The following is a 57,671-nucleotide window of genomic DNA, read 5'->3' on the forward strand; positions in this document are numbered from 1 at the left end:
AATCACGAAAACTTCATTATTGATAATCTTTGCATAGCAGTCTTTCAAATTGGCTTTACCTGCCCGCAGAGATTTTACTTCGGTCCCTTGCAAAGCAAAACCAGCTTCCACTCTTTCATGAATAAAATAGTCATGCCAGGCTTTTCGATTATCACAAGCAATTTTAATACCTTCTGTTCTTATTGCCATAATTTCACCTTATCTTACTTTTTTGTTGTTTTATTTTTCCGCTTACCATAAGCAGCACCATCTTTTTTAGGTTTTGCTTTTTTATCTACTGCATTATACCACTTACCGGTTTTTTTCTTTGTTTTTTTGGTTTCACCAGACAATGCATTCGGCTGGTGAATGATCTGCTGCGGTTTCTGTTTATCGGGTTTTACTTCAGCAATAATTTTCTTTTTCGATTTAACCGGAATGTAAACACCATTTCCTTTTAGAATAAAATCCAAATTTCGTTCTTCGATGTTGGCATTTACCAGAACTACCGTAACTGGTTCGCCAAGGCGGTATACTTTACCGGTACGTTCACCAACTAAAGCATATCTTTCTTCAACATATTGGTAATAGTCATTTTCCATACTGGATACATGAATAAGTCCTTCAACACCATTTTCAAGTTCGGCAAATATGCCAAATGCCGTTACTCCGCTGATGACACCTTCAAATTCATCGCCCACAAATTGAGCCATGTATTCGATTTTCTTCATGTCAACAGTCTCACGTTCCGCCTCAGCGGCAATCCGTTCACGCTGAGAAGCATGCGTTGCGATTTCCGGCAGAAGAACTTTTAGTTTTTCTTTGCGAGACTCTACAATTGTTCCTGTCTTAAAAGTCTCCCTAAGCAAACGATGGACAATCAAATCGGGATAGCGACGAATCGGTGATGTAAAATGTGTATAATATTTTGCCGCTAGTCCAAAATGCCCGAGACTTTGCGCATCATAACGTGCTTGTTTCATCGAACGCAGCGATACTGTACTGATGATCTTCTCTTCTGGTTTACCAGCAACCTTTTGCAAAACTTCCTGCAATTGTGCTGGTGTCACGGAATCATCTTCTGAATTTTTGTTGATATGCAAGCTAAAAGCTGCCAGCAAATCGTTTAACTTATCGATTTTTGCCGCAGTTGGCTGCTCATGGACTCGATACATAAACGGTTGTTGTTTGCGGTCCATATGCTCTGCTACCGTTTCATTCGCAACAAGCATACATTCTTCAATAATAGATTCGGCAAGTGAACCTTCGCGTTTGATTAAATTAACCGGCTTGCCTTGTTCATCGAGTTTGACTTTTACTTCTGGCAGATCAAAATCGATTGATCCGCGTCGTGTCCGGCGGGCTTTCAATATTTCACGTAATTTCACCAAATCATTTAGCATCGGTAAAATATCGGTATTATCATTTGTCAGCTGTTCATCATGATCAGCCACAATCTTTTTGACGAGATTATAAGTCAAACGCCGATATACATGAATGACTGTTGGTAAAATTTCATAGCTGCTAATTTGACCATCTGAACCAATTTCCATTTCTGCCGCCATCGCCAAGCGATCTTCCCCGGCATTTAAGCTGCAGATACCATTGGATAAACGCTGTGGCAGCATTGGAATGACTCGATCGACTAAATACACACTTGTACCACGTTCACGAGCTTCTAAATCCAGCGGTGAATTTTCTTTGACATAATAGCTTACATCCGCTATATATACGCCTAAGAAAAATCCGCCATTGGGCCGTTTTTCGACGTAAACACCATCATCCAAATCTTTCGCATCGTCACCATCGATGGTGACAACATGAAAATCACGCCGATCACGACGCCCTTTATATTCTTCCGCGCTCACTTTCGCTTCCGTTCGATCCGCCGCAGCCTGCACTTTATCAGGGAATTCAAGCGGTAAATCGTAGTGGCGAATTACCGACAAAATATCGACTCCTGGATCACCAATCATTCCTAAGACTTCAATGATTTTTCCTTCCGCACTACGCCGTGCCTGTGGCCATTCAATGATCTCAACTACCACTTTTGTACCGATTTTCGCTCCGCTAAAATATTTTTTTGAAATAAAAATATCCTGCCCGATTTTGGGATCATCTGGTGTAACAAAGCCAAACGACTGACTGCTTTCAAACGTACCGACAATTTTTGTATTGGCACGCTTCACGATCCGTATGATTTCACCTTCACGAGCCCTGCCGCCGCTGCCCGGCTCATTGACTCTTGCTACCACGCGATCATTATGCATTGCACTGAAAAGCAAAGATGCCGGAATAAATACATCGGTATCGGTTTCGCTCTTCTTCACTTCAGGTATGACAAAACCAAACCCTTTGCTCGTCATACTTAATTTTCCAACAACCAAATTCATAAGTTCAGGAATACCATATTTATCATGACGTGTTTTTATGATTTCGGCATTTTTTTCAAGTTCTTCAATAACGTTCCAAAATTCCACTAATTCTTCACGGGTTAGGTGTAATCCTTCCGCCAAATCTTCATCGGATACTGGTTTATAGGCTTCATGACGCATATACTCCAGTATTCTTTCTTTTAATCTCATAATTCTTCCTCCAAAATGGCTATTTTTGCCGTGCCTTCGGCTGTGACAGTTCCATCCGCTAAGGATACTGTGGAACACATGTCAATAAAGTTACCACGCCGTGACTGTATCCAGCCCATAATCTTAAGCGGTGTCCCAATTGGTGTGGGCTTTCGGTACCGAACATCCAGTCGTGCGGTAACGGCTTTATGTCCCTTCGAATATAGGTACCCTCCCATAATTTCATCTAAAAGAGTACTGACGATTCCGCCATGCATAATACCATCATAACTCTGAAATTCAGGCGGCGCAATATACATCGCTGTATAAGTGTCTCCTTCTTCATGAAATTCTAAATGCAGTCCAATTGGATTTTTTCTGCCACACGCAAAACAATATTGATTTTCTTCTTCACGTGGTTTCTTGTTGATCATTTGTGTCACCCCAGTTCTCAGCAATTTATTTTATTTCGCCAGAAAATCTGCTATTTTTGTAAATACCCGCTCCCGCTCTAAATCAAGTGTCACGATATGACCAGATTTTTCAAGCCAAAAGATTTCTTTGCACGAAGATTTAATCCTGGTATATATATATTCACCACTTTCGGCAAGTACTGTATGGTCATTTTTGCTCTGCACGATCAGTAAAGGTTTTTCTACAATCGGCAGTTTTTTTTTCATTATTTCAATAAATTTCAGCAATTGATGGACACTTAGAAGCGGCATTTTATTGTAAAAAACATTACATTGTGCCGGTAAATCAGGCAATATACGACGTCGCTTGGCAACATATCGTCCACTAGACTTCTCCAGCGGCGGCAGTGAATGCAGCATTTTTTCTGATGAAATATAAATTGGGGCACTGAGTGCCACCACTTTTCTAACATTATATTCAATACCTAAATGAATCGCCAGTAATGCGCCCATCGATAATCCAATTACGGAAACTTCACGGCAAATTCCTTGAAGCAAATAAAAGCCATCACAAACTGAATGATACCAATTTTCCCAACTTGTTTTTGCCATTTCTTCAGGACTTGTCCCATGTCCGCAAAGCCTTGGTGCTAATACGGTATAATTTTTTTTATGCAAAAAATCACCCAGCAAAAGCATTTCCGCTGGCGTTCCCGTAAATCCATGTACTAATAAAACACCTTTTTCTCCAGCTGGTAAAAAAAAAGGTTCTGCTCCTTTTAATATCATGAAGTGCACGCCTGCCTTCCCAAACTAAACCTGACTTATCTTTAATAAATTTAACAAAAACAGGAAAAATCCTGTAAGGAACAATAAAATAAAAAAACGTTCTCATTCCAAAAGAATGCAGAACGTTTTTTGGTATTCAAAATTATGCAGTCATTTTTGCAATAATTAAAGTAAGAATTGCAAAAAGAATTGCAAACACAATGGTCACGCGTGACAGCAATGCATCCATGCCCCTTGCTTTACCACTGAATACAGTATCAGCACCACCAGAAATAGACCCGCCCATTCCCGAACTCTTGCCCGACTGAAATATAACAGATGCAATCAATATAATTGCAATCAAAGAATCTAATACCATCAACGAAATAAGCAAAATTCTCGGACCTCCTTCTATTTGTCCATAATATAATTTATCATAACACAGAATAATGATAAATAGCAAGAAAAAGAGGATGTTCAAAACAACAGAATCACTTTTCTGGCAAGAAAAATGATTTGCTGCCTCAAACATCCTTTTTTTCAATTCTTTTTCTTAGTTATTGTACTTATATAGTATGTACACGAATTGAACTTGTACTACCTTCACCAAACTTCATACCTGAAGTAATAATTGTAAGATCACCATGTTTCAAATAGTTTTCCTTAACGACACCAGAAGTAGCTGCACTGATCATTTCATCAACATCATTCCAAGGTTTACCCAAAACAGAGTATACGCCCCAACGAAGATTTAAATGACGAGCTACTTTTTCATTCGCAGCAAAAGCCAGAATAGCTGCTTGCGGACGATATTTAGAAACAACCTTTGTTGTATAACCACTTTCCGTTGGCGTGATGATTGCAGCTGCATCTAATTCGTACGCCAATTGTACGGTAGCATGAGCAATGGCATCCGTTGTATTTTCCTGATGTTCAAAACCTTTTCTGACAAACGTTTTTTCATATTGAAGTGATGTTTCAATACGCTGCGCAATTTTATTCATTGTCTGAACAGCTTCTACAGGATAATCACCACTTGCAGTTTCACCACTAAGCATGATTGCATCCGTACCATCGAGAATTGCATTCGCAACATCAGAAGCTTCTGCTCTCGTTGGACGTGGATTATTGGTCATGGATTCAAGCATTTGCGTTGCTACGATGACTGGTTTACCCGCTTTATTACATTTTTTAATAATTTCTTTTTGAATAAGAGGTACATCTTCCGCTGGAATTTCAACGCCAAGATCACCACGAGCTACCATGATACCGTCAGCAGCAGCAATAATTGAATCGATATTTTTAACGCCTTCAAGATTTTCGATTTTAGGGATAATTTCCATATGCCCACCATGTTCAGTAATCAGCTTACGAATAGCCTGAACATCTTCAGCACGCTGAATAAAGGATGCAGCTACGAAATCCATATCATTTTCAATACCGAAAATAATATCTTTTTTATCTTGTTCTGAAATAGGCGGTAAGCTTACGGATACGCCCGGAACTGCGATACGTTTTCTAGTACCCATTGCACCATTATTCAAAATTGTAGTTACGATATCTTTACCATCAATGCCTTCAACATTAAGACCTACAAGACCATCAGAAAGTAAAATTGTATCACCTGGTTTTACTTCTTTGTAAAGAACTTTATGGCTTACTGGAGCATGGTTCACATCGCCAGGTTCATCACTATAAGTCAAAACAAACTTTTTGCCTTTTTCGAGCTGAACTTTACCTTCAGCAAATGTGCCTAAGCGCATTTCCGGACCTTTTGTATCCAGAACAAAGGAAATGACTTTACCGGCTTTTTTAGCAGAATCTCTTACTTGCTTAATACGAACTGCATGTTCCGCATGATCACCATGAGAAAAGTTAAATCTCGCTACGTTCATTCCATTTTCAATTAAAGCATCAAGAATCGCTTGGTTTTCTGTACTTGGACCCATTGTACAAACAATTTTAGTTTTCTTTAACATTGTTAATATCCCCACCTATTTGTTTTCATTTTTTAGACAGACACTACATTATCTGTTTTACAGGAAACGTAAATCAGCTAACTACACTATATTTATAAAATAAAAGCAGCGCAAAGCATCGAGCTAACTCATCATTACTTTACGCTGTTCTGCCTATAGTTATTTTAGATTATAAAATACATCCAAACCCTTAAATTTCGCAACACTTGCTAATTCCTGCTCAATTCTAAGCAACTGATTGTATTTGGCAATACGATCACTTCGAGTTGGTGCACCTGTTTTAATTTGTCCAGCATTAAATGCTACAGCAATATCAGCAATCGTCGCATCTTCAGTTTCACCAGAACGATGCGAAACAACACAGGTATAACCGGCTTCTTTAGCCATTTGCATTGCATCAAAAGTTTCCGTCAGAGTTCCAATCTGATTGACTTTTATTAATATAGAATTTCCAACCCCCTGTGCAATACCATCCGCTAAACGAACTGGGTTCGTTACGAATAAATCATCGCCCACTAATTGGATTTTCTTGCCGAGTCGGTCAGTTAATTTTTTCCAGCCAGCCCAGTCATTTTCATCTAAACCATCTTCAATTGAAATAATTGGATATTTATCGACTAATGTTTCATAAAAGTCAATCATTTCATCACTGGTACGAACAACACCCTCACCCTTAAAGTTGTATGTTCCATCTTTGTATATTTCAGAAGATGCAACATCGAGAGCCAGTTTAACTTCTTCGCCAGGTTTATACCCTGCTTTTTCAATCGCTTCCACGATCGCACCAAGAGCATCTTCATTGGATGTGAGATTTGGTGCAAAGCCACCTTCATCACCAATAGCTGTATTGAGACCACGGCTTTTAAGAACAATTTTCAAGGCATGATAAATTTCAGTTCCCATACGCAAAGCCTCCGCAAAGGATTTTGCGCCTACCGGCATAATCATAAATTCCTGGATATCAACATTATTATCCGCATGTTCGCCGCCATTTAAAATATTCATCATAGGGACTGGTAATAATTTTGCATTAAACCCGCCAAGATATTGATATAAAGATAAACCATGTGAAGCTGCTGCTGCTTTAGCAACCGCCATTGAAACACCTAATATTGCATTTGCACCCAAAACACTTTTGTTCGGAGTAGCATCTAATTCACAAAGAAGCGCATCAATACCAATTTGATCCGTTGCATCGAGGCCAATAATTTCTTGAGCAATTTTGTCATTTACGTTGGAAACAGCTTTTAGTACACCTTTGCCGCCATAGCGGTTTTCATCGCCGTCTCTAAGTTCTACGGCTTCATGCATACCAGTAGATGCTCCAGATGGAACGGATGCTCTGCCCAGAGTGCCATCTTCTAAAAAAACTTCTACTTCAATTGTTGGATTCCCTCTTGAATCCAAAATTTCTCTAGCAAATACTTCATTAATAATACTCATAAATACTATCCTCCTAAAAAAGATTTTATAGTTTTTATGTTTTTACATGCATTATGCTTATATTCTACACTTTTTTTTTCGATAAGTAAAACATTTTTCCGTAAAAAAATGAATAAAATGTATTCAGAAAATAGATACTATGGATATTTTTTTACAGTTTTCACAAATGCATATCTAATATCTATATTTTATCATATTATCAATATTAGATATATATAATGCATTAAAAAAATTGTCTCAAGCCTATCAGTCTCCCATGAATGGGATATACCGTATTGAATACAACATAAATTATCGTAACGGAATTTTCCTATCCTACTTTATATAAAAATAAAAATTTTTTCAACTGCGCTTTTGTCATCAAAATATCACAAAACTATATTATACTCATGGTAGATAAAGAAAGAGGGGATTGTGTACATGAATAATTTAGTTGCAAAATATGAAGAAAATTATGTTTCCTATCAAAAATTAACAACGCAGTTTCAATCCATGCTATCTCTCCTCCTCCAAAACCAGCCCTTACATATTCACTCCATTATTGGTCGAACGAAAAACAAAGCAAGTTTAGAAAATAAAATTCTGCAAGCAAATGATAAATATAATAGATTAAGTGATATCACAGATATTTGCGGTATCCGTGTCATTACGTATTACGAAGATGAAATCGATAAAATATCCGACTTTATCCGCAGCCATTTTTCGATTGATGAAGAAAATTCCGTGGATAAGCGCAAAAAATTATCACCTGATCGGTTTGGTTATTTGTCCTTGCATTTAATTGTCAACCTGCCGCTTAATAAATTTGGTTTAGGATCCGTTGCTTCTGATCATACCTGTAAAATAGAAATCCAAATCCGTTCGATCCTACAGCATGCCTGGGCTGAAATCGAGCATGATTTAGAATATAAAAACCCCGCTGGAACCTCAGACGAAACTAGACGCCGTTTTTGCCGTCTGGCCAGTGTCTTAGAATTTGCTGACCGTGAATTCAAGGATATTCGTAATTCCATTGAAGAGAAAACCACGGTGCCGACACTTTATAGAGAATATAAAAAAGAGCCAAAATCGATCCGTTCATTCAAATTAATCCAACCAGGATTTTTTGAAAAGCTATTGATTCAATTTCCAAACTATGGCTGGGCTGCCTGTGCTTCCCTGATTTTCTTTATGTTTTCTATTTTAATCAATATGTATTAACCTGAAAAGAAAATCTCGCATTTAGCCTGGTTGGTTTCTACACTTCTTGCCGTGGCTAAATCTTTATATACAAATTTCACACACCCATACGAAAATAAGCCGTTCCCCTCATTCACCGGGAACGGCTTATTTTTATCGACAAAAAGGAGGCAGCCTTGTGCAGCGACCGCCTCTTTTGCATACAAACATTGTACTGAATTATTTACTGAAAGCTTCCTGAATTGCTACAGCTACGGCAACGCTTGCGCCAACCATAGGATTATTCCCCATACCAATCAAGCCCATCATTTCAACATGAGCTGGTACAGAGGAGGATCCGGCAAACTGTGCATCGGAATGCATACGACCCATTGTATCTGTCATACCATAGGAAGCAGGACCTGCTCCCATGTTATCAGGATGCAAAGTTCTGCCTGTCCCGCCGCCAGAAGCAACTGAGAAGAATTTCTTACCTTTTTCGATACATTCTTTTTTGTAGCAGCCTGCTACAGGATGCTGGAAGCGTGTAGGGTTCGTGGAGTTACCAGTGATAGAGATATCAACATCTTCTCTATGCATGATAGCAACGCCTTCCTGTACGCTGTCAGAGCCATAACATTTGATAGCACTGCGTTCGCCAGCGGAATAAGCTACTTCGCGAACAACATTAACTTCACTTTTTGCATAATCATATTGAGTCTGGACATATGTAAAACCATTGATGCGGGAGATAATCTGTGCTGCATCTTTGCCAAGACCATTCAATATAACTTTTAAAGGAGTTGTGCGAACTTTATTTGCTGTTCTGGCAATACCAATTGCGCCTTCAGCAGCAGCAAAAGATTCATGACCTGCCAAAAAAGCAAAGCACTGTGCATCTTCAGTGAGCAGCATTGCTGCAAGATTACCATGTCCTAAACCTACTTTTCTAGTTTCAGCAACAGAACCCGGAATACAGAAAGCCTGGAGGCCTTCACCAAGTGCTCTTGCCGCATCAGCAGCTTTTGTACAGTTCTTTTTGATTGCAATAGCAGCGCCTAATGTATAAGCCCAACAAGCATTATCAAAGCAAATTGGCTGAATTCCTCTTACGATTTCAGCAACATCAATGCCTTTTTCATCACATATTTTTTTCGCATCTTCAATGGATGCAATTCCAAATTCTTTTATAGCTTCATTAATTTTATCAATACGGCGTTCATAGCCTTCAAATAATGGCATGCGAATTCATTCCTTCCTATTCTCAAAAATTATTCGTTACGAGGGTCTACGTATCTTACAGCTTCAGTGAATCGACCATAAGAACCTTTGGCTTTATCCATAGCATCCTGAGCAGCAATGCCTTTTTTAACCATTTCCATCATTTTGCCAAGATGAATAAATTCATAACCAATAATACGATCTTCTGCATCTAAAGCAAGTCTGGTTACATAACCTTCGGCAAGTTCAAGGTAACGAGGACCTTTGGCGAGTGTGCCATACATTGTACCCACTTGGCTGCGAAGCCCTTTACCAAGATCTTCAAGTCCGGCACCAATTGGCAGTCCGCCTTCTGAGAAAGCAGTCTGTGTTCTACCATAAGCAATCTGTAAGAAAAGTTCTCTCATTGCTGTATTGATAGCATCGCAGACCAAATCCGTATTCAATGCTTCGAGAATAGTTTTACCTGGTAAAATTTCCGATGCCATGGCAGCAGAATGAGTCATTCCAGAGCAGCCAATTGTTTCAACTAAAGCTTCCTGGATAATACCATCTTTAACATTAAGCGTTAATTTACAAGCACCCTGTTGTGGTGCACACCAGCCCACACCATGTGTTAAACCACTGATATCTGTAACTTCTTTGGACTGCACCCATTTACCTTCTTCTGGAATTGGTGCTGAACCATGATTCACTTCTTTAGCTATACATGTCATTTGAGACACTTCATGCGAATAAATCATTTTTGTCTTCCTCTCTTCACTAAGTAATATAAATACACTACCGACCTTTAAAAGGCCAATAAAATTGCATTACACGATTAATATATAAATAAAACATTAAACTGTCTTGATGTAGCATAAATTTTATTTATCTTTTATTTTATAAATCATTTCGCTCAAAAGAAGCAAGCAACACGGCGAGCTGCACGTCTACAGCTGCGCCGGTCGATTGCAATACATTTTATTCAGCTAAAGATTTACCTGTCATCTCATCTGGAATATCAAGACCAGCAATCGTTAAGAGTGTTGGGGCAATATCACACAATGAGCCTTCATGTACTTTTTGAACTTTATCCGAAACAATAATAAACGGTACAACATTTGTTGTATGTGCCGTAAATGGTTCTTGTGTTTCGGGGTTAACCATAACTTCTGCATTACCATGATCTGCCGTAATACATACGCTTCCGCCAACGGAGCGAATTGCATCCACGAAACGGCCCACACAAGTATCAACCGTTTCGACCGCTTTAACAGCTGCCGACAAAATTCCCGTATGACCTACCATATCACCATTTGCATAGTTTAAGATAATAAAATCATATTTTTTGGATTTGATGGAATCCACAACATTATTCGTTACTTCAACCGCACTCATTTCTGGTTGCAAATCATACGTTGCAACTTTTGGTGACGGAATCAATATACGATCTTCGCCCTCAACAGGCTGTTCTACCCCGCCATTAAAAAAGAACGTAACATGTGCATATTTTTCGGTTTCGGCAATACGAAGCTGTTTCATACCATGCTGCTGAATCACTTGCCCTAATGTATTGGTTAAAGTCTGCGGCTTATAAGCAATTTCAGCATGAATGCCTTTTTCGTACTGTGTCAATGTAGCAAAAGAAAGTTTAAGATCCGCCAAACGAGCAAAATCCTCAAAATCTTTATCCGTAAAAGCATGGGTTAATTCTCTGGCACGGTCAGGACGGAAATTAAAGAATATAACCCCATCGCCTGATTTCATACCAGGGTATCCAGCAATTGCCGTTGGCAGAACAAATTCATCGGTTTTGCCATCTGCATAGGACGCCTTAACTACAGCATCTGCCGAAAGAGCTGTCTGCCCGTCTGCTTTGGCAATAGCATTATATGCTTTTTCGACCCGATCCCAGCGTTTATCGCGATCCATTGCATAATATCGTCCTGACACGGTAGCGATTTGCCCGATGCCAATTGTTTTTATTTCTTTCTCAAGCTGTGCTACAAAATCAGCTCCGCTCGAAGGCGGAACATCACGACCATCAAGAAAAGCATGAACATATACTTTTTTGAGGCCTTCTTGTTTGGCAAGTTTTAAAAGTGCATATAAATGCTGGTTATGGCTATGAACGCCCCCATCCGATAATAAACCCATTAGGTGCAAAGCACCATCGTGTTTTTTTACGGATTTGATACTGTTCAAAAATACAGGATTCGTAAAAAAATCGCCTTCACGAATTGCTTTTGTTATTCTTGTAAGTTCCTGATACACGATACGACCTGCACCAATATTCAAATGCCCAACTTCTGAATTCCCCATTTGACCTTCAGGAAGACCAACTGCTTCGCCAGAACATTTCAAATGTGTAGTTGGATATTTTGCCATCAATCCATCAATAATTGGTGTTTTAGCAGCAGCAATCGCATTATTTGGATCCTGCATGTTGCCTAAGCCCCAGCCATCCATAATAATTAAAGCAACAGGAGCATTTGATTTTGCCATGTTCTTTACCTCATTTTTATTAGAATTTTACAATATTACTAAAATCTTCAGCTTTAAGAGAAGCACCGCCAACAAGAGCACCATCTACATCGCTTTTCGACATAAGATCCGCAATTGTGGAAGGTTTTACACTACCGCCATACTGAATACGAACTTTATTTGCTGCATCTTTGCCAAATTTTTCGGCAACGGTTTGACGAATAAATGCACAAACTTCATTTGCTTGATCAGATGTAGCAGTTTTGCCAGTTCCAATCGCCCAAATTGGTTCATAAGCAATGACAATATTTGCAACCTGATCCGCTGTTAAATCAGCAAGACCGGCTTTAATCTGACCACCAACAAAAGCATTTGTTGTACCAGCTTCACGAATTTCAAGAGTTTCACCGCAGCAGACAATAGGTATAAGTCCAGCTGCAATCGCTGCTTTTGTTCTCTTATTTACAGTTTCATCCGTTTCGGCAAAATATTCACGACGTTCAGAATGACCAATAATAACATATTCTACACAAAGTTCTTTGAGCATTGCAGTGGAAATTTCACCAGTGAAAGCTCCATTTTGTTCCCAATGAACATTTTGTGCACCTAGATGAAGTTTTGTATTGCCACAAGCATTGGCAACTGCTTCCAGTGCCGTTGCAGTCGGACAAACAACGATATCTACTTCAGTTACATCCGCAACCAGTGCAGCAAGGTCTTTTATCAATTTTGTACCTTCGGCAATTGTATTGTTCATTTTCCAGTTACCAGCAATAATCGGTTTACGCATTATAAACAGCCTCCTCAAATTTTAAATGAATATCTTGTAAAAATTTTATTTATTAGCGATCGCTGCAATACCAGGTAAAGTCTTACCTTCTAAGAATTCAAGTGTTGCACCACCGCCAGTGGATATATGAGTGATTTTGTCGGAAAGTCCCGTTTTCTTAAGAGCAGCAATAGAATCTCCGCCGCCAACGATGCTGACTGCTGAAGAATCAGCAACCGCTTTAGCAACGGCTTCTGTACCTTTCGCAAATGCATCCATTTCAAATACACCCATTGGACCATTCCAAACCACTGTTTTTGCGTCTTTAATAGCTTCCGCATATAATAGTGAAGTTTTAGGACCGCTATCGAGTGCTTCCCATTCAGGATCTACTTTATCCACATCGACAATTCTTGTATTTGCATCAGGTGCGAAATCATCAGCAATGACTAAATCAACTGGCAAAACAACCTTAACGCCTTTTGCTTCAGCTTTTTTTAGTAGTTCTAATGCAAGTTCATATTTATCTGGTTCACAAATTGATTTACCGATTTCATAGCCTTTTGCCGCGTCAAACGTATGCGCCATTCCGCCGCCGATAATGAGTGTATCAACTTTTTCCAGTAAATTGGAAATAACGCCAATTTTATCTGAAACCTTAGCGCCGCCAATAATCGCCACAAAAGGACGTTCTGGATTTGCTACAGCCTGACCCACAAATTTAATTTCTTTCTCCATCAATAAACCAGCTACAGTTTCAATGTATTTTGTGATACCTTCAACCGAAGCATGGGCACGATGTGATACACCAAATGCATCATTTACCGCAACATCAGCCAAAGATGCGAGTTGTTTTGAAAATTCCGGATCATTTTTTTCTTCTTCTTTATGATAACGAAGATTTTCCAGTAAAAGTATTTCTCCTGGTTTTAAAGCAGCTGCTGCTTTTTCAGCTTCAGGACCCACACAGTCAGAAGCAAATTTCACTTCTTTGCCAATGATTTCAGAAAGACGTTTTGCTACTGGAGCAACGGAAAATTTAGCCACTCTTTCACCTTTTGGACGGCCAAGGTGACAAGCAAGAATAACGGCTGCATTATGATCCAATAAATACTGTAATGTAGGCAGCGTAGCTTGAATTCTGGCATCATTTGTAATATTAAGGGCTTCATCCATTGGTACATTGTAATCCACACGAACAAAAACCTTTTTACCATTTACATCAATATCAGCTAAAGACTTTTTATTTAACATATATGGGCCTCCCTAAATTAAAATGGTCCGGCCCAACAAGGCCGGACCCAAAAGATCTTTAAATTTTATGCAAGTTCTGCAAAGTACTTAATTGTACGAACCATTTGGCTTGTATAGCTGTTTTCATTATCATACCATGAAACAACTTGAACCTGAGTATCGCCATTAGGTAAAGCAGATACCATTGTTTGTGTAGCATCGAATAAAGAACCAAATCTGATACCAACGATATCGCTGGATACGAGTTGTTCTTCTGTATAACCGAAAGATTCAGTCGTTGCTGCTTTCATAGCTGCATTAACCTGATCTACAGTAACAGCGCCTTTAACAACTGCAATCAAGATTGTAGTTGAACCAGTTGGAACTGGAACACGTTGTGCTGAACCAATTAATTTGCCTAATAATTCAGGAATAACTAAGCCGATAGCTTTTGCTGCGCCTGTAGAGTTAGGAACGATATTAACAGCTGCTGCACGGGATCTTCTCAAATCACCGTTTCTCTGTGGGCCATCAAGAGTCATCTGATCACCAGTGTATGCATGAATTGTGCTCATGATACCGCTTTGAATCGAAGCTAATTTATTAAGAGTATCAGCCATAGGAGCTAAGCAGTTTGTAGTACAAGAAGCTGCGGAAATTACTGTATCGCTGGCTTTCAAAATGTTATGGTTAACATTAAATACAACTGTAGGAAGATCGTTACCTGCTGGAGCAGAGATAACAACTTTTTTAGCGCCTGCTTTGATATGTGCAGAAGCTTTTTCTTTGGAAGTGTAGAATCCTGTACATTCAAGAACTACGTCTACTTTGAGTTCGCCCCAAGGTAATTCAGCTGCATTTGCTTTTGCATAAATTGTAATTTTTTTGCCATCAACTGTGATAGAATCTTCACCAGCTGTTACTTTATCGCCTAAAGCATATCTGCCCTGTGAAGAATCATATTTCAATAAGTGTGCAAGCATTTTAGGACTCGTTAAGTCGTTGATTGCAACAACTTCATATCCTTCAGCCCCGAACATTTGTCTAAATGCAAGACGTCCAATACGTCCAAACCCATTAATTGCTACTTTTACTGCCATTGTGAAAATACCCCCTAATTTTTTTTAAAAACTTTTCTGAGATTTCTCAGATTTTATTATTGACTGAATATTACTGGCAGCAGCTTCATCCAAAATCAAGACATCATGACTGCCTGCCCTGATTACTGCTATGATAGCCTCGGCTTTATTTGCGCCGCCAACTACCGCTATTGTCCTGCCTACTCCCGCCAGATTATTCAGACGAAAACCATTCGCATTGTATGTGTAAACACACTTGCCGCTGCGGTCAAAATAATGACCTAACGCTTCTCCCACTGCCAATTTGCAAATATTTTCTGCAACCTTAGCCGTATGATTTCTTCTATGTACCATAACATCAGCCCGGCCAATGCTGTGAATCAAAATATCTGCACTTTTTATCAAAAACTCAATTTCATCGATCGTATGATCCGTTACTTTCAAGGCCTCTAGTGCTTCATCATTCAATCCTTCTGGAATATGTAAAAGCCGATATTGTCCGCCTAAATTATTAGCCATCACAGCTGCAACTGAATTTGCCTGGCGTTCTACATTTTCCCCAAGTCCGCCGCGTGTTGGAACAATCAATATGTCCGGCATAGTTCCAGTAACGGCTTTCGCAACAGCAGCCATAGTGGATCCGCCGCTTACAGCTACGGTCATATGCTCTGATAACATACCTACCAAAACCCGTGATGCAACGCGTCCCAGTTCTCGAAAAACACAAGGATCATGTTCACTATCACCAGAAACAATCTTAACCTGATTAAGTCCTAATTCTTGTTCCAAATAATATTCTAGTTTGGAAAAACCATGCAGTACATCGACATATTCACTAAGATCAGAAATTACAGCCTGTCCTGCCTGCGTGACCGAGACACCGAGTCCCGATAATTCAATCAGCCCGACATTTTTTAAAACCTTGATCCCAGATCTTACACTCGATTCAGCAAGTTCCATTTGACTTGCTAACGCACGTCTACCGATTGGCTGATGGTAGCGAATATGCTTTAGAAGATTATAACGTTCTTCCATCAGACCGTTTAATTCAGGAACGATCTTCTTTTGCAAATCAATAATTTTTTCTATTTCTTCCAATTTTCACTACCCCTGGGGTTTATCGAATCCCACCGGTTTATTTTCTATCCCGATGTTTATCATACAATAAATTTCAATAGATTGTCAATGATTTTTCGATAAAATCCAGGCTAATTCCATGATAAAAATGCTAAATTATCAAAAAATTCGTTAAATATAAAACATGCTTATATTCGGAGCACAATCAATAATTATTAATTATGTTAAGATTATAAATGTCCCTTTCTATTCATTATGATGATTTCACCAAAACTCATAAAACTCCTGCTCAAAAATAATGTATAAAAAAATAAAACCGATCAATGAAACAGAGTCCATCGATCGGTTTTATTTTTTTATTTTTCCATAGCAATACTTGCCTGGACCATCAAAGCACATTCAAGACGTTTTTTTTGCAGTTCACAGCCAAATTCATATGGTTTGCGAATATCACCGTTAAAGAGATCTGCATTGGCATGACACCCGCCGCTGCAGAAAAATCTTGCCCAGCAGTCACGGCATTTTTCTTTATTTAATACATGAGAATTTCTAAAATATGCTGGCATATCTTTTTTCTGAACCCCTTCAAAAATCGTACCCAAAAGATATTTTTCCCGCCCCACAAATTGATGGCATGGATACATATCACCATTTGAAGCTACCGCATAATACTCATGACCTGCACCACAGCCGCTGAGACGTTTGGCAACACACGGACCATTACTGAGATCCATATTGAAATGAAAAAAGAAAAAGCCATTTCCCTCACGACGGCGATCTAGATAGGCCTGCGTCAATTTATCATATTCGGAAAATAGCTTCGGCAAATCCTTGTCGGTAAAGGCATAGTCTTCATCTTTTGCAACAACGGGTTCCACCGATAAAATATCAAAGCCTTGATCTGCCATATCGAGCACATCTGCTGTAAAATCAGGATTATAAGCCGTAAAAGTACCTCGCAGATAATAATCCTGACCATTGCGTGAACGCACCGTTTTTTGGAAATTTTTAAGAGCCTGATCATAACTTCCTTTACCGCCAATATTAGGACGCATACGATCATGAACTTCCTTGCGTCCATCCAGACTCAGTACCAGACTAATTTTATTATCATTCAAATAAGCAATGGTTTCATCATTGAGCAAAATGCCATTGGTCGTAAGTGTCAATTTAAAAACCTTGCCCGTTTCCTGCTCGCGCTTTCGTACATAAGACACTACATGTTTGACAACTGGCATATTCATGAGCGGTTCACCGCCAAAAAAGTCAATTTCACAATGTTTGCGGCTGCCGCTATGACTGATAATATATTCTACGGCTGCTTCGCCGACTTCATTGCTCATAAGTCCACGGTCGTGGCCAAAATCGCCTGTACCGGCAAAACAATATTTACAGCGCAGATTGCAGTCATGTGCGACCAAAAGGCATAAGGATTTAACCAAACCTTCTTCTTTAAAAGTCGGAGGCACATCAATATCCGGGGCAAAAAGTTCTTGTGCCTCAATCAGCCCCTGGAGTTCTTCAATGGACTCTCTTAGATCAGATTCTGCATATGTCCCTTTTAGTTTATGCACCGTTTCTTCAGCATTGCTGCCATCAAAAATATCCATCATATCATAAATCATCTTATCAATAACATGGACGGCACCACTATTGATATCTAACATTATGTACATACCATTTTGAATGAATTTGTGTATTCTATCTTTCACGACTCTTATCTCCCTGCCCTTAGTTTATTTTCTATTATATAACGAATTAAAGAATGCCGCTGCATTTGCCAGCGGCCAGCTTTAACAAAGCATACATTTTATATCTGCAAAAAAACAGACCTCTTGCCGTGAAAACAACAAGAGGCCCTTCTTTGCTGCTTATTTTGCGCAAACTTGATTTCCTACTGTACAAGACGTTTTACAAGCTGATTGGCAAGATGCTTGGCATTCGCCGCAGCCGCCTGTATGAACTGTACGTTGAAGTGAAGGTTTATTCACTGTCGTAATCCGTTTAGCCATGTGCTCAGCCTCCTTATTACTTTTCTATAACCTGTGCAAAGTTTTAGCCTTTGAACATATTACTGATATATATTGTAGCGTTTTTTCTTTAACTAATCAAGTATACCCCTTATTCAGCCGGCATCAAAACCAGATTCACTGGTAAATTCGAAGCTCCCGGCGGTGAAAATTCAAACCAGGTAGAAGCAAAATCATTGTAAGTTCCCAGTTCGGCTAATTCATTGACATTGATTTTCTCACCAAAAAATGTCCGATCCACAGGGGTCAAGAGCATGTCTTTTGAACTGTTCATTGCCCGCCCTACAGTCATCGCCCCGGCATAGACACCGCCGCGCGGCATCAGGTAATACTTGGTTTTCCCCATGCCTTTCGTCGGAATGTGAATTTTGTAAAGAATTCCATAATTCCCGTAGTTTTTCACGATGCTACCGTCTGTGGCATCAATTCCCGTACGATATTCATCCTTTTTATCATCAGCTAACGGAATATAAACAGCCCCATCTTTACTGCTGTCATAGGTTTGCTCGCTTTTTACGATACGGTCCATACCAACAAATGTACCGCGCAAACGATGGGAATCAGCTGGCAAAACACGGGCACGGTTAAGAAACTGCACTGGATCATCTTCTGCTGGCAGCATGACAACCGATACCTTAATCGGCACCTTCGTTTCAAAATCAAATACACCGTAAACCAATTGTCCCGGTTCGACAATCAGCTGATTCATCTTTGAATCCAACAAACGCTTTCCATTGGCAAAAATATGAATCCGATCCAATTTAGGTGCCTTAAAATATTCGGTTTGTGTCTGTTTGCCGACAGATAAATAATCATCACTAGGAGTCCCCATGCCGCCACGGGAAACCGAAACATCCGTCTCATCTGATGACATATTTTCTAGGACAACTGCAATTTTCTTGTTTAATTTCGTTGCGTTTAAATGATAATATAAAATCCGGCTTTTCCCTTGAACTGTATCCGTATACAAGATACCATCCTGTTCAACCATTTCCGGACTATCCGAAAAGAGCAGCGTCCCCCCCACATCAGCAGAAACGACCGGCCATATTTGCATCGTATTGATACCCGGTTTTGGTGCTTTGGAATAAGGTTGTTTAACTTTGCCGTCGGCTGAAACCAGTGATTGTTCTATTTTCACCAGGCCCTCTTTATCTTTTTCCATTGGCTGATGTGCAGCTTCTGCACTTGACAAACGCATCGTTAAGCCCAGCACTACTGCAAACATAAATAAATTTTTTGAAATTACTTTCATTGTCATCCCCCTTGTATCTATAAACCTCAAACATGCTGCGAAATTCCCAGCCTGGTAAAAATTTCTGCTTTCAGCAGCCGCACTTTAAATTCTATCAAACCTAAACGTGGTCGCGGTATATTGACTCGCTGTAATAAATAAGGATTCGTCACAAACGTATTAAGCCCCGCATCCCCTGTTACAGCACCTAAATACTGACCATCTTTTAAAATCTGCTCTGTCTCATCATCGTAGGCTCCATTCGGATACGAAAAGAAAAAGACTGTCTTGATACCATTCCATTCCAAGAGTAACTTAGAAAGATTCAATTCATCGTGTTTCTGTTTTGAATCCAGCGTTGTCACTGGCAGATGATTGGCTGTATGTGAACCAATTTCAATATTTTTATTTTGCATATCACGCAGCTGCGTCCAATCTAAATAGCCATCTGTCCCAACCATATTCGTAATTATAAAAACCGTAGCTTTCATATTTTCTTTTTCTAGCAGCGGCAAAAGATCCGTATAATTGTCAACATACCCATCATCAAATGTCAAGATAATCGGTTTGTCCGGTAATGTTTCTTTACCTTTTTTCGCTTTTATAAAATCCAACAGTGAGATCGTCGTATAGCCCTGCTCTTTTAAATAGTGCATCTGCTGAGCAAACTCTTCCGACGGCACCGTATAAGCATCCTCTTCTGTATCATTGACCATATGGTATTCAAGAATAGGCACACCTTTTGGTGGATACAGCATCGTATCAATAAAAAAAGATGCTGCCAACACAATAAAAAAGGCGCTCAGCGCCAAGATTTTTTTTCTTAGATTCAATCTGCTTCACCTTCTGTTAATTCTACTGCAATTTTTTCCAATTTTCTAAGTCGATGGTTTATACCTGATTTACTAATATGAAGTACTTCCGCCAATTCTTTTAAACTCGCATCTGGATGGCTAAGGCGAACCACAGCAATCTCTTGCAAAGGCTCCGGCAAACTATCAAAACCCAGCTTTGCTTTTATTAACTTAATATGTTCCATCTGACGTACTGATGCATTCGCCGTTTTTTGCAGGTTTGCTGTTTCGCAGTTAACTAAACGATTTACTTGGTTGCGCACTTCTTTTAGATTGCGAGCCACTTCAAACTCCACTAAAGCATTTTCCGCCCCGATAATCGCTAAAAAATCCATAATGGCATCGCTTTCTTTAATATAAACGATATAATCATTTTTACGTTCACTCAGTCCAACAGGCAAATCAAATTTGCGGCAAAGCGACAGCAGCAACTGAGCAAAAACTTCGCTTCCCGTAACAAGCTCCAAATGATAACTACCTTCCGGTCTGTTTACCGATCCGCCACCCAAAAACGCCCCGCGCAAATAAGCATGACGGCAGCAATGTTTACGCAAAATGGCGCTGTCACTGCCGACGTTTAGAGTGGCCCCATGCATAAGACCTAACTTCGCCAAAAGGTCACTGACAATCAACGAAGGGATGACCCTGACACAATAGCTGTTATGTTTTTTCAACCGTCTGGCCCGACTGACCATTACTTCCGTCCGCACCTCGCCACTGGATTTCAAAAGTGTCAGAGTCCGTCTTGCAACTGCTGCGTTTTCAGTTGTAAAATTAATACCTAAACTTCGTTTGCCCCCCATCGTCATCACAGCGCCCATTCGCAAGAGGGCTGCGAGTTCAGCTATTTTACAGCAGCTATTTTCATCCACAAGCCGAGCCACTTCATTTTTTACTTCTGTTGCAAAGGATGGCATTTCATTCAATCCTCTTTATTTTAATTTATTGCCAGTCATATAATAATCCAGCATCCTCATATTTTCAGGATTTGCTTTCAGACCATAAACCATTTTCATGACATTTCGCGATAATTTGACTGGATCATGATGTATTACATTCGTTTCGCTGATAATATCAGCTTTAACAAAACCAACGCCCAGTGCATTTAGCTCATCTTCATCCACAAGAACTGGAAATGAATTTTGTTTTGCATAAAATTCCTGCAATTCTGGCGAAATAGCACCGGAATTTACCAGGACATAATCAATCGATCCCGGGCCAGCATGATCTAAGATCGCTTTCGCATGCATAGACGCCGTGTACCCATCCGTTTCACCAGACTGTGTCATTACATTGCAAATATATATTTTAACGGCTTTACTATCCCGCAGTGTTTTTGCAACATCATCCACCAGTAGATTTGGCATAATGCTCGTATACAGACTGCCCGGTCCTAAAATAATTGCATCTGCTTTTTTGATTGCCTCAATCGAAGATGCCACTGGCTTTACATGTTCTGGTGACAGATGAACCCGATGGATTCTCTTATGAACCAACGGAATTTGTGATTCACCTTCCACCACACTGCCATCTGTCATCGTTGCATTGAGGCGCACAATCTCTGTACTAGCCGGAAGCACTCGTCCTTTTACAGCCAATACCTTGCTTGATTCTTTCAAAGCAGTTTCTACATCACCCGTGACTTCCGTCATCGCCGCGATGAACAAATTGCCGAAACTATGCCCAGCAAGTTCACTCGTGCCGCCAAATCGATGCTGGAATAATTTTTCCATCAACGGTTCTGTATCGGCAAGTGCCACTAAACAGTTACGCAAATCTCCCGGCGGAATAATCCCAAGTTCCTCCCGTAAACGCCCCGAAGAACCACCATCATCCGCCACAGTAACCACCGCCGTAACATTACTCGTCGCTTCCTTGATTCCACGCAGCAAAACAGAAAGCCCTGTACCGCCGCCAATTACAGTCACAGCCGGACCCCGGTTAAGTTTGCGTTTTTCATAAATCAAATCAACCAGTTTATCAGAACTATCCGGTAGCAAAACAGTAATAACCGAACGAATAATCATCCTCGTTGCTAAAAGCATGATGATGCTTCCAACTAGAATCACGACACTGCCGACCACAGCCGTTACCATATAATAGTAAGTACCAGTCCACATATATACCGTTCGAAAAATTAGTTCTTCAATATTATCAATGTATTTGTAGTTAAATACGACTGCCAAACCTAAGCTGACCATCATAACACCGACTGCAAACAAAAACAGCCATCGTTTAAATCGCATGCCCGGATACAGCCATTTCAATAAATGCATATTATTCCCTCGACTTCAATTCATAATCTCATTCCTGGCGCGGATGTTCATGAACATCATTTTTCATTAAATCACGATGCTCAATATTTGCTCCATAGCCACGTGCTTTTAAAAACTCAAACAGATGCTTCGCTATATATACAGAGCGATGCATTCCGCCAGTACAGCCCACGGCAAGAACCAGCTGGCTTTTCCCCTCTTTGATGTATTGGGGAACCAGAAAATCAACCATATCATCTAATTTCTCAAGAAACTGCTGCGTTACCGGCCATTTGGCAATATATTCAGCAACGCCCGGTACCGCGCCGCTTTTATGACGCAAAGCATCAATATAAAACGGATTTGGCAAAAAACGTACATCAAAAACCATATCTGCATCCAGCGGCATACCAAATTTAAACCCAAACGACACAACCGTAATATTCATCTGTTCACCTTGGCAATTACCAAACAAACGCAAGACTTTATCTTTTAGTTCCGATTTTTTCAATTCTGTTGTATCAATAATATGAGTGGCTCGATTGCGAATCGGCGCCAAACGTTCTCGCTCTTTGGCAATCCCATCGCTAATTCTCGAGCTTGGCGCCATCGGATGACGGCGGCGAGTTTCTTTATAGCGTCGAATAATTGTTGCATCAGATGCTTCCATAAAAACCATATCATAAGGTTGATTTTCCTGATCCATTTGTTCAACAACATGAATCAGCGCATCAAAAAATTCACGGCTGCGCATATCGACAACTAATACAACTTTATTGACCCGGCCAGCGGAATGGGCACAAAGCTCAACAAACTTGGGGATAAACATCGGTGGTAGATTATCCACGCAGAAATATCCTAAATCTTCCATATGTCTGCACACTTGCGTTTTACCAGCACCAGACATACCTGTAATAATAACTAAATGAAAATCATCCATCGGTTACCACCTCCATAGTATTCAAAATAAAGTCTACTCAATTATAGGTCAAAAAGGAGAAAAAATCAAAAGCTTCCGTTTTTCAGTACATAGCGTTCAATCGCTTTGCCAATTCCATCTTGATCACAGGTATCGGTAACCACATCGGCGGCTTGTTTTGCCTGATCAAGAGCATTACCCGTAGCCACGCTAAACCCTGCATATTCCAGCATCGCCAGATCGTTATCACCATCACCACAGGCCATCACTTCATCCGATCTTAAATTCAAATGATCCAGCAGCGCTTTAAGCCCCACTGCTTTGTTAATACCCGGGGGCGTCAGATCAACACTTATATCCGTATTTTGCTGAGGGTCCAGCAAACCGGAAAACTGAGCACGGATCTTTTCCGTAATTGCAGCTACACCACCATCTTTATCACGGATAACAATCTGAATAACATCTTTCGTATAAGATAAAAAATCATCACCAACGGCATTGAGATTAAACCCTTCTACCGTGCGATACGAACCAAACATATCCGGACGAAAATCTTTCGCATAAATCTGGGTATCAATATACCATTGTGCATACCAGTCATTTTTATAACATTCAGCAAGAACTTCACGTGCCACCGATTCTTTATAACATTTTACAAAGATTGGCGGCTGCGCAGCGTCCCCCCGAACCAAACCACCATTGCAGCAAATGACGGGCACCTGTGCACCGATCATTTTGGCGAAATAGGCTGCTGCCATATACATTCGGCCTGTCGCAATCGTAATATAGATGCCTCGTTCCTTTGCGGCCTGCAATGCTGCAAACGTACGCGGCGTAATTATTTTCTGTGAATTTAATAAAGTCCCGTCTAAATCCATCGCAATTAATTTAATTGACATTTTTTCACCTGATTCTATCGAATTATTCCAATACATATTTATGGATGGCCGCAGCCACACCACTATGCATATTATCTTCCGTAACATAGTCACAGACCGATTTCACATGATCGCTGGCATTGCCCATAGCCACACTAAAACCAGCTTCTTTGAGCATTGGCAAATCATTATTCGAATCACCGATTGCCATGACTTCAGCTTTTTGTAAATTCATTTTTCCCAGTAAAATCTGTAAAGATGTTGCTTTATTTACGCCTGGATTGATGATCTCAATATAGGTCGGATTCGATTTTACCGCAAAAATCTGATCGCCAAAGCGGTCTTGAAGTTTTGCAACACCTGCATCCGATTCTGCACTGCCGCTCGTGATTACAAGCATTTTAGGCACCAGTTGCGTCTTTTCATATAGACCGGCTGTTCCCACAGCTTCACCCTCAAGCCCCGCCATCGCTTCATAACCCCGGGCAATATCATTGCGTTCAGCAAAATACAGACGGTCATCCTGATAAATTTGAATATACCAGTTTTGTTCCAAACAATAATCTAAAACACCCTTCACAGTTTGCGGATCGAGATATGATTCAAAAAGCACTTCTCCCGAAACGGATTTGATAAGTGCTCCATTATATGTAATAATCGGCACATCAACATCAAGCTGCTTCGCATAAGGCAGCGCAGAAACATACATGCGGCCTGTAGCAATGGTTACCGTTGTCCCCTGTGCCACAGCATCCTGAATTGCCAGCTTATTCTCTGCTGATATTTCATTTTCCCGATTTAAAAGTGTTCCATCCAAATCTGTTACAAATAACTTTATTGCCATAGTAAACCCCCAATTTTCATGATACAAGTTGAAATCTGCCTGCCAATCATTCTATGCGACACTAAATTGCATTATATATAGTAACACTCAAACATTCAACTTTCAATCCATCTATTATTGTCTCATGTTTTCAAAAAAATGCAACAAAAAAGACAGCCCGTATGGACTGCCTTTTTATTGCAAGAACTTATTTAAGCGAATCGCCTAATAAACCATTCGTTTTACGAACTGCAGCAACGCTCTTATCAAACAAAGCTTTTTCTTCAGCATTCAATTTAACATCAACGATTTTTTCAATACCATTTGCTCCAAGAACTACTGGAACACCAATGCAAATATCTTTTTCGCCATATTCACCATCAAGGTATACACAGCAAGGAATCATTTTTTTCGAATCTGTTACAATAGCTTCAGCCAAAGCAGCACCGGCAGCACCAGGAGCATACCAGGCAGAAGTACCTAAAAGACCCGTCAAAGTAGCACCGCCAACCATTGTGTCAGCTACTACTTTATCTAATGTTTCTTTATCCAATAAATCCGTTACAGGAACACCTCTATATGTAGCAAAACGAGTCAACGGAATCATTGTTGTATCACCATGACCACCAATTACCATACCATCAATATCAGTAGGTGTGCAGCCAAGAGCCTGACTCAAATAATATCTGAAACGGCTGCTATCGAGCATCCCGCCCTGACCAATAATACGATTTTTAGGTAATCCGGAATCTTTAAGTGTTAAATAGGTCATTGTATCCATTGGATTGGAAATAATAACAAACACTGCATCTGGAGAATATTTTAAAGCTTCATCAATGACGCTTTTTACAATTTTAGCATTTGTGCCAATCAATTGTTCACGAGTCATACCTGGTTTACGAGGAATACCCGATGTAACAACAACTACTTTTGAATTAGCTGTTTTGCTATAATCACTTGTACAGCCAACAATCGTAGTATCGATATTAAGCATATGTGCAGTCTGCATCATATCCATCGCTTTACCTTCGGAAACGCCTTCTTTAATGTCTAACAAAACCAATTCGCTGGCAAAATTTTTCAATGCAATGACATTTGCCACTGTAGCTCCAACATTACCTGCTCCAACAACTGTAACTTTCATAATAAAATAGACCTCCTTATTATTTAGGATGCACATCCATGCCCCTTAACTAAAAAGGGGGAAATGCACACTCTTGACAACTACAAGCCATCTATGTGGGATGAAGTCCTTTACGTAACAAATTATAACAAAATCGCCCTTAAAAAGCAATGAATATTGTGTACATTTTTATATTAACATTAATTTTATTTATCAAACTTTATACCTAGTATTAAATAACCAGAAAGTTCAAATAATCATTTTCTGATTGTATTCACTCTATAACCCCTTACAATATCAAAAAATTCAACATGAAAAAGCCGTAACTGTTTTTCTTTATCTACAGATACGGCTCAAAATATTAACGCTTATTCACTTACTTCAAACTCATCTTTACCAACGCCACAAAGCGGGCAGACAAAATCATCCGGTAAATCTTCAAAAGCTACGCCTGCTTCAAGATCATTGTCCGGATCACCAAGTTCTTCATCATAAATCCAGCCACAAACAGTACATACATACTTCTTCATAATAATACCCCCTTATCTTTTTCTCAAAATGAAATATACGAAACCAGCACTGTGATCTTGCTTTCGTATATTCTCTTTTTGATTCTATACTTATATTACCATATTTTCATTGAACTACAAGATTTTTTTATAAGGAAAATGAATCTTTCAAACCGTCCGCTGACAATACTGCAAAACATTCTCATATAAGGTATAGGGCACGACAATATTATTTTTTATCCCCGTACCAAGTGCCACCTCTGGACGATTCAAGCCATGAAAATCTGACCCGCCCGTGGGAATCATTTTATATTTTGTCAGCATACTTTCAGCAAAGGCCTGATCTGCTGCTGTATAATTTGGATAATACTGTTCCATGCCATCCAGTCCCATTGCACACAGTTCAGCAATAGCGATTTCCTGTTCTTGACGATTCAGCCCGGCAAGTCCCAGACGTTTGTGAAAATGAGCGAGTGATGTCATGCCGCCAGCAGCCTTCACAGCCGTTGTCGTTTCCTCTACTGAAACATTATGATTTAGACTGAGCTGGCGAATCACGGGAGTAAGATACTGATCCCAAATTGGCTGGACATGATCAAATAAATGCAGAGAAACCAGGTAGCGCATAATAGCATACCGATCAATTTTGTTGAGTAATGTAAACGGCTGGATAAGTTCCACCGATATTGGCACACCTTTTTCTTTGATGCCCCAAATGAGTTCTTCCATCTTCGCTTCTTTAAGATCCCTGATTTTTTTATATAAATTTTTAAATGCCGGCTGTTTTGCATCAAACCCTAAAGCCACGAGATGCAGATGTCGATTCTTATAATCAACGGTTATCTCCATCCCAGAAATAAATTCAATGCCCAATTTATCGGCTTCTACCTTTGCTTCAGCATTTCCGGCAATTGTTTCATGATCACTGAGTGTAATCGCGCTAAGACCTGTTTTATGAGCCAGTTTTATAAGCTCTACAGGGGTATAGCTTCCATCTGATATATTTGAATGTACATGTAAATCAACAAATTTCATTTAAATATCACCTTGCATGTCCTTTCCTGTACCATCTATCTTATATTTCATTTCGACTCGCAAAAAAATTATAAACAGCCTGCGCAGCAGGCAGATTCATGCCGGTAATTTTTGCCATCGCCTCAACATTCGCTGTTTTTATTTTATCCACACTGCCAAAATGATCTAGTAAAAGTTTACGTCGTTTCGGACCGATACCAACAATATGATCCAGCACCGACACCAGATTTCGTTTACTGCGCAGTTTACGATGATACGTAACAGCAAATCGATGGGCTTCATCACGAATTCGCTGCACCAAGTACAATGCCTGCGAATGGCGAGGCAAAATAACTGGCTCTGATTCACCTTCCGTAAAAATATATTCAAACTGTTTAGCCAAACCTACAACCGGCACTAAAAGATGTCCCGCACCACGAATGATTTCCAATGCTGAACTCAGCTGACCTTTACCACCATCAATAATGATAAGATCTGGCATATCTTCAACAACCGAATCACCATAACGACGCATCGTCACTTCACGCATCGATAGAAAATCATCCGGTTTGCCTTCTGCCGACCGGATCTTAAAACGCCTGTAAGCCGCCTTATTGGGCACGCCTCCTTCAAAAACAACCATCGAAGCGACTGTCTCTGAGCCTTGAATATGTGATATATCAAAACACTCCATACGGTTTGGTGCCTTACTTAGCTGAAGATGCCGCTGAAGCTCAGCTACGGCCCCCAGCGTCTGCGCATTAGCTTGTTTTAATTTTGTGGCTTCATCCGCCAAAAACTTTTCTGCATTTCCTGTTGCCATCTGCACAATATCTTTTTTAGTCCCACGTTTTGGTGATTCCAGCTCAACCCGTGCTGCCTTTTGTTTGCTGAGCCATGCTTCCAGCAAACTCTGTTCACTTAATTCAAATGGCAAAAGCACTTCACGAGGAATAAAGGTCGCCTGATTATAATATTGTTTCAAAAATGCTTCCAGAACGGTCTCATCGGATTCCTCTTCGCTGCCAGTCACCAGAAAATGATCGCGTCCGACCATCTTCCCGCTGCGAATAAAAAACACCTGCATACATACACCAAATTCTGAACGAGCCATCCCCACAGCATCTTGATCACCTGCACCAGTGACAATATTTTGTTTTTCGCTAATCTTTCGAACCGCTATTAATTGATCACGCAATTTCGCCGCCAATTCAAACTTAAAATTATCGGCAGCAGCAGACATTCGTTCCGTAAGATTTTTCTCCACCGCATCGCTGCGTCCTTCTAAAAACAAACACACCGCCTTGATCATGTCATTATATTCAGCCACATCCACCTTACCCGTACAAGGTGCCAGACAACGTTTAATATGATACTCCAGACAAGGACGATCCACATCCATGTTCTTGCAGCTGCGCAGCGGAAACAGACGCCGCAATAGTTTAATGCTTTCATGAACAGCTCCCGCATTTGTATAAGGTCCAAAATATCTGGCACCATCTTTCAAAACTCGCCGAGTTGTGAGCACACGGGGATAGGGTTCATTTAGCGTCACCTTTACATAAGGATACGTCTTATCATCTTTAAGACTGATATTGTACTTAGGACGATGTTTCTTAATTAAATTACATTCCAATATAAGTGCTTCTATTTCTGAGCCAGTAATAATTGTTTCAAAATCATCAATTTTTGCCACCATCGATTTAACTTTAGCAGAATGATTTTTGTTCGTTTGAAAATATTGACGCACTCTATTTTTTAAAACCACAGCTTTACCGACATAAATAATCTTACCATGGTTGTCTTTCATAATATAAACACCAGGCTGATTCGGCAAAAGCTGTAATTTTTCAATTACATTCTCTGTCATATCTCACCAACTCTCTCTCTATATTATACACGAAAGCAATAATTTTTTTTATTTATAACGATTCAATAAAGTAATCGTAGTAATAGCCTGAAAGTATCATTGCTTTTAGGTATAGTTATGTGTTAAAATTGTAATTGTTTATTATTGTATGTCATTACAGAAAATTCTCTATTGTTTTTTTTATGTATTTTCTATTGACTATAAATAAAATAAATGCTTTAATAAGCACGTGAGACGAAAGTGTATTATTTCACAATATTTTTCAAATGAGTTTTGTCAGACCAGATAGGATACAACTGTTGCAAAATATGTGTTCTCTTTTATTCATGGACACATATAATTCAAGGGGGTTAATTTTATGTTCAAAAGAATTCTCATTGCCAACCGCGGCGAAATTGCCGTACGTGTTATTCGTGCCTGTCAGGAAATGGGTATTGAAACAGTGGCTGTTTATTCGGATGCAGACAAAAATGCCATGCATGTTCAGCTAGCTGACCTGACTTATAATATCGGACCTGCTGATGCTTCCCAAAGCTATTTAAATATGGATGCCCTGCTCGAAGCTGCGAAAGCAACAAAAGCTGAAGCTGTTCATCCCGGATATGGATTTCTATCGGAAAGCTCCGAATTTGCCGAAAAAGTAACAAATGCCGGCTTAACCTGGATTGGACCGCTGGCTGAAACAATCCGTCAGGTTGGTGATAAAGATATAGCCCGTGCCGCTATGCTGCCATCAGGAATTCCCATGGCCAAAGGCAGTGATCCACTTACCAGTGAAAGTCATGCCATTGAAGCGGCCAAAGAAGTCGGTTATCCTGTCATCTTAAAACCAGTAGCCGGTGGCGGTGGCAAAGGGATGTTTGTTGCTTATTCGGAAGAAGATTTAAAAAACATCCTGCAAATCGTCAATTTACAAAGTATAAAATTTTATTTTGAACATTATATTGAGCACTCCCGTCATATTGAAGTACAAATTGTCGCAGACAATTATGGTACGGTAATTCACCTTGGCGAACGCGAATGCTCCTTGCAGCGCCGCAACCAGAAACTGCTCGAAGAATCACCATCCATTGGTCTTTCGCCCGAGATGCGTGAAGAGATTGGTGCGCTCGCCATTAAAGCCGCCAAAAGTATCCACTATACCAATATTGGAACCGTCGAATTTTTATTCGATCTCAGCAACAATCAGTTTTATTTCATGGAAATCAATCCTCGCATTCAAGTGGAGCATGCCATTACGGAAGAAGTTACGGGGGTTGATCTTGTCAGAACCCAAATCCATATTGCCTTTGGTGAGCCTTTAACGCTCAGTCAAAAAGACATTGAATTTCATGGGCATGCCATCGAATGCCGTATCAATGCCGAAGACCCTGACAATAATTTTCTGCCATCACCCGGAAAAATTGAATTCTATCATGAACCAGGTGGTCCAAGAATCCGTGTAGACAGCGGTATTTCAGCCGGTCTTTCCATCGAACCTGACTATGATTCCCTTATGGCGAAAGTTGTGGTTCATGGACGCACGCGCGGCGATGCGATCAAGATCATGCAGCGAGCCCTCAATGAATTCAAAGTGGAAGGTGTAAAAACAACAATTTCACTGCATAAACGAATTCTTGAAGATACGTCTTTCTGTACCGGCGACATTGATACCCAATTCATCAAAAAACGTCTGCCAGCCTATGAACAGACTCCACCAAAACGAAAATTAAAAGACCAAATGGACCTTGCTGCTTTAATTAATAGCAGCATGTATTACGCATAAGTACTTAAAAGGGATTGCCACAATAAAATGGCAATCCCTTTTTTTAGTTTAAGTGTTCGGTGAGTAATGGTTTCAAAAACTGACCCGTATATGATTTTTTAACATTTGCGATCTCTTCCGGCGTACCGGTTGCTACGATGGTGCCGCCACGGTCACCGCCTTCCGGCCCGAGATCAATTACATAATCCGCCGTCTTTATCACATCGAGATTATGCTCGATTACAACAACCGTATCACCACCATCAACCAGTCGCGTCAGCACTTCCAGCAATTTATGGATATCGGCCGTATGAAGTCCCGTAGTCGGTTCATCCAGGATATATAACGTTTTTCCAGTACTGCGGCGCGCCAGTTCAGTTGACAGCTTCACGCGCTGCGCTTCTCCCCCTGAAAGAGTCGTTGCTGACTGACCAAGCTTGATATAGCCAAGTCCAACATCTTGAATCACTTGCAGTTTTCGCTGCAGTTTTGGAATGTTTTGGAAAAATTCTACGGCTTCATCGACCACCATATTCAAAACATCCGAAATCGTTTTGCCTTTATATTTTACTTCCAGGGTTTCCCGATTATAGCGGGCTCCTTTGCAAACTTCACACGGCACATAGACATCCGGCAGAAAATGCATTTCAATTTTAATGATCCCATCACCATGACAAGCCTCACAACGGCCGCCTTTTACATTGAAACTGAATCGTCCCGGCTTATAACCACGAACTTTTGCTTCATTCGTTTGGCTGAAGACCTCACGAATTGTATCGAAAAGTCCCGTATAAGTTGCTGGATTCGAACGAGGTGTCCGCCCAATCGGCGACTGATCGATATCAATGATCTTATCAATAAGCTCCAAACCACGAATTGCTTTATGCGCTCCCGGTTTACCTTTGCCACTGTAAAGTTTAGCCGCCAGCCCTTTAAAAAGTATTTCATTCACTAACGTACTTTTCCCTGAACCGGACACACCCGTAACGACCGTAAATAAGCCGAGCGGAAACTTCACGGAGATATTTTTTAGATTATTTTCTTTTGCACCAATGATTTCAATCCAATTTCCATTTGCTTGCTTTCGATTTTCCGGTACGGGAATGTATTTTTTGCGGCTCAGATACTGACCCGTAATCGATCCCTTCGCCGCCTTGATATCTTCAACACTTCCTTTAGCCACAATATAGCCACCAGCTTCACCAGCCGTCGGTCCAACATCAATAATATAATCGGCCGCATACATTGTATCTTCATCATGCTCAACGACCAGCAGAGTATTACCAAGATCACGCAAATGTTTCAATGTAGCCAAAAGACGGTTGTTATCGCGTTGATGCAGTCCAATACTTGGTTCATCGAGGATATAAAGAACGCCCACCAGTCCCGATCCAATCTGTGTCGCTAACCGAATCCGCTGTGCTTCACCACCCGACAAGGTACCAGCGGCCCGACTGAGCGTCAGATAATCCAAGCCAACATCCAGCAAAAATCCCAAACGGGCATGAATTTCTTTTAAAATCTGTGCAGCAATAAACTGTTCTCGTTCGCTTAACGTAAGCTGCTTAAAAAACACATCGCACTCAGCAATCGTTAAACTTGTAACCTCATGAATATTTTTCTCGCCCACTTTTATGGCAAGTGTTTCCGGCTTAAGGCGCGCTCCATGACAAACTGGACAAGCTTTACTGCTCATATACGATTCATATTCTTCACGCATCGTATCCGAATTTGTTTCGCTGTAACGACGGTTTAAAAGTGGCATTACACCTTCAAATACCGAATGATACTCCTTGTATTCGCCAAACATATTTTCATAGAAATACGTGAACTTTTCATCACCTGAACCATATAAAATAAGATTTTGCACCGTTTCATTGAGATCGGTCCACTTACTGTCCACTGTATATTTATACTGTTTCAGCACAGCATCTAACTGGCACATCGCATAGGAATTCAGATTGCGCGACAACGGGGCAAATAAGCCCTCTGCAAAAGTCAATTCAGGATTTGGCATCACAAGTTCTAAATCAAATTCCATGTTATTGCCAAGTCCGCTGCACGCCGGACAAGCTCCATATGGACTGTTAAAAGAAAACATACGCGGGGCAATTTCCGGCAGACTGATGCCGCAATCCACACAAGCAAAATTCTGACTAAACATCAACGTCTCGCCATCAACAATTTGAATATAAACAACACCCTGACCAAGTTCGAGAGCTGTTTCTAACGAATCGGCCAAACGCTGTTCCAGTCCATCGCGAATCACCAGTCGATCAATAACAACTTCAATCGTATGTTTCTTGTTTTTTTCAAGATTGATTTCCTCATTAATATCTTGTATTTCACCATCAATGCGGACCCTTACATAGCCATCCTTACGAATCTGCTCTAAAACCTTGCGATGTTCGCCTTTTTTACCACGAATAATTTGCGCCATAATCAAAAGCTTTGTTTTTTCCGGCTGTGTCAAAATTTGGTCAATCATTTGATCAACCGTCTGCTGCGTAATCAATTTACCGCATTTCGGGCAGTGAGGACGCCCTGCACGAGCAAACATCAACCGCAGGTAATCATAGATTTCCGTAACCGTTCCGACGGTTGAGCGAGGATTACGACTGGTTGTTTTTTGATCGATGGAAATCGCCGGTGAAAGTCCTTCGATATAATCAACATCCGGTTTATCCATCTGCCCCAAAAACTGTCTGGCATAAGCTGACAACGACTCTACATAACGTCTTTGTCCTTCTGCATAAATTGTATCAAAAGCCAGTGATGATTTGCCTGAACCACTCAGGCCCGTAATCACGACAAGCTTGTCACGTGGTATTTCAATATCGATATTTTTTAAATTATGCTCTCTGGCACCCTTAACTTTGATTACATTATCCTTCACATTAACACCCCAAACTAATTGTTTCGATCGTCTCGATTTCGTCTTTTCACAGCCTTTGCTGGCAGACTGCCCTTGAGTTCTACAATCATATCACGCAGATTCGCTGCTTTTTCAAATTCCATATTGCGCGATGCCAGCCGCATTTCTTTCGTCAGCGTCGTAATTAATTCTTCTTTTTCAGTAGCTGACATTTTCAACCTCGATTTTGGCTGCGTTATATATTCCCCCTGACCTTCTGCAACCATCGTCGTTTCAATCAAGTTCTTAATTTTCTTATGGATTGTCTGTGGTGTAATATGATGTTCTATATTATAAAGAGCCTGCACTTCACGGCGGCGATCGGTCTCATCAATCGCCCGCTTCATCGAATCCGTAATACGATCCGCATACATGATAACCAGTCCCTCAGAATTACGTGCCGCCCGCCCAATTGTTTGGATAAGCGCCGTATCGGAACGCAAAAAGCCTTCCTTATCTGCATCTAAGATTGCCACCAGCGATACTTCCGGCAAATCAAGTCCTTCTCGCAGCAAATTGATCCCCACCAGCACATCAAATACGCCGGCTCGAAGGTCACGCAATATTTCCGCGCGTTCCATCGTCACGATATCCGAATGCAGGTAGCGGACCTTGATACCCAGTTCTTTAAGATAATCCGTCAGATTTTCAGCCATTTTTTTCGTTAAAGTCGTAACCAATACCCGTTCATTTTTGGTAATTCGCACTTTGATCTCCGAAAACAAATTATCCATTTGCCCCGTAAGTGGACGAACCTCAATCTGTGGGTCCAGAAGTCCCGTTGGCCTGATAATTTGCTGAACAACTTGATTGGCTTCGCCTAATTCGTATTTAGACGGTGTTGCTGATACATAAATGATCTGATTAATATGTGCCACAAATTCAGGAAACTGCATAGGCCGATTATCAAAAGCAGATGGCAGGCGAAAGCCATTTCCCACCAGAGATTCTTTACGTGACCGATCTCCAGCATACATCGCCCTGATCTGGGGAATCGTCACATGCGATTCATCGACCACAATCAAAAAATCTTCGGGGAAATAATCGAGCAAGGTAAACGGCGGATCTCCAGCATGACGCTGGGTCAAATGACGTGAATAATTTTCAATACCGGAACAATAGCCCATTTCCTGCATCATTTCCAAATCATAATGAGTCCGCTGTTCTAACCGTTGGGCCTCAACAAGTTTATTTTCCGACCGCAATAACGCCAGACGTTCATCCAGCTCTGTCTCAATGGTTTCCATAGCCGTCTGCAAATGTTCTTTCGAGGTAACATAATGTGAGGCCGGATAAATCATGACATGCTTGCGCTCACCATAAATTTCACCAGTGAGTACATCCACTTCTAAAATCCGTTCGATTTCATCACCAAATAATTCCAGACGAATCGCACGCTCGTTGTATCCGGCAGGAAATATCTCAACCACATCACCACGAACCCGAAACTTCCCCCTGACAAAATTAATGTCATTGCGCTCATATTGGATACTCACCAACTTACGTAAAATCGAATCACGATCATACGTCTGTCCTTCACGAATCGATAGCACCAGTTCTTTATAATCTTCAGGTGAACCAAGTCCATAAATACAAGACACACTTGCCACAATAATAACATCACGGCGCTCAAACAAAGAACAGGTTGCGGAATGCCGCAATTTATCAATTTCATCATTGATCGAAGCATCCTTCTCGATATATGTATCAGTCTGGGCAATATACGCTTCCGGCTGATAATAGTCATAATAACTCACAAAATATTCCACAGCATTATTGGGGAAAAACTCTTTAAACTCACTTGCCAGCTGCGCCGCCAGAGTTTTATTATGGGCAATAACCAAGGTCGGTTTTTGAACCTTTTCAATCGTTTTTGCAATTGTAAATGTTTTCCCGGTCCCCGTTGCCCCAAGCAAAACTTGGGCAGTCTGCCCGTTTTCAAGCCCAGCAGCCAGATCTTCAATCGCTTGCGGCTGATCACCTGTTGGTTCAAAAGGAGCAAAGACCTTAAAAGGAACTTCATTTTCCAAGTGCAGTGTATTTAACTTAGGAACTGTAGCCATATTTTTACACTCCATATTATCAATAATAATTATTTGTTATCTTTAATTATAATTTAGATTCACTTTATTTACTAGTGAACGTATGTACTATTATATAACGAAAAAAGAGGCACTGCAATCACAGCGCCCCATTTATTGAATAAAATCTTTATTGCATTTTTTCTTGTAATACAGTCAATGCTTTCGCGAGTTGATTATCAACTCCGCCGTTCACATCAAGTTCTACCGGAACATCCGGATCAATACCGATACCATCGATACTTCGACCGCTTGGTGTATAGTATTTAGCGATCGTAAGCTTTAATGCAGTCCCACCATACATTGGCATAACAACCTGCACTGAACCTTTTCCATAGGATTTTGTGCCAACCAGCGTACCGGCCTGCGTATCCTGAATAGCACCAGCAACGATTTCAGCAGCGCTGGCACTACCGCCATTAATTAAAACAACCAACGGATATTTAACTTGTTCAAGAGTCGATTCATGAACTTCTTCTGAACCATCTCGTTTGTCAATCGAAACAATTTTACCTTTCGGCACCAGCATATTAGCAATATCCACGCTGGCGGTCAATAGACCCCCTGGATTGTTACGTAAATCAAGAACCATACCTTTCATGCCTTTGGCTTCAAGATCGGCATAAGCTGTCTTAAACTCCTGCCCAGTACGTTCACCAAACGAAGCGATACGAATATACCCAATGCCATTGTCCATCATTTCATGACCAACGCTTTTCGTTTCAATATTGGAACGAGTGAGTTCATATTCTTTATCTTCTACGCCTTGACGACGAATCGTCAAAACTACCTTCGTACCCGCATCACCACGAATCTTATTGGCAACCTGATCGATTGGCATATCTTTGGTTTCTTCGTCATTAATTTTAATGATTTGATCACCAGTCTGAATGCCAGCGGCTTCCCCCGGCGTGCCCTCAACAGCTGAAATAACAGTTATAACCTGGTCTTTCACACCCATGACAACACCAATACCACCAAAAGAGCCTTCGGTATGGCTTACCAAATCTTTATACATAGTTTGATCCATATAAACAGAATGTGGATCATTCAGCGACTGCATCATACCAGAAATAGCCCCATCAATCAATTTTGTATCATCCACTTCATTCACAAACTGCGTTTCAATAAATCGCATTGCATGAAAAAACCGCATCGTATCGGCCAGTTTATACTGATTCATTCCCAGAAAATAATAGGCACCGCCAAGTGTTAGCCCCGACGCCAAAATAGCGATTCCAAAAGCACCAAGAATGATTTTCTTTTTATTATTCATATATTTCTCCCCTCAAGCTTCCAGGGATTACAAAGTTTACAAGTAATCATATGGACTCACTGCTTTACCATTTACATCGACCTCAAAATGACAATGCGGCCCTGTAGAATTTCCAGTCGATCCAACATAAGCGATAACCTGGCCTTGCGAAACCGTCTGGCCTTCACTTACGTTGAGTGATTGACAATGTCCATACAGCGTATTAAGCCCATTTCCATGGTCAATGATGACAGTATTCCCGTAACCACTAATCCAGCCTGCATTAATGACAACCCCGCCATCAGCTGCAAGAATTGGATCACCGTAATCACCAGCAATATCAAGCCCGCTATGAAAAATCTGCCTGCCAAAAATAGGATGTGTACGCCAGCCAAATTCTGAGGTAATTGGTCCGGATAACGGCCAAATCATACGACCGCCGGATGTATGCGATGCACCCGTACCACGATATTTACTTTGACGAATCAGCTTTTCGACTTCACTTGATGCAGCAATCGTTTCCTGATAGGCACGTTCTGCTGTATCACGATCATACATTACTTTATCAAGAAGTTTTTGTTTCTTGGCTTTGCTTTCCGTGACCAATTGTTCTTTTTCTTTTGCTGCCTTTTCCAGTTCTTCCATGACAATATGATCTTTTTCCAGCTCTGCTTTTTTATCTAAGATCAGAGCTTTCTCTTCCTGGACTTTCGTAATCAGATCATAATCATACTTCATGATTCGCTTTAGCAGATCCATTCTTGTCATAAAATCAGAAAAGTCTTTCGCTCCAAATAATACATCAAGATAGCTGATCTGTCCATTAATATAAATATCACGAATTCGTTTATCGAGAATCGTTGTCTTTTTCTTCAAATCAACTTCTGTTTTTTCCAGCAATATTTTATTCTGATCCATTTTTGCTTCCGTATCATTGAGTTTTTTCTTCACTTCTTTATATTCAGCCGCAGCCGCATCGACATCTGCCTGCAAAGATCTCATTTGCCCTGATATCGTATTGACTTCAGCCCCTGCTGAATCGGCTTTATTTTTCTGATCGGTTGCCTGTTTTTGCAAAGTATCCAGCTTGTCTTGAAGTGACTCGGCCAACACAGTTGCCGAAAAAGAACTCAGCACGACAATTACTGTTAAAACCAGCCAATAATGCTTTATTTCTCTCACGCTCAACTCTCCTTACACCTTTAAGAACCGTTTTAATGAAATCGTACTGCCCAGTGCACCAATAAAAGTACCGCTAATCAGTATCGCCAGACTGATATAATTCAAAAATGGATATTCGGGAATTAGTGGTAAAAATGTCAACGTATCATAAACCCGCGCTGTAACTGCACTATAGGAGCTGCGCAAAATAATCGTTGCAATCGCACCACCAAAAAAGCCTAAGACCATGCCTTCGAGTAAAAATGGCCAGCGAATAAACCAGTCCGTTGCCCCAACATATTTCATGATAGCAATTTCCTTACGCCGAGCAAAAACAGTCAGCCGGATTGTATTGGATATAATAAACACCGTCGCACCTGCTAAAACCAGCATAATCCCCAGACCAAATAAACGAACCATCCGCGTTAAATCAAATAAATGTTCTACAACATCCTGCCCGAATTTAGCCGACTCGACCCCCTCGATCTGACTGATAGATTCCGATAGCGTCTTAACAAAATCAGGTCGTTGCACCGTAACTTCAAAAGCATTTGGTAAAGGATTCGTATCTCCTAAAGCTGTAAGTAAAAATTTCTGATCCCCCAGACGGTCTTTAAAGCGTTCCAACGCTTTGTCTTTATCTATATACGTGATGGTTTCGATTCCCTGAAAATCTTTGATTTTACCCTCAATGCGATCAATATCTTTTTGCTTTAAATCATCCTGCAAGTACACACTGATCTGCACCTGTGATTCCAGTGAGGCTGCCATCTTGTTAAGATTCAATACTACAATCAAAAACATGCCAAGAATGAGCAGTGACACCGCCACTGTTCCAATGGAAGCGAAAGACATCCAGTTATTTCGTTTCAAAGAAACGAAAACTTCCCGAATAAAATGCTCCACTGTTCTAATCTTCATAACCATATGCCCCTTCCATTTCATCGCGGGCAATACGTCCATCTTCAATTGCTACAACACGTTTATGCATCGTATCGACAATCGTCTTATCATGCGTAGCCATTACAATCGTTGTTCCAGCCTTATTGATACGCGTAAAAATATCCATAATCCCCCAAGACGTATCCGGGTCCAAATTACCAGTCGGTTCATCCGCAATCACGATTTGCGGATTATTAACAATTGCCCTGGCAATCGCTACCCGCTGCTGTTCGCCACCGGAAAGCTGTGAAGGAAAACATTTATATTTATCTTTGAGTCCAACAACATCCAAAACATTATTAACACACTTTTGCATCTCACGTCTTGGCGCCTCGATGACCTGCATCGCAAAAGCGATATTTTCATAGACTGTTTTCTCGGTTAAGAGACGATAATCCTGAAAAATAACTCCCAGGCCGCGCCGCAGATAAGGAACTTCTGTAGCTTCCATTTCCAGTACATTGCGTCCATTGACAACGAGTGAACCCTGTGTCGGCAAAACTTCACGCAAAAGCATTTTCACAAAAGTTGATTTGCCAGCCCCGCTTGCTCCAACAATAAAAACAAACTCCCCTTTTTCAATATCGATATCTACATTTTGTAAGGCTACTGCACCATTTTCATAAATCTTCGATACATTATGCATATGAATCATATAAACTATATTCCTCCTAAAACAAAACAAATCAAATCGAATTTGTCGCTTTTCCATCTCACAAAATTACTTTTTCTCTAAAAACTATCTCTCATTGTAACATAAAAAAAGTCTTTTTCCTATAAAAAAACGACCTCTATGCCATTACAAACATAGAAATCGTTTCTCTAGATAAACCCTATTCATTCTTCATCTCACGAAAACGCTTCACCGCTTTATTATTGCCAATAAGTTCCATAGCTAGTTCCGCATTTTTTGAAGCCGCATCACGAAGCCCGCTCAGAAGCTGTGCATTCATTTTACGAAAAATCGCTTTATCATTCCATTTTTTTCGAACCCGTACCATCAAGGTATCAACCGTCACATTTTCCAAATCCCCGACCACATCTTCGCCAATTGATTGCAAAAAACGATCAATTTTCGGATCATATGACATTCCAATCATTGGAACACCCATAACACCAGCAAAGATCAAGGCATGGAGTCGAATGCCAATCAACAAGTCCAAATTACCAACAATAGATAAGAGTTCACTCGTCGTATATTCATCATTGAGCACAATTGACTTTTCTTTGGTTCTCAATGCAATCGTTTCCGCTGCAGCAACATCCTCCGGATACTGCATTGGCAGAAAAACAACCCTTGCATCAAATTCTTCGACAATTTGATCCGCTGCCTGTGCAATAATATCTTTATAATGAGTCCAGCAGCGCCATTCACGCACCGATATTCCCACGAGAGGTTTGGCCCCTGATGCGCCATAAGATTTAAGCACGGCGCGTCCCATTTCTTTATCTACGGGATGGATTGCCAGAACCGGGTCAGCCGTCACATGGATTGGCGGTTTATGAATATGCAGCCGTTCCAGCTCCCCTAAGGATCCGGAATCACGTACCGTAATCAAATTTGCCATATTACCAACAAATTGCATCATTCGGCGCGCAAAAGCTCCATAAATGGGGCCAATGCCCTGTGCATAAAGCATAACTGGTGTGCCAAGGCATTTTGCCAAAAACAAAATACCCATATAATAATACAAACTGCGGCCGCTTGTCACATTTTGCAACAAACTGCCCCCACCACTAAGGAGCAAATCTGCCCGCATCATAGCTTTCGCAATATCAAACAGATTCAGCCAGGAAACCGATGCAACACCATGACGTTTTTGTGTATCAGATGGATTGGCCGAAATAACAGTAATTCGTATCTTTGGATCAATATCTGATAAAACTTCAATCATGGCCGCAAGCATAGCCTCATCTCCGGCATTTTTCGAACCATAATACCCAGAAATTACAATATTACTCATGCTCAGATATATTCCTCCTTTTAGAGGAAAACAACCTCTGCCAGCCATGAACTACAAGCATCGCAATGATGCCCAGACCAGCTCCCAAAACAATTCCACCAACACCGCGATCAAATGACATCATAAATGGTGTACGCATATGGGCGAAAGTTTCGACAAGCGAACCTTGACCAATCGTCGCAAACACCACTAAGACAAAAAAGATAATCGTCGGCCATTTGCGATAAAAAGCGAGTACTGCCAGCATAAAAGCCGGATGCCCAATTAAGAGTTCCTTTGAACGTGGTCTGGCATATAATAATTGTTCCAAGAATGCTCTAAACTTGAGTTCAATTCCTGGTACTGGCATACCTTCGGTATGACCCGAACGGCCAATAAAAACAATAACGACAACCACTGCAAAGAAAAAAGCCATTAAAGATTTTATATAAACTGGTGTGTTAAGAATTTTTTTAACTTGTGCCATAATGCTTTCCGTAGAATCTGTACTGCCATCAAAGATATTATACCGACGCAAAAATGCAATCGAAACAAGAATAATTGGCAAAATAAATGTCAATTTTATGCCCCGGAAAATATTTACTTCCAGTAAATACTGCACATCAGCTAAAATCCCCGACACATAAGCCGCTCCAACAAAAGAAAGTATCCCTGTCACAAACAAAGCGGCTACACCCGTACCAATAATTTTAAGCATCGAACTGTTTTCAGCTAAACGAATACCGCGGATCTGATCCAGCAGCCAAATTACAGCCAAGGCTGGGAATAAATTTGCACTGGCAAGCGCTGTCAAAGTACGAACCGATGCACCATGGCCCATGGCTAACGGAACAATGAAGCAAATAGAAAGCACAGCAAAAAGCAAATACTGCTGGTTTTCTTTAAAAGCTGGCAGAATGAGTCTTAAATAAAGCACAATTGCTGCCGCAACCCCCAGCATCATAATCATTCGTAAAATATTGCTCGCATTATAATTTTCAAAAGTTCCGGCTTTACCAAGCGTAAAACCACTTCTTTGTAAAATATCGCGCGTATCACTAAAATATTTTAAATTTGTTGCCAAAAGAGACATATTACCTTCTGGTTTTTCATAAATTCGCATAAGATCAATTCGGATATTCCGTTCCTCATCGGTATTGGCCCAGCGTTCTACCGCTGTAGCAATTTTGAGTTTCGGTTGTTCATCTTTGGGAATCGAATACACCCTTGCCGCTTTATAATCAAGCGCCTGTGCTAGTTCCATCAACCCATCCTGTTTATAAAATTGCAGTTGCGTCGTATGCTCAATCATGCCCAGCGTGATACCACGAGTCTTAAAATAGTCTACTGTCGCATCAAGCTGAGTCGGACTTCCCAAAGTCTGATCACCAGAAAAGATGATATCGGATATATTGATGCCGTCAAGACGCTTGAAAACAGCATCTACATCGTCTTTGCTAACATCCGAATAATTACTTGGCCGGGCAATAACATAAAAGCCTGCCGCATTAACAAGTTTCATCTCATCAGTTGGCATACCAAGATTCATTTTTAAAAACTGCTCATAATTTACTTTTAGTGCCAAAACTTCTTCCCTGCCAACCTGCAAAGATTGTACACGGTCACTGCCAAGACGACGCAGTAAATCTTCTTTCAGCTCAACAAAAGTTTGTTTATCATTGCCAGTCACATAGACATCCGCCCCTTGGATCACCCCTGCATCAACCAACTGACGCCAGTTCGGATCAATTAAGGAACCATTGTGATATTTTTGCAAAATCTCACTACCGGCCGTCGCACTGGCTTTGCCGTTTTCATTAAACTTTTTAAAAGTCGTTTCATATACCGCCAAAGATGTAATTCCTGCATCTTTCGCTTTTTGCAGCATCGTGTCAATTGGTATACCTTCCATTTGAGCCAATTGCACTAAACCTTCATAATCAATCGCCATTTCAACGGACATGTTATTTTTCTCAACTTGATAGCGCTGTATATTAACAATCATCGCTGCCACTAAACCCACAATAATAAAAGCTATCAGCCATCGACTATACTTGAAAATCTTCAATTTCTTCTCCACCTTACGAGCAAAATTCAGATATAGTACTTACTGATTGAACTGCAAATACTATTCATTTTTATGATTATCGGCAGTAATGATAACTTTCCCATCTTCCTGCTCAACCTTAGTCAGCCTAACGTCAAATGGCAATTTATTCAAATCAACCAGCACTAAATCATTAAATAAATTTGATCCCATTTTACCAAGCAATGCATTTTTGATATCTACTTTTTCCATACGGAACAAAATATGATTCTGATCCATGATCAAGCGGCCTTCCACTGTAACGGAAATTGATTTTCCTAAAAGCGGAATTCCTCCCTGAATATGGATTCGATCCGGCGTAACCTGAACCTTAACATCTTGCAGTTTATTCTCTTTTTGCGAAAGTGCCGCTGCAAGCTGCTGCTCTGACAGAACACCTTTCAAGGATATTTCCTCTGCGTTTTGTATGCTGAAGCGCTGAGCAAACAAAATCTGCTGCAAATCCATCTGTGCTTTATTAACATGTAAGTCAAGTTCATCAAACTGCACTTTATTCAAAGCTGCATTTTCTGCCTTGATATCAATTGTGTCAAATCGCCCCAGCAACATCATAAAAGCCGGAGACTGTTCCACATCCGATACAACCTGCTCCGTTTGCAGACGGGTTTGCATCGCTGCAGTAAGCCGATTGGCAAATAAGGCTGGTAAAAATATTTGACCGATCCCGATTAATAGTATGATAAATATCCCTAAAATAGTCAACCCTTTGAACATATCCTCACCTGAATTCAATTTAAATTTATAGATCAAAGGAATGTATTTACCCTTAATTTCAGCAAAGAAAGGGACTAACTGCCTTGAAAAGCAGCAGTCCCTCTTGCTCTTTATAATTCATTGTTCGCTTTCGCCTTCAAATACGTTTCAATAAACATAGCAAGATCGCCATCCATAACAGCTTGTGTATTGCCGGTTTCCGCATTGGTCCGATGATCTTTGACCATATTATACGGTTGGAATACATACGATCGAATCTGACTGCCCCACTCGATTTTTTGATGTTCACCATCAATTTCGGCCAGCTGATCCGCTTTTTTCTGCTGTTCCAGTTCAAACAATCTGGCTCTAAGCAGCTTCATGCACTGAACCCTATTTTGCAGCTGTGAACGCTGCGTTTGACATTGAGCCACCGTGCCCGTTGGCAGATGTGTCATACGAACAGCCGAGTCTGTTTTATTGATATGCTGTCCGCCTGCGCCGCTGGCGCGATACGTATCAACCCGGATATCAGCCATATTAATATCTACTTCCACTGTTTCATCGATTTCCGGCATTACATCACACGCGGAAAACGATGTATGACGGCGTGCATTCGCATCAAAAGGTGATATACGAACTAGACGATGAACCCCTTTTTCGCCTTTTAAATAACCATAGGCATTATGCCCATTGATCATGATCGTAGCTGACTTTACTCCCGCTTCATCACCTGGCAGAAAATCAATTGTTTCCACCGAAAAGCCATTGCGTTCAGCCCAGCGCCCATACATCCTAAGCAGCATCTGTGTCCAGTCCTGCGCTTCTGTTCCACCAGCACCAGCATGTAATGTCAAAATGGCATTATTGGCATCATATTCTTCCGACAGCATGACATCGAGTTCCAATTGATCAATGGCCTGTTGAATGGATTTAATCGTGCTGGTAATTTCACCATACACACTTTCATCCTTATCCTCCATGCCCATTTCCCAAAGGAGCTGCATATCTTCATACTTTGCCTGAAGCGCTTTATATTTTTCTACACTATCTTTAACGCCATTCAGTTCCATGGTGATCTTTTGTGCATAATCAGAATCATCCCAGAAACTCGGTTCGCCCATCTTATATTCAAGTTCTGCTATTTTTTCTTCTTTATGAGCGACGTCAAAGTGAAGTCCCCATTTGTTCAAGCTTTTTTCCCATATCGACAATGGTTATCTTTAAATCTTCTAAAAGCACGTTTATCAACTCCAAAAATATATTTAAGGGCGGTCTGCTTATTTATCGCGACCGCAGCAATTCTTGTATTTTTTCCCGCTGCCACATGGACACAAATCATTGCGCCCTACATGTTCTTTATTGACAACTGGTTTTTGTTTCGTTTCAGCTTCCGGTTCTTCTTCCCCACGGGATTCTTTGGCATTTTTCAAATGATCCTCTGGCTGAGGCTGCTGCGCAACAATATTGACTCTAAACATAAGTTTAGCAATATCTTGTTGAATCGTATCAATCATTTCCTGGAAAACATCATACGCTTCAATTTTATATTCAATCAACGGATTTCTTTGACCATAGGCACGCAAATTAATACCTTCACGCAGCATATCCATATGATCAAGATGTTCCATCCATTTTCCATCGACTACTTTCAGCATAACAACTTTTTCAAGTTCGCGCATATTTTCTTCACCGAATAAAATTTCGCGTTCATGATATGCTGTTTCTGCCACGGTACGCAAATAATCACTAAGCTCATCACGGCTCATCACTTCAAGTTCTGCTTTAACCAATTTACCGTCTGGGGCAAAAATGTCATTGGCCTCTTTAATCAGACCATCAAGATCCCATTCTTCCGGGTACAATTTCTCATTTGCAAAATTATCCATGGCAGCATCAATGATCTGCTGAAGCATTCCCATGATATTATCACGTAAATTTTCCCCCAGCAAAATTTGACGGCGCTGACCATAAATCACTTCACGCTGCTGATTCATAACATCATCGTACTCAAGCACATGTTTACGAATATCGAAATTACGTGCTTCGACTTTCTTCTGAGCCTGTTCAATCGAACGACTAATCAGTTTATGCTCGATTGGTTCATCTTCTTCCATACCCAGTTTATCCATAATGGCCGCAATATTATCTGAACCAAACAAACGCATCAGATCGTCTTCCAGTGACAGATAAAATCTGGAAGACCCTGGGTCTCCCTGACGGCCAGCACGACCACGCAGCTGGTTATCAATACGACGTGACTCATGACGTTCTGTACCAATAATATGCAGACCGCCCAGTTCCACAACGCCCTCGCCCAAAACAATATCCGTACCACGCCCAGCCATATTGGTTGCGATGGTAACAGCACCTTTTTGTCCGGCACCGGAAATGATCTGTGCTTCCATTTCATGATATTTCGCATTCAATACGTTATGCGGCACACCCTTTTTTTTCAACACCTGACTAAGTTCTTCCGACTGCACAATAGAAGTCGTACCCACGAGAACCGGCTGTCCCTTGCGATGTGATTCCGTTATAGCATTGACAACTGCGTTATACTTAGCCCGTTTCGTCTTATAAATCGTATCTGGAAAATCTTTACGCGCAATCGCCTGGTTGGTTGGAATCACAATTACCGGCAATTTGTATATTTTTAAGAATTCATCTTCTTCTGTTTTAGCTGTCCCAGTCATCCCGCTCAGCTTCTTATACATCCTGAAATAATTCTGGAATGTAATGGTTGCCAGTGTTTGTGATTCACGCTGGATCGTTACCTGTTCCTTAGCTTCAATAGCCTGATGCAGACCATCTGAATAACGGCGGCCAAACATTAAACGCCCCGTAAATTCATCCACAATCACGACTTCATCTTCACGAACCACGTAATCGCGATCACGCTTCATCAAAGCTTTGGCTCTTAATGCCTGCGTAAAACAATGTGACATTTCAATATTTGCACTATCATAAAGATTTTTTACATTTAATGATTTTTCAACTTTAGCAATGGCTGTTTCATTTGGCAGCACAGCTTTTTCTTTTTCATTTAATGTGTAATCTGTACCTTCCACGAGCGGTGCAACTGCCAGTGCCATAATACGATACATATCGGTTGACTTATCACCAGGGCCGGAAATAATCAGTGGTGTTCTTGCTTCATCAACCAGAATACTATCTACTTCATCGACAATTGCATAATTAAGCGGACGCTGTACCATTTGATCTTTATAAATAACCATATTATCCCGCAAGTAATCAAACCCGTACTCATTATTCGTACCAAACGTAACATCGCAGTCATACGCATGTTTCCGTTCCGGGAAATCCATATCATGGACTATTAATCCAACCGTCAACCCTAAAAACTGGTATAAGCGTCCCATCCATTCGCTGTCACGTTTTGCCAAATAATCATTGACTGTTATCAAATGGACACCTTTGCCTGTGAGTGCATTTAAGTAGGTAGGTAATGTCCCAACAAGAGTTTTACCTTCACCTGTACGCATTTCAGCAATATGCCCTTCATGCAGACAAATACCACCCAGCATCTGCACATCAAAATGCCGCATGCCAAGTACACGGTGTGAAGCTTCTCTTACAACTGCAAAAGCTTCCGGCAAAATATCATCTAACGTTTCACCATTTTCCAAACGACGTTTAAACTGAGCTGTCTTACCGCATAAAGATCCATCACTCAGTCCCTGCAAGTCAGCTTCCAGTGTATTTATTTTATCTACAATTTCCTGCATACGTTTTATTTCTGCTTCATTATTATCGCCTAAAAACTTTTTTAAAAACCCGAACAATCAGAATCACTCCTCGAAATTTGCACATACTAGTGCCACTATTAAGCCTATCCTACGATTTTATCAAACTATCTGGTATAAGTCAAAAAATATATACAAGTTTACTCATGAAATAACAGCTTTTTCTTATAAATATAAATTAAAAAGGCCCCACCGATGACCTGTTTCCTTTAAAAGAGACATGTCACACGGCAAGACCTTTTGATCATTTTAATTTACAAACCTTTATAGACCTGATTCAATCAAACCATAATTACCATCTTTACGACGATATACTACATTCGTTTCATTGCTTTCAGAATCCCGAAATACAAAAAAATCATGATTCACAAGATTCATTTGCATGATTGCTTCTTGAACATCCATTGGTTTGACCGCAAAACGTTTGGTCTTTACAACAGAATATTCATCATTGTCATCTTCTGTATTTGAAATAACCGGTGGCACCATTGCTTCTGTCTTAAAACTGCCAGCACGGAATCTTTTTTCTAATTTCGTTTTATGTTTATGGATTTGTCTTTCGAGTTTTTCAATAACAAGGTCAATCGAGGTGTACATATCCATCGTTGATTCTTCGCCACGTAATAACACGCCCTGAACGGGTACAGTTACCTCTACAATATGCCGGCCTTTCGTTACGGTAAGGAGTACAGTGATTTCGCCCACTTTGTCAAAATACTTAGTGACTTTACCCACTCTCTTTTCTACATAGTCTCTTAAAGCTGGAGTAATCTCAATGTTTTTACCTCTAATAGTGAATGTTGCCATATGCATCCATCCCCTTTCCTGTATCCTATATTATATATATTCTCCACCTATAAAAAAACTCCTACCTAAAGATACGAAAAGTTTCAGAAACTTTACAATTATTTTCCATAATTTTTATAATTATGTCCATATGTTACAATTTTCCTATAATTTTGCAGTCTATAATGTAGAATGAATCCCCGTGCTTATTTTTCGGCACAATAAAAAACCCGGATTAGGTTTATCCTAATCCGGGTCCGCATAAATTAAATTAGACCAAATTACGCAGTTTTTGTTACATTCGATGCCTGTGGGCCTCTAGCGCCTTCAACAATCTCGAATTCAACGCCTTGTCCTTCAGTTAAGGTTTTAAAACCTTCATCCTGAATTGCGGAGAAATGTACGAATACATCGCCACCATCTTCTCTTTCAATGAAACCATAACCTTTTTCTGCGCTAAACCATTTTACTTTACCAACCATTTGAAACTCCTCCTACAAATAAACTGGGCCTATCAGTGGCCACGCTTTATATTATAAAGCTCTTACTTGCATATGTCAACGACTTTCTCCCCTGCTTCGTTAGAGTATACATTATTATTTAAAGCGCTTTCATAATCTGTCAATACAGAATCATTACTACGTAATTTAGTGTCAATTTATATCATAAAACTTTCGACAAAAACAATTTTGTTCTTTCCTCATGCGGGTGTTCAAAGATAACGGCCGGTGCAGCCTGTTCAACAATTTTCCCATCATCAACAAATAAAACCCGGTCACCAACTTCACGGGCGAATCCCATTTCATGGGTTACAACAACCATCGTCATGCCCTCTTTTGCAAGCTTCTTCATTACCTCCAGCACTTCATTGACCATTTCCGGATCAAGAGCTGACGTTGGTTCATCAAAGAGCATAATTTTCGGTTTCATGGCCAAAGCTCTGGCAATTGCGACACGTTGCTGCTGACCACCCGATAGCTGCGCCGGATAGACCTGCGCTTTCTCGGAAAGCCCTACTTTTTCCAACAGAGCAAGTGCATCCTCTCTGGCAGCATCTTTTGATAATTTACGAACTTTCATAGGTGCTAAAAGAATGTTTTCCAAAACCGTCATATGAGGAAACAAATTAAACCTTTGAAAAACCATTCCCACTTCTTCACGGACTTTATTAATATTGGACTCATTATTGAGCGGAATTTTATCCACCACAATTTCACCTGCAGTTGGTTCTTCAAGATAATTAATGCAGCGCAGCAGCGTACTTTTCCCCGATCCGCTTGGTCCTATAATAACAACAACTTCTTTTTCAGCAATCGATACATCAATCCCCTTGAGGACTTTAATCTCGCCAAATGCCTTATAGAGATTTTTAATGTCTATCATCTGTTTTATACCTCCGTTCCAAATAAGCCACAAAACGAGAAATCGTAAGTGTCATTATCAGATACAAAACGGCTACACTGAACCAGATTTCAAGCGATCCATACGTCCTCGCAATAATGAGCTGTCCACGTCTTGTCAGCTCTTCAAAACCAATCACCGAAACCAAAGATGAATCTTTGAGCAATGCAATAAACTCATTCCCCAGTGGTGGTATAACGCGTTTAAATGCCTGCGGTACGATAACATAACGCATGGTCTGTGACCAGCTCATGCCAAGTGAGCGGCCCGCTTCCATCTGTCCTTCATCAATCGATTGGATGCCCGCTCGAAAAATCTCCGCAACATAGGCTCCGCTATTCACACTGCAAGCTGTAATCGCCGCCACAAACGGATCAATTCTCAGCCCAGTAATAACTGGCAAAGCAAAATACATCAAAAATATTTGTACTAAAAGCGGGGTTCCTCGAATAAAATCAACGTAAACCGCCGCTAAGGCACGCAATGCCCAAAAATGTGAAATTCTTGCGATTCCCGCAAACAAACCAATGCAAATCCCCAGACTCACGCTGATAGCTGTGATCTGTATCGTGACGAACGCACCTTCCAGCAACAGTGGAAGCGAACTTACGACCAGTGCAAAATCAAAATCCATCCTCTTCATCCTAACTATTAATTTTTATTGACAAAATCATGTATAAATATGCTGATTTAATTATATTTCACTCCTAAGAGACTGTCAACCGCCGAGCAGTCCAATGAAATATAAAAGCGGATGCCGCAGCACCCGCTTTTATATTTCATTGGATTATTGTTTTTTACCGAACCAAGTTTCATAAATCTTATCATATTCACCATTGGCTTTTAATTTATCCAATGCTTCATCAATCTGTTTTGCCAGTTCAGGATTTTTCTTGCTCATAGCAATCCCATAATCTTCCGCCGTCAAAACTTCAGACAAACGTTTCACATTTTTTTCGCCGCTTTTTGCCAGATAATAATCATTTACCGGGCGATCATTGACTACAGCATCCACACCGCCAGCTTTTAGTTCCATAAAAGTATCAGCCGAACTATTAAATTCTTTTACGACTGCATTCGGGATTGTCTTTGCTTCGGTAGCACCCGTTGTACCAATTTGAACAGCAATTTTTTTACCATCCAGATCCTTAAATTCTTTGATTGCATCATTATCACCTTTAACTACAATCGTTAAACCAGATTGATAATATGGTTTTGAAAAAAGAACTTTATTTTTACGTTCATCATTAATCGTCATACCAGAAATAATAACATCAATATTTCCGGCTTCCATGGAAGGAATCAACCCATCAAAATTAATATTTTGAATATCCACCTTATAGCCCATTTCCTTACCAACAGCCCGAATTAAATCCATATCAAAACCAGTATATTCTTTACTGTCTTCACCTTGGAATTCAAACGGTGCAAAATCGGCATTACAGCCAACACGCAATACTTTCTCGCCGCTTGCCGCATCTTTTTTCTGATCACCACAACCTGTAACTGCAGCAGTTAAAATAAAAAGACTCATCATACATAATAGCAAAAACTTTTTTGACATAAAATTTCCTCCTTTAAATAAAAAAAGCCCGGATTTCTCCGAGCTCCATTGCCAGATACTAATTAAAATAAATATATTGCGTTTTTAATTTAGCTTCTTTTAGCATTAAAACAATCGCGGCAATAAATTGGACGATCATTTTTAGGTTCGAAAGGTACTTGTGTTTCTTTACCGCATTCAGCACAAATTACTGTATACATGCGGCGTGTTTCTCTTGCTTCTCCGCCATCACGGCTATGACGTCTTGCATCACGACAATCGCGGCAGCGAACTGGTTCGTTTTCGAAACCTTTTTCTGCATAGAATTCTTGTTCTCCTACGCTAAAAACAAAATCCTTACCACAATCTTTACATACCAAAGTCTTGTCTTCGAAAGCCATTAAAAAATCCCCTCACCTTTTGAGTTTTAAGAGCCACTCAGGTTTCCCCATCACTCATGCCAAGATGCAAACACGGACCCAAGCATTATGTTCTCTAAGACTAAGTATAAGTTTCTCACAAGAAAAAATCAAGAGAAATATTTCAAAAAATCTGTATATTTCTTAAAATTCAATTTTTTCATTAATATTCATAAATACTTATTTTCCCACTGCGATATTTAAAGATACTTCATAGTTTAAGTAGAATATTTTTAGTATAAGCTACATTTTTATACACAAATAATATAAAACCCATTCTTTCATCTGCAATTGCAACCTTTATGCATTAACGTCAAGTACAGACCCAACCGATGGATCGACTGCCATGTTCCCCGTGTCGGATGTCGACGGCAACAGTGCACCTACATCGTTACTCATATCGTTCATCGACATTTTCAAAAGAGATACACCAAGTTTTTGATCGGTCTTATATTGGCTGAGCCCTACCGATAAAGAAGCTATACTCATATCCATATCCATTACATAAACCCCTCTCTTCTATTATAATAATTTAATAATTTCATTATACGCCCGTTCTACGCGTGACACAAATCGCGGTGAATCCATCAGCGGCGATTTTAAAATACGCTCTGGCAAATTTTTATGTAAATACTGCAATTTATAGGAGTTTCCCGCCAAAAGCAATGCTTTTTTAATATACTCCTGCTCACTTTGAGCAATACATTCTTCCAACGAAATATTTTTTAAAATACTATACCCCAAACGACCTTTATGCTGGCTTCCCGCCAGCGTTAAGACCGGTATGCCCCGATAAATGGCTTCACAAGTCGTCTCCCCACCAGTATAAGGAAATGTATCTAGAATTATATCAATATATGGGTATAGTTCTTTATCCGCATAGTGAACGGACAGTAGTTCCACCCGCTCCACCGGAAATCCCAAACGATCCAATCGATAACGGACCTCCTGGCAAGAAGCGCCGCTGCCGAACACCCGGCTTTTCAGTAGCAGCCGGGCAGTAGGAAGCTGCTTCAATATTTCCGCCCAAATCTGTAAAAAACCATCCGTAACTCTGGTAAAATGATGCAAACTGCCAAAGGTAATATAACCATTTTCCTCAAACGGCAGCTCATTTGGGGTGATTGACTGCGGTACTGTATAACAAAAATGTGTTTGGGATAAACGATAAAGCTTCTCGGTAAAATAATCTTCTTTGCGCCCCATAGGGTCACAATATTTATCCGTAAAAATATAATCTACCGTTGTGAGTTTCGTCGTATTATAAGATCCTACAAAACAAATTTGTACCGACGCCGGTTTAAAGCCAAGAATTGCCCAAAAACGGTTATGATGATATCCAGATAAATCCACCAAAATATCTAACCTGTCATGATGAATCAGCTGCACCGCTTTTTCAATGCTAAAATTAGATACATCCCGCCAGCGGCTTACCCCATCCTGAAACTCCTGATAAGAAGCTACCAGTCCATCAACATAACAATACACCTGAAAATCAAGTCTCGTATAATCGATCAAAAGCTGTCTGCGGAAAAAAATAACGTCTGCATCCTGCCAGGACGGTACCAGATAGCCTATTTTTATTTTACGTTTTGCCAAAACCTCTTTACGCATCTGCATCAACATCCAACTTTATAAAATTTAACTTAATTATACAAGATTCTGTAAATTTAATCGAGAAAAATCGTATTTAGACTTACATAAGGTTTTTTATTTGTTATAATGAAGTAAGGAGATTTATTTTATACAAGGAGTGATCAATTATGTCAATTACAAGTATTTCCTCAACGACTGCCAGTACCAGCCAAGATAGGCTGAACAACATCAACCAGTTGAAACTAGAAAAAAAAACTATAGAGGCACAAATCGCTAAGTTACAAGCGGCAAAATCAAAAGACAATGAAACGACCATTAAGACACTACAAAAACAGGCCGATCAAATCGAAAAGCAAATTGAACAGCTCCAAAATGCATCATCTAGTACAGGGCAAACCAATAACACGAATAAAGCAGCTTCCACCCCATCGCTCAATGAAAAATCCGGACCTGCTTATCAAACTAGTTTAAGTGATGCAGGGTTAAATGCCTTAAACACAGCCCAAGACCAGAAAAATACTGCTGATCAAACAACTGCAAATGCCACTCTCAGTAACTTAGTGAATGGTGTACAATAAACGAAAAAGAACTGCTTCTGATTTTATCACCAGCCCATGGCTGCATATAGGATTGATAAGAAATTAATTGAAGTAGAGTCGTAAAATCATGGATTTCTGTATATACTTTATAAAGTTTATTTGTTATAATAGAAACAGATAGAGATTTAATGCACAGCCTGCCTTGGCTGGATAATAATAGAGGGATTTAATTAATTGGGGCGGTTGTAATATGATTTATAAATAATTTTCCAGAGTTAGAAGCCCATTATTTAAGTTATGTGCCGCCTGCATCAACAGAAACGTCAATAAAAGAAACCAAAAGCCCAACAGATTAAATTTTGTAGGGCTTTTTTTATTGCATAAATTTACTTTGATAAGACTGCCACATGGATTGATACATACACTCAATATCTTTCATGTACTGCTTCTCATCCATTAAAGGTGATTCCAGCATACCCGCCCGCAAAGTTTTATGCAACGTGTCCAAAAGTGTAGGGTGTTTGGAAAATTCTATGGCTTTGGCAATATATTCCGCTTCCGACTCGGCAACCCACGCATCTAACCCAAGATTTTTCAAGATGCTATAGCCAAATCTGGCACCATGTCTTTGTCCTTTTAAAGTCAAAACCGGTATCCCCATATAAAGTGCATCAAATGTCGTGCCCCCGCCCGGATAGGGAAATGTATCCAGTGCAATATCGACCGAAAGATATTCATTCAAATAATCCAGTGAATCACCCCGCAGCTCAACTCGCTCCAAATCAAAACCAGCATTCTGCAAACGACCTTTCGCCAAATCACAAGCCGATGCGCCGTTGAAAATTTCTGTTTTCAATAAAAGACGACTGTCAGGAATACTTGCCATAATGGCTTGCCAAATCTGCAAAACTTCCTTTGTTATTTTCGCAAAATTATTAAAACAGCCAAAGGTAATAAATTTATTACGAATACAAGCAGCGCCTTGCGGCTCTTTCGCATCACTGCGACCCGTATATGAAAACTGGCTGTGCGGTAAACGATATAATTTTTCCACAAATTCATGATCACCAGCACCCGGTGGATCAACATACCGGTCTGTCAGGAAATAATCAACCGCCGCCAGCCCTGTCGTATTGACATATCCCAAACCAGATACCTGAACAGGTGCTGGTTTATAAGCCAAAATTGGCAGCCCGCCATTACAGGAATGCCCGCCAAGTTCCACTAAAATATCAATTTCATCCTCATAAATCAGCTGCGCCGCCCCAGCATAATCGGAATAGTGAACCGTTCGCCAGCCATCAACTTTACTTTGCAACAGCTCTGTAAAGCCGTCCGCATCGCCCAATGAATAGCAAAGCACTTCATATGCCGTATGATCATAAGCAGTTAATAAATTATACATAAAATAAAACATCACATGACTGCGAAAATCAGGTGAAAGATACCCGATCCGCAATTTTTTTTTACTTTTTGGCTTTGCATGTTTAAATAGCTTGATATTCGCAAAGAAATCCTGATACTTTTTATGTTTAGCAAAAAGTTCGACATTACTGATTCCATTTTCATAATGAAGACATAATAAATAACCGCTGTAAGCCCGCACCTGCTCACCAAAGTCTTTATCACTGTGCACTGCCTTCAAATAAGAATCCACAGCCCGCCCCGGGCTTCCCAGTCGAAGCTGAAGGCTTCCCAGCCCCCGCAAAAGATTCGACAGGAAGACCTTATCTCGTTTACGCCTGCCACACGGTAAAACTCCAAGTGCCAGCTCAACCATTTCCATCGCCTGCACATAGTCTTTGAGCTCTTCGTAAATATAGCTAAGCAAACTATAAGCTTCCGCATCATAACTCGTATGATACTGCACCGCTTTTTGTAATGCAGGAATAGCCGCTTCATTATTTTTTAATTGATAACAGGAAACTCCTAAAAAATACAGTAAATCTCCATTATCCGGCTCTGCCACCAGTCTCAGTTGAAGCTGCTGAATCATTTTCTCAAGCACTACATCTGTATTTGTTTGACAACTCTCTATTTTCATTCGTCGCTCCATCATGAAAATTTTATTTAGACATGATCTTTGATTAATTTCAGCAAAGCAAAATCTGTGGTGGGTAATTTTGCCGCATACTGTAATGCTCCAATCGTATCATGAGCAGCAACTGCCAGCAAAACCATATTTCTCAAACTTTCTACATTGTATTCATCAAGTTCCAATGCGGCTAATAATAAAATTTCCGCATCACCCAATTGATCCTCATAATAAGCCTGACCAGCCGATGAATTATACAACGTAATCTTTTCCTGCAAGGAAACTTTTTTATTCGCAATTTTCATTTTTAAAGTTTGTACCGATACTACTTCTTTAACCGTCTCAGCCTCTTGATCTACTGTAACATTTTTCTTCAGATGAATATGTTCTTCAGATTGATTCAGCCCCGGCAAAACTTCTGCTGTTTTAAGATTATTCATAAATTCTGTAATATGTGGATATTCTGCACACAGTTCACTCGTTGAACTTTCTAAAGACTCCAGGATTTCTTGAATTTGTTCTGCTTGCTGATCGGTTAAGTGCTGTGTCGTATTTAAAATAAATTCCAAGACTGCCAAACCATCCTTGGGACGATTCTTGAGAAAACAAATTCGGCTGAGTAAAATACGAGCTCCGATATGTCCACCTTCAAATTCCATGGTTTTATTAGCCCAAACTGCTGCCCTATCATAATCACCATCTAAGAAATAAAGTTCCGCCGCATCAAAAAGAACCTCCACGTCGTAACACTTTAAATTGAATAATTCAATAACTATATCTAATGCATCTTTTACATTGCCTGCTTCCTTATATTCTGTGATTTTGGCTTTTAATTCAACCAACTTGTTTTTCTTTTGATTCTTGGCTAATTTCTTACTTGCTTTTCCCAAAAAGAACACCTCCATGCGTTTTGATTTAAATATTTATGCTTGCAGCTAAAGCTGCTTCAATCACTTTGTCCATATCATAATACTTATAACTACCAAGCCTGCCACCAAAAATGACACGTTTTTCTTTATCTGCTAGTTTTTTATAAGCATTATAAATTTGCGTGTTACGTTCATCATTCACTGTATAATAAGGTTCA

52 protein-coding genes (2 of these 52 cut by a window edge) are annotated in these 57,671 nt (G+C 40.3%); 3 read left to right on the top strand and 49 right to left on the bottom strand.

Annotated features, from left to right (window positions below):
* From smpB to eno, 7 genes are all read right to left on the bottom strand, one after another.
* Positions 1–189 carry the 5' end (the start) of an SsrA-binding protein SmpB gene (gene smpB, locus F606_RS0103545; RefSeq protein WP_019552494.1) on the bottom strand. It extends 288 nt beyond the left edge of the window, so the window shows 189 of its 477 coding nt (coding positions 1–189); the start codon lies at positions 187–189; its stop codon lies beyond the left edge, outside the window.
* A gap of 14 nt (positions 190–203) precedes the next feature.
* Entirely contained in the window at positions 204–2,564 is a 2,361-nt protein-coding gene (rnr, locus tag F606_RS0103550) for a ribonuclease R (protein ID WP_019552495.1), read from the bottom strand.
* On the bottom strand, positions 2,561–2,977 hold the full coding sequence (locus tag F606_RS0103555; RefSeq protein ID WP_019552496.1) for a PaaI family thioesterase: 417 nt from the start codon (positions 2,975–2,977) through the stop codon (positions 2,561–2,563). The genes rnr and F606_RS0103555 overlap by 4 nt, the downstream gene beginning before the upstream one ends.
* Positions 2,978–3,007: 30 nt before the next feature.
* Complete coding sequence (locus F606_RS0103560) at positions 3,008–3,745, bottom strand: alpha/beta hydrolase (protein ID WP_019552497.1); 738 nt, start codon at positions 3,743–3,745, stop codon at positions 3,008–3,010.
* Between the two features lie 142 nt (positions 3,746–3,887).
* The gene (gene secG / locus F606_RS0103565) at positions 3,888–4,103 is read right to left on the bottom strand and encodes a preprotein translocase subunit SecG (RefSeq protein ID WP_033368166.1); all 216 of its coding nucleotides are present in this window, start codon (positions 4,101–4,103) and stop codon (positions 3,888–3,890) included.
* A 187-nt stretch (positions 4,104–4,290) separates the two neighbouring features.
* Complete coding sequence (pyk, locus tag F606_RS0103570) at positions 4,291–5,703, bottom strand: pyruvate kinase (protein WP_019552499.1); 1,413 nt, start codon at positions 5,701–5,703, stop codon at positions 4,291–4,293.
* A 159-nt stretch (positions 5,704–5,862) separates the two neighbouring features.
* Complete coding sequence (gene eno / locus F606_RS0103575) at positions 5,863–7,146, bottom strand: phosphopyruvate hydratase (RefSeq protein WP_019552500.1); 1,284 nt, start codon at positions 7,144–7,146, stop codon at positions 5,863–5,865.
* Positions 7,147–7,566: 420 nt separating this feature from the next.
* On the opposite strand from eno, the gene F606_RS20470 reads away from it, so the two are divergent.
* Positions 7,567–8,346, top strand: a complete 780-nt coding sequence (locus F606_RS20470) for a GTP pyrophosphokinase (protein WP_019552501.1) — start codon at positions 7,567–7,569, stop codon at positions 8,344–8,346.
* Between the two features lie 198 nt (positions 8,347–8,544).
* Here the strand turns inward: F606_RS20470 and F606_RS0103590 are convergent, their stop codons facing one another.
* From F606_RS0103590 to uvrC, 20 genes are all read right to left on the bottom strand, one after another.
* Positions 8,545–9,546, bottom strand: a complete 1,002-nt coding sequence (locus tag F606_RS0103590) for a GGGtGRT protein (protein WP_019552503.1) — start codon at positions 9,544–9,546, stop codon at positions 8,545–8,547.
* 29 nt (positions 9,547–9,575) lie between these two features.
* The gene (locus F606_RS0103595; RefSeq protein WP_019552504.1) at positions 9,576–10,268 is read right to left on the bottom strand and encodes an iron-sulfur cluster assembly scaffold protein; all 693 of its coding nucleotides are present in this window, start codon (positions 10,266–10,268) and stop codon (positions 9,576–9,578) included.
* Positions 10,269–10,488: 220 nt separating this feature from the next.
* Positions 10,489–12,012: a 2,3-bisphosphoglycerate-independent phosphoglycerate mutase gene (gene gpmI / locus F606_RS0103600; RefSeq protein ID WP_019552505.1), complete on the bottom strand. Its 1,524-nt coding sequence runs from the start codon at positions 12,010–12,012 to the stop codon at positions 10,489–10,491.
* A gap of 19 nt (positions 12,013–12,031) precedes the next feature.
* Positions 12,032–12,781, bottom strand: a complete 750-nt coding sequence (gene tpiA, locus F606_RS0103605; RefSeq protein WP_019552506.1) for a triose-phosphate isomerase — start codon at positions 12,779–12,781, stop codon at positions 12,032–12,034.
* Between the two features lie 45 nt (positions 12,782–12,826).
* Positions 12,827–14,014, bottom strand: coding sequence for a phosphoglycerate kinase (locus F606_RS0103610; RefSeq protein ID WP_019552507.1), 1,188 nt, complete (start codon positions 14,012–14,014; stop codon positions 12,827–12,829).
* A 65-nt stretch (positions 14,015–14,079) separates the two neighbouring features.
* Positions 14,080–15,093 (bottom strand): type I glyceraldehyde-3-phosphate dehydrogenase, encoded by a 1,014-nt coding sequence (gap, locus tag F606_RS0103615; protein ID WP_019552508.1) that lies wholly within the window; start codon positions 15,091–15,093, stop codon positions 14,080–14,082.
* Positions 15,094–15,117: 24 nt separating this feature from the next.
* A complete protein-coding gene (locus F606_RS0103620; protein ID WP_019552509.1) occupies positions 15,118–16,170 on the bottom strand; it encodes a sugar-binding transcriptional regulator in 1,053 nt (350 codons plus the stop codon).
* Positions 16,171–16,505: 335 nt separating this feature from the next.
* Positions 16,506–17,861 (bottom strand): thioether cross-link-forming SCIFF peptide maturase, encoded by a 1,356-nt coding sequence (gene scfB / locus F606_RS0103625; protein ID WP_019552510.1) that lies wholly within the window; start codon positions 17,859–17,861, stop codon positions 16,506–16,508.
* 159 nt (positions 17,862–18,020) lie between these two features.
* Complete coding sequence (gene scfA, locus F606_RS22605) at positions 18,021–18,161, bottom strand: six-cysteine ranthipeptide SCIFF (RefSeq protein WP_019552511.1); 141 nt, start codon at positions 18,159–18,161, stop codon at positions 18,021–18,023.
* Between the two features lie 109 nt (positions 18,162–18,270).
* The gene (locus tag F606_RS0103635; protein WP_019552512.1) at positions 18,271–19,434 is read right to left on the bottom strand and encodes a hypothetical protein; all 1,164 of its coding nucleotides are present in this window, start codon (positions 19,432–19,434) and stop codon (positions 18,271–18,273) included.
* Between the two features lie 26 nt (positions 19,435–19,460).
* Entirely contained in the window at positions 19,461–20,246 is a 786-nt protein-coding gene (locus F606_RS0103640) for a polysaccharide deacetylase family protein (RefSeq protein WP_019552513.1), read from the bottom strand.
* Positions 20,243–21,184 (bottom strand): DNA-binding protein WhiA, encoded by a 942-nt coding sequence (gene whiA / locus F606_RS0103645; RefSeq protein WP_019552514.1) that lies wholly within the window; start codon positions 21,182–21,184, stop codon positions 20,243–20,245. The genes F606_RS0103640 and whiA overlap by 4 nt, the downstream gene beginning before the upstream one ends.
* 15 nt (positions 21,185–21,199) lie before the next feature.
* Positions 21,200–22,543, bottom strand: coding sequence for a gluconeogenesis morphogenetic factor MgfK (locus F606_RS0103650; protein WP_019552515.1), 1,344 nt, complete (start codon positions 22,541–22,543; stop codon positions 21,200–21,202).
* Positions 22,544–22,571: 28 nt separating this feature from the next.
* Complete coding sequence (rapZ, locus tag F606_RS0103655; RefSeq protein WP_019552516.1) at positions 22,572–23,462, bottom strand: RNase adapter RapZ; 891 nt, start codon at positions 23,460–23,462, stop codon at positions 22,572–22,574.
* A 65-nt stretch (positions 23,463–23,527) separates the two neighbouring features.
* Positions 23,528–24,340, bottom strand: a complete 813-nt coding sequence (locus F606_RS0103660) for a Cof-type HAD-IIB family hydrolase (protein ID WP_026329226.1) — start codon at positions 24,338–24,340, stop codon at positions 23,528–23,530.
* Between the two features lie 22 nt (positions 24,341–24,362).
* Positions 24,363–25,163 carry a Cof-type HAD-IIB family hydrolase gene (locus F606_RS0103665; protein ID WP_019552518.1) on the bottom strand — a complete coding sequence of 267 codons (801 nt, stop codon included), beginning with the start codon at positions 25,161–25,163 and terminating at the stop codon, positions 24,363–24,365.
* A gap of 187 nt (positions 25,164–25,350) precedes the next feature.
* Positions 25,351–26,286: a malate dehydrogenase gene (gene mdh / locus F606_RS0103670; protein WP_019552519.1), complete on the bottom strand. Its 936-nt coding sequence runs from the start codon at positions 26,284–26,286 to the stop codon at positions 25,351–25,353.
* Between the two features lie 347 nt (positions 26,287–26,633).
* Complete coding sequence (gene rd, locus F606_RS0103675; RefSeq protein WP_019552520.1) at positions 26,634–26,795, bottom strand: rubredoxin; 162 nt, start codon at positions 26,793–26,795, stop codon at positions 26,634–26,636.
* A gap of 147 nt (positions 26,796–26,942) precedes the next feature.
* The gene (locus tag F606_RS0103680; protein ID WP_019552521.1) at positions 26,943–27,809 is read right to left on the bottom strand and encodes a PHP domain-containing protein; all 867 of its coding nucleotides are present in this window, start codon (positions 27,807–27,809) and stop codon (positions 26,943–26,945) included.
* Positions 27,810–27,849: 40 nt separating this feature from the next.
* A complete protein-coding gene (uvrC, locus tag F606_RS0103685; protein WP_019552522.1) occupies positions 27,850–29,658 on the bottom strand; it encodes an excinuclease ABC subunit UvrC in 1,809 nt (602 codons plus the stop codon).
* Between the two features lie 358 nt (positions 29,659–30,016).
* On the opposite strand from uvrC, the gene F606_RS0103690 reads away from it, so the two are divergent.
* Positions 30,017–31,423 (top strand): acetyl-CoA carboxylase biotin carboxylase subunit, encoded by a 1,407-nt coding sequence (locus tag F606_RS0103690; protein ID WP_019552523.1) that lies wholly within the window; start codon positions 30,017–30,019, stop codon positions 31,421–31,423.
* Between the two features lie 43 nt (positions 31,424–31,466).
* On the opposite strand, the gene uvrA is transcribed toward F606_RS0103690, so the two are convergent.
* The 19 genes from uvrA to F606_RS20475 form a co-directional block, all read right to left on the bottom strand.
* Positions 31,467–34,298: an excinuclease ABC subunit UvrA gene (gene uvrA, locus F606_RS0103695; RefSeq protein WP_019552524.1), complete on the bottom strand. Its 2,832-nt coding sequence runs from the start codon at positions 34,296–34,298 to the stop codon at positions 31,467–31,469.
* Positions 34,299–34,312: 14 nt separating this feature from the next.
* Positions 34,313–36,379, bottom strand: coding sequence for an excinuclease ABC subunit UvrB (gene uvrB, locus F606_RS0103700; RefSeq protein WP_019552525.1), 2,067 nt, complete (start codon positions 36,377–36,379; stop codon positions 34,313–34,315).
* Positions 36,380–36,527: 148 nt separating this feature from the next.
* Positions 36,528–37,673, bottom strand: a complete 1,146-nt coding sequence (locus F606_RS0103705; protein ID WP_019552526.1) for a S41 family peptidase — start codon at positions 37,671–37,673, stop codon at positions 36,528–36,530.
* A 36-nt stretch (positions 37,674–37,709) separates the two neighbouring features.
* On the bottom strand, positions 37,710–38,834 hold the full coding sequence (locus F606_RS0103710; protein ID WP_019552527.1) for a murein hydrolase activator EnvC family protein: 1,125 nt from the start codon (positions 38,832–38,834) through the stop codon (positions 37,710–37,712).
* 12 nt (positions 38,835–38,846) lie between these two features.
* Positions 38,847–39,734, bottom strand: coding sequence for a permease-like cell division protein FtsX (gene ftsX / locus F606_RS0103715; RefSeq protein ID WP_019552528.1), 888 nt, complete (start codon positions 39,732–39,734; stop codon positions 38,847–38,849).
* Positions 39,724–40,410, bottom strand: a complete 687-nt coding sequence (gene ftsE, locus F606_RS0103720) for a cell division ATP-binding protein FtsE (protein WP_019552529.1) — start codon at positions 40,408–40,410, stop codon at positions 39,724–39,726. Before ftsE ends, ftsX begins: the two co-directional genes overlap by 11 nt.
* 178 nt (positions 40,411–40,588) lie before the next feature.
* Entirely contained in the window at positions 40,589–41,719 is a 1,131-nt protein-coding gene (csaB, locus tag F606_RS0103725; RefSeq protein WP_019552530.1) for a polysaccharide pyruvyl transferase CsaB, read from the bottom strand.
* Positions 41,712–43,766: a DUF5693 family protein gene (locus F606_RS0103730; protein WP_019552531.1), complete on the bottom strand. Its 2,055-nt coding sequence runs from the start codon at positions 43,764–43,766 to the stop codon at positions 41,712–41,714. Before F606_RS0103730 ends, csaB begins: the two co-directional genes overlap by 8 nt.
* Before the next feature lie 60 nt (positions 43,767–43,826).
* Entirely contained in the window at positions 43,827–44,519 is a 693-nt protein-coding gene (locus F606_RS0103735) for an LmeA family phospholipid-binding protein (RefSeq protein ID WP_019552532.1), read from the bottom strand.
* 110 nt (positions 44,520–44,629) lie between these two features.
* Positions 44,630–45,704 (bottom strand): peptide chain release factor 2 gene (prfB, locus tag F606_RS0103740; protein ID WP_211210022.1). Its coding sequence is split into 2 segments (ribosomal slippage): positions 44,630–45,667 and positions 45,669–45,704, totalling 1,074 coding nucleotides; the frame shifts between segments, so codons are not numbered across the junction.
* A 74-nt stretch (positions 45,705–45,778) separates the two neighbouring features.
* A complete protein-coding gene (gene secA, locus F606_RS0103745; RefSeq protein WP_019552534.1) occupies positions 45,779–48,304 on the bottom strand; it encodes a preprotein translocase subunit SecA in 2,526 nt (841 codons plus the stop codon).
* Positions 48,305–48,529: 225 nt separating this feature from the next.
* Positions 48,530–49,072 carry a ribosome hibernation-promoting factor, HPF/YfiA family gene (gene hpf, locus F606_RS0103750; RefSeq protein ID WP_019552535.1) on the bottom strand — a complete coding sequence of 181 codons (543 nt, stop codon included), beginning with the start codon at positions 49,070–49,072 and terminating at the stop codon, positions 48,530–48,532.
* A 260-nt stretch (positions 49,073–49,332) separates the two neighbouring features.
* Positions 49,333–49,533: a cold shock domain-containing protein gene (locus tag F606_RS0103755; protein ID WP_019552536.1), complete on the bottom strand. Its 201-nt coding sequence runs from the start codon at positions 49,531–49,533 to the stop codon at positions 49,333–49,335.
* A gap of 181 nt (positions 49,534–49,714) precedes the next feature.
* The gene (locus tag F606_RS0103760) at positions 49,715–50,434 is read right to left on the bottom strand and encodes an amino acid ABC transporter ATP-binding protein (protein WP_019552537.1); all 720 of its coding nucleotides are present in this window, start codon (positions 50,432–50,434) and stop codon (positions 49,715–49,717) included.
* Positions 50,421–51,086: an amino acid ABC transporter permease gene (locus F606_RS0103765; RefSeq protein ID WP_019552538.1), complete on the bottom strand. Its 666-nt coding sequence runs from the start codon at positions 51,084–51,086 to the stop codon at positions 50,421–50,423. Before F606_RS0103765 ends, F606_RS0103760 begins: the two co-directional genes overlap by 14 nt.
* 153 nt (positions 51,087–51,239) lie before the next feature.
* Complete coding sequence (locus tag F606_RS0103770; protein ID WP_019552539.1) at positions 51,240–52,016, bottom strand: basic amino acid ABC transporter substrate-binding protein; 777 nt, start codon at positions 52,014–52,016, stop codon at positions 51,240–51,242.
* An 89-nt stretch (positions 52,017–52,105) separates the two neighbouring features.
* Positions 52,106–52,396, bottom strand: coding sequence for a zinc-ribbon domain containing protein (locus tag F606_RS0103775; RefSeq protein WP_019552540.1), 291 nt, complete (start codon positions 52,394–52,396; stop codon positions 52,106–52,108).
* 318 nt (positions 52,397–52,714) lie between these two features.
* Entirely contained in the window at positions 52,715–52,915 is a 201-nt protein-coding gene (locus F606_RS0103780) for a YjfB family protein (RefSeq protein ID WP_019552541.1), read from the bottom strand.
* A 21-nt stretch (positions 52,916–52,936) separates the two neighbouring features.
* Positions 52,937–54,040 carry an O-linked N-acetylglucosamine transferase, SPINDLY family protein gene (locus F606_RS20475; RefSeq protein WP_083923941.1) on the bottom strand — a complete coding sequence of 368 codons (1,104 nt, stop codon included), beginning with the start codon at positions 54,038–54,040 and terminating at the stop codon, positions 52,937–52,939.
* A 137-nt stretch (positions 54,041–54,177) separates the two neighbouring features.
* Between F606_RS20475 and F606_RS0103790 the strand changes: the two genes are divergently transcribed.
* Positions 54,178–54,588, top strand: coding sequence for a hypothetical protein (locus F606_RS0103790; protein WP_019552543.1), 411 nt, complete (start codon positions 54,178–54,180; stop codon positions 54,586–54,588).
* 334 nt (positions 54,589–54,922) lie between these two features.
* Here F606_RS0103790 and F606_RS20480 read toward each other — a convergent pair whose 3' ends face one another.
* The 3 genes in view from F606_RS20480 to glf are tightly spaced (at most 26 nt apart) and all read right to left on the bottom strand, a layout consistent with a single transcriptional unit that may run on beyond the window.
* Complete coding sequence (locus tag F606_RS20480) at positions 54,923–56,593, bottom strand: O-linked N-acetylglucosamine transferase, SPINDLY family protein (RefSeq protein WP_019552544.1); 1,671 nt, start codon at positions 56,591–56,593, stop codon at positions 54,923–54,925.
* A 26-nt stretch (positions 56,594–56,619) separates the two neighbouring features.
* A complete protein-coding gene (locus F606_RS0103800; RefSeq protein WP_019552545.1) occupies positions 56,620–57,474 on the bottom strand; it encodes a tetratricopeptide repeat protein in 855 nt (284 codons plus the stop codon).
* Between the two features lie 25 nt (positions 57,475–57,499).
* Positions 57,500–57,671, bottom strand: partial view of a UDP-galactopyranose mutase gene (gene glf, locus F606_RS0103805; RefSeq protein ID WP_019552546.1) — the 3' end only. It continues 923 nt past the right edge of the window; 172 of the gene's 1,095 nt are visible here — the last part of the coding sequence; the start codon falls outside the window, past its right edge; its stop codon occupies positions 57,500–57,502.

This window comes from Propionispira raffinosivorans DSM 20765, from assembly GCF_000381065.1.
Classification (GTDB): Bacteria; Bacillota; Negativicutes; order Selenomonadales; family Selenomonadaceae; genus Propionispira; species Propionispira raffinosivorans.

Bases quoted from the DNA above. Each gene is read 5' to 3' on its own strand.
- rnr (WP_019552495.1), bottom strand. From the start codon at position 2,564: ATGAGATTAAAAGAAAGAATACTGGAGTATATGCGTCATGAAGCCTAT.
- F606_RS0103555 (WP_019552496.1), bottom strand. From the start codon at position 2,977: ATGATCAACAAGAAACCACGTGAAGAAGAAAATCAATATTGTTTTGCG.
- F606_RS0103560 (WP_019552497.1), bottom strand. From the start codon at position 3,745: ATGATATTAAAAGGAGCAGAACCTTTTTTTTTACCAGCTGGAGAAAAA.
- secG (WP_033368166.1), bottom strand. From the start codon at position 4,103: ATGGTATTAGATTCTTTGATTGCAATTATATTGATTGCATCTGTTATA.
- pyk (WP_019552499.1), bottom strand. From the start codon at position 5,703: ATGTTAAAGAAAACTAAAATTGTTTGTACAATGGGTCCAAGTACAGAA.
- eno (WP_019552500.1), bottom strand. From the start codon at position 7,146: ATGAGTATTATTAATGAAGTATTTGCTAGAGAAATTTTGGATTCAAGA.
- F606_RS20470 (WP_019552501.1), top strand. From the start codon at position 7,567: ATGAATAATTTAGTTGCAAAATATGAAGAAAATTATGTTTCCTATCAA.
- F606_RS0103590 (WP_019552503.1), bottom strand. From the start codon at position 9,546: ATGCCATTATTTGAAGGCTATGAACGCCGTATTGATAAAATTAATGAA.
- F606_RS0103595 (WP_019552504.1), bottom strand. From the start codon at position 10,268: ATGATTTATTCGCATGAAGTGTCTCAAATGACATGTATAGCTAAAGAA.
- gpmI (WP_019552505.1), bottom strand. From the start codon at position 12,012: ATGGCAAAATCAAATGCTCCTGTTGCTTTAATTATTATGGATGGCTGG.
- tpiA (WP_019552506.1), bottom strand. From the start codon at position 12,781: ATGCGTAAACCGATTATTGCTGGTAACTGGAAAATGAACAATACAATT.
- F606_RS0103610 (WP_019552507.1), bottom strand. From the start codon at position 14,014: ATGTTAAATAAAAAGTCTTTAGCTGATATTGATGTAAATGGTAAAAAG.
- gap (WP_019552508.1), bottom strand. From the start codon at position 15,093: ATGGCAGTAAAAGTAGCAATTAATGGGTTTGGACGTATTGGACGTCTT.
- scfA (WP_019552511.1), bottom strand. From the start codon at position 18,161: ATGGCTAAACGGATTACGACAGTGAATAAACCTTCACTTCAACGTACA.
- F606_RS0103635 (WP_019552512.1), bottom strand. From the start codon at position 19,434: ATGAAAGTAATTTCAAAAAATTTATTTATGTTTGCAGTAGTGCTGGGC.
- whiA (WP_019552514.1), bottom strand. From the start codon at position 21,184: ATGCCATCCTTTGCAACAGAAGTAAAAAATGAAGTGGCTCGGCTTGTG.
- F606_RS0103650 (WP_019552515.1), bottom strand. From the start codon at position 22,543: ATGCATTTATTGAAATGGCTGTATCCGGGCATGCGATTTAAACGATGG.
- rapZ (WP_019552516.1), bottom strand. From the start codon at position 23,462: ATGGATGATTTTCATTTAGTTATTATTACAGGTATGTCTGGTGCTGGT.
- F606_RS0103660 (WP_026329226.1), bottom strand. From the start codon at position 24,340: ATGTCAATTAAATTAATTGCGATGGATTTAGACGGGACTTTATTAAAT.
- F606_RS0103665 (WP_019552518.1), bottom strand. From the start codon at position 25,163: ATGGCAATAAAGTTATTTGTAACAGATTTGGATGGAACACTTTTAAAT.
- mdh (WP_019552519.1), bottom strand. From the start codon at position 26,286: ATGAAAGTTACAGTTGTTGGAGCAGGTAATGTTGGAGCTACAGTGGCA.
- rd (WP_019552520.1), bottom strand. From the start codon at position 26,795: ATGAAGAAGTATGTATGTACTGTTTGTGGCTGGATTTATGATGAAGAA.
- F606_RS0103680 (WP_019552521.1), bottom strand. From the start codon at position 27,809: ATGAAATTTGTTGATTTACATGTACATTCAAATATATCAGATGGAAGC.
- uvrC (WP_019552522.1), bottom strand. From the start codon at position 29,658: ATGACAGAGAATGTAATTGAAAAATTACAGCTTTTGCCGAATCAGCCT.
- F606_RS0103690 (WP_019552523.1), top strand. From the start codon at position 30,017: ATGTTCAAAAGAATTCTCATTGCCAACCGCGGCGAAATTGCCGTACGT.
- uvrB (WP_019552525.1), bottom strand. From the start codon at position 36,379: ATGGCTACAGTTCCTAAGTTAAATACACTGCACTTGGAAAATGAAGTT.
- F606_RS0103705 (WP_019552526.1), bottom strand. From the start codon at position 37,673: ATGAATAATAAAAAGAAAATCATTCTTGGTGCTTTTGGAATCGCTATT.
- ftsX (WP_019552528.1), bottom strand. From the start codon at position 39,734: ATGAAGATTAGAACAGTGGAGCATTTTATTCGGGAAGTTTTCGTTTCT.
- ftsE (WP_019552529.1), bottom strand. From the start codon at position 40,410: ATGATTCATATGCATAATGTATCGAAGATTTATGAAAATGGTGCAGTA.
- csaB (WP_019552530.1), bottom strand. From the start codon at position 41,719: ATGAGTAATATTGTAATTTCTGGGTATTATGGTTCGAAAAATGCCGGA.
- F606_RS0103735 (WP_019552532.1), bottom strand. From the start codon at position 44,519: ATGTTCAAAGGGTTGACTATTTTAGGGATATTTATCATACTATTAATC.
- hpf (WP_019552535.1), bottom strand. From the start codon at position 49,072: ATGGCAACATTCACTATTAGAGGTAAAAACATTGAGATTACTCCAGCT.
- F606_RS0103755 (WP_019552536.1), bottom strand. From the start codon at position 49,533: ATGGTTGGTAAAGTAAAATGGTTTAGCGCAGAAAAAGGTTATGGTTTC.
- F606_RS0103760 (WP_019552537.1), bottom strand. From the start codon at position 50,434: ATGATAGACATTAAAAATCTCTATAAGGCATTTGGCGAGATTAAAGTC.
- F606_RS0103765 (WP_019552538.1), bottom strand. From the start codon at position 51,086: ATGGATTTTGATTTTGCACTGGTCGTAAGTTCGCTTCCACTGTTGCTG.
- F606_RS0103770 (WP_019552539.1), bottom strand. From the start codon at position 52,016: ATGTCAAAAAAGTTTTTGCTATTATGTATGATGAGTCTTTTTATTTTA.
- F606_RS0103775 (WP_019552540.1), bottom strand. From the start codon at position 52,396: ATGGCTTTCGAAGACAAGACTTTGGTATGTAAAGATTGTGGTAAGGAT.
- F606_RS0103780 (WP_019552541.1), bottom strand. From the start codon at position 52,915: ATGGATATGGATATGAGTATAGCTTCTTTATCGGTAGGGCTCAGCCAA.
- F606_RS20475 (WP_083923941.1), bottom strand. From the start codon at position 54,040: ATGTTGATGCAGATGCGTAAAGAGGTTTTGGCAAAACGTAAAATAAAA.
- F606_RS0103790 (WP_019552543.1), top strand. From the start codon at position 54,178: ATGTCAATTACAAGTATTTCCTCAACGACTGCCAGTACCAGCCAAGAT.
- F606_RS20480 (WP_019552544.1), bottom strand. From the start codon at position 56,593: ATGAAAATAGAGAGTTGTCAAACAAATACAGATGTAGTGCTTGAGAAA.